This is a genomic window from Acinetobacter sp. CS-2 (assembly GCF_016599715.1).
Classification (GTDB): domain Bacteria; phylum Pseudomonadota; class Gammaproteobacteria; order Pseudomonadales; family Moraxellaceae; genus Acinetobacter.
In genome coordinates, this window is sequence record NZ_CP067019.1 from 922,743 (window position 1) to 980,413 (window position 57,671).

Annotated in this window: 49 protein-coding genes, 4 tRNA genes and 3 pseudogenes (1 of these 56 only partly in view); 38 read left to right on the forward strand and 18 right to left on the reverse strand. The window is 39.6% G+C overall.

Annotated features, from left to right (window positions below; genetic code table 11):
* The first annotated feature begins 57 nt into the window (after positions 1 to 57).
* Together JFY49_RS04285 and JFY49_RS04290 are read left to right on the forward strand one after the other, a co-directional pair.
* A tRNA-Met gene (locus JFY49_RS04285) sits at positions 58 to 134 on the forward strand.
* 642 nt (positions 135 to 776) lie between these two features.
* A tRNA-Met gene (locus JFY49_RS04290) sits at positions 777 to 853 on the forward strand.
* Positions 854 to 982: 129 nt separating this feature from the next.
* Here JFY49_RS04290 and JFY49_RS04295 read toward each other — a convergent pair.
* From JFY49_RS04295 to JFY49_RS04305, 3 genes are all read right to left on the reverse strand, one after another.
* The gene (locus tag JFY49_RS04295) at positions 983 to 2,008 is read right to left on the reverse strand and encodes a hypothetical protein (RefSeq protein WP_227609536.1); all 1,026 of its coding nucleotides are present in this window, start codon (positions 2,006 to 2,008) and stop codon (positions 983 to 985) included.
* Positions 2,001 to 3,626: an NAD+ synthase gene (locus tag JFY49_RS04300; RefSeq protein ID WP_200223993.1), complete on the reverse strand. Its 1,626-nt coding sequence runs from the start codon at positions 3,624 to 3,626 to the stop codon at positions 2,001 to 2,003. Before JFY49_RS04300 ends, JFY49_RS04295 begins: the two co-directional genes overlap by 8 nt.
* 657 nt (positions 3,627 to 4,283) lie before the next feature.
* Positions 4,284 to 4,802: a hypothetical protein gene (locus JFY49_RS04305; RefSeq protein WP_200223994.1), complete on the reverse strand. Its 519-nt coding sequence runs from the start codon at positions 4,800 to 4,802 to the stop codon at positions 4,284 to 4,286.
* Positions 4,803 to 5,197: 395 nt separating this feature from the next.
* Between JFY49_RS04305 and JFY49_RS04310 the strand changes: the two are divergent.
* Positions 5,198 to 5,860, forward strand: a pseudogene (locus JFY49_RS04310) (transposase).
* 110 nt (positions 5,861 to 5,970) lie between these two features.
* On the opposite strand, the gene gltA reads toward JFY49_RS04310, so the two are convergent.
* On the reverse strand, positions 5,971 to 7,248 hold the full coding sequence (gltA, locus tag JFY49_RS04315) for a citrate synthase (RefSeq protein WP_086196825.1): 1,278 nt from the start codon (positions 7,246 to 7,248) through the stop codon (positions 5,971 to 5,973).
* A 1,013-nt stretch (positions 7,249 to 8,261) separates the two neighbouring features.
* Between gltA and sdhC the strand changes: the two genes are divergently transcribed.
* From sdhC to pgaD, 13 genes are all read left to right on the forward strand, one after another.
* Positions 8,262 to 8,660, forward strand: coding sequence for a succinate dehydrogenase, cytochrome b556 subunit (sdhC, locus tag JFY49_RS04320; protein WP_131273317.1), 399 nt, complete (start codon positions 8,262 to 8,264; stop codon positions 8,658 to 8,660).
* A complete protein-coding gene (gene sdhD / locus JFY49_RS04325; protein WP_180042367.1) occupies positions 8,660 to 9,025 on the forward strand; it encodes a succinate dehydrogenase, hydrophobic membrane anchor protein in 366 nt (121 codons plus the stop codon). The genes sdhC and sdhD overlap by 1 nt, the downstream gene beginning before the upstream one ends.
* Positions 9,026 to 9,037: 12 nt before the next feature.
* Positions 9,038 to 10,936 carry an FAD-binding protein gene (locus tag JFY49_RS04330; protein WP_086196823.1) on the forward strand — a complete coding sequence of 633 codons (1,899 nt, stop codon included), beginning with the start codon at positions 9,038 to 9,040 and terminating at the stop codon, positions 10,934 to 10,936.
* 14 nt (positions 10,937 to 10,950) lie between these two features.
* Positions 10,951 to 11,661, forward strand: coding sequence for a succinate dehydrogenase iron-sulfur subunit (locus JFY49_RS04335; RefSeq protein ID WP_086196822.1), 711 nt, complete (start codon positions 10,951 to 10,953; stop codon positions 11,659 to 11,661).
* An 829-nt stretch (positions 11,662 to 12,490) separates the two neighbouring features.
* On the forward strand, positions 12,491 to 15,331 hold the full coding sequence (locus JFY49_RS04340) for a 2-oxoglutarate dehydrogenase E1 component (RefSeq protein ID WP_086196928.1): 2,841 nt from the start codon (positions 12,491 to 12,493) through the stop codon (positions 15,329 to 15,331).
* Positions 15,331 to 16,539, forward strand: a complete 1,209-nt coding sequence (odhB, locus tag JFY49_RS04345) for a 2-oxoglutarate dehydrogenase complex dihydrolipoyllysine-residue succinyltransferase (protein WP_180080679.1) — start codon at positions 15,331 to 15,333, stop codon at positions 16,537 to 16,539. The genes JFY49_RS04340 and odhB overlap by 1 nt, the downstream gene beginning before the upstream one ends.
* A 60-nt stretch (positions 16,540 to 16,599) precedes the next feature.
* Positions 16,600 to 18,033: a dihydrolipoyl dehydrogenase gene (lpdA, locus tag JFY49_RS04350; RefSeq protein WP_180042363.1), complete on the forward strand. Its 1,434-nt coding sequence runs from the start codon at positions 16,600 to 16,602 to the stop codon at positions 18,031 to 18,033.
* 182 nt (positions 18,034 to 18,215) lie between these two features.
* A complete protein-coding gene (sucC, locus tag JFY49_RS04355; RefSeq protein WP_180042361.1) occupies positions 18,216 to 19,382 on the forward strand; it encodes an ADP-forming succinate--CoA ligase subunit beta in 1,167 nt (388 codons plus the stop codon).
* A 12-nt stretch (positions 19,383 to 19,394) separates the two neighbouring features.
* Positions 19,395 to 20,285: a succinate--CoA ligase subunit alpha gene (sucD, locus tag JFY49_RS04360; RefSeq protein ID WP_200223995.1), complete on the forward strand. Its 891-nt coding sequence runs from the start codon at positions 19,395 to 19,397 to the stop codon at positions 20,283 to 20,285.
* A gap of 1,294 nt (positions 20,286 to 21,579) precedes the next feature.
* Entirely contained in the window at positions 21,580 to 24,051 is a 2,472-nt protein-coding gene (pgaA, locus tag JFY49_RS04365) for a poly-beta-1,6 N-acetyl-D-glucosamine export porin PgaA (RefSeq protein ID WP_200223996.1), read from the forward strand.
* Positions 24,051 to 25,889, forward strand: a complete 1,839-nt coding sequence (gene pgaB / locus JFY49_RS04370; RefSeq protein ID WP_200223999.1) for a poly-beta-1,6-N-acetyl-D-glucosamine N-deacetylase PgaB — start codon at positions 24,051 to 24,053, stop codon at positions 25,887 to 25,889. The genes pgaA and pgaB (JFY49_RS04370) overlap by 1 nt, the downstream gene beginning before the upstream one ends.
* Positions 25,889 to 27,157 carry a poly-beta-1,6-N-acetyl-D-glucosamine synthase gene (pgaC, locus tag JFY49_RS04375; protein ID WP_086196815.1) on the forward strand — a complete coding sequence of 423 codons (1,269 nt, stop codon included), beginning with the start codon at positions 25,889 to 25,891 and terminating at the stop codon, positions 27,155 to 27,157. The genes pgaB (JFY49_RS04370) and pgaC overlap by 1 nt, the downstream gene beginning before the upstream one ends.
* Positions 27,150 to 27,656 (forward strand): poly-beta-1,6-N-acetyl-D-glucosamine biosynthesis protein PgaD, encoded by a 507-nt coding sequence (pgaD, locus tag JFY49_RS04380; RefSeq protein ID WP_086196814.1) that lies wholly within the window; start codon positions 27,150 to 27,152, stop codon positions 27,654 to 27,656. Before pgaC ends, pgaD begins: the two co-directional genes overlap by 8 nt.
* Here pgaD and pgaB (JFY49_RS04385) read toward each other — a convergent pair.
* From pgaB (JFY49_RS04385) to JFY49_RS04395, 3 genes are all read right to left on the reverse strand, one after another.
* The gene (gene pgaB, locus JFY49_RS04385; RefSeq protein ID WP_227609538.1) at positions 27,622 to 28,779 is read right to left on the reverse strand and encodes a poly-beta-1,6-N-acetyl-D-glucosamine N-deacetylase PgaB; all 1,158 of its coding nucleotides are present in this window, start codon (positions 28,777 to 28,779) and stop codon (positions 27,622 to 27,624) included. The two genes, pgaD and pgaB (JFY49_RS04385), sit on opposite strands and share 35 nt — an antisense overlap.
* A 156-nt stretch (positions 28,780 to 28,935) precedes the next feature.
* Positions 28,936 to 29,280: a VOC family protein gene (locus JFY49_RS04390; RefSeq protein ID WP_180042347.1), complete on the reverse strand. Its 345-nt coding sequence runs from the start codon at positions 29,278 to 29,280 to the stop codon at positions 28,936 to 28,938.
* Positions 29,281 to 29,545: 265 nt separating this feature from the next.
* Positions 29,546 to 30,082: a hypothetical protein gene (locus JFY49_RS04395; protein WP_180042345.1), complete on the reverse strand. Its 537-nt coding sequence runs from the start codon at positions 30,080 to 30,082 to the stop codon at positions 29,546 to 29,548.
* Between the two features lie 349 nt (positions 30,083 to 30,431).
* Here JFY49_RS04395 and cysD point away from each other — a divergent pair, with 349 nt between their 5' ends.
* The 6 genes from cysD to JFY49_RS04425 all read left to right on the forward strand — a co-directional run bounded on the left by cysD (position 30,432) and on the right by JFY49_RS04425 (position 35,309).
* Positions 30,432 to 31,340, forward strand: coding sequence for a sulfate adenylyltransferase subunit CysD (cysD, locus tag JFY49_RS04400; RefSeq protein ID WP_171522023.1), 909 nt, complete (start codon positions 30,432 to 30,434; stop codon positions 31,338 to 31,340).
* 45 nt (positions 31,341 to 31,385) lie between these two features.
* Complete coding sequence (gene cysN / locus JFY49_RS04405) at positions 31,386 to 33,002, forward strand: sulfate adenylyltransferase subunit CysN (protein WP_200224005.1); 1,617 nt, start codon at positions 31,386 to 31,388, stop codon at positions 33,000 to 33,002.
* Between the two features lie 149 nt (positions 33,003 to 33,151).
* The gene (locus JFY49_RS04410; RefSeq protein ID WP_200224008.1) at positions 33,152 to 33,424 is read left to right on the forward strand and encodes a hypothetical protein; all 273 of its coding nucleotides are present in this window, start codon (positions 33,152 to 33,154) and stop codon (positions 33,422 to 33,424) included.
* Positions 33,425 to 33,588: 164 nt separating this feature from the next.
* Entirely contained in the window at positions 33,589 to 34,329 is a 741-nt protein-coding gene (locus JFY49_RS04415; RefSeq protein WP_200224010.1) for a hypothetical protein, read from the forward strand.
* A 177-nt stretch (positions 34,330 to 34,506) separates the two neighbouring features.
* The gene (locus tag JFY49_RS04420) at positions 34,507 to 35,025 is read left to right on the forward strand and encodes a PadR family transcriptional regulator (RefSeq protein WP_413784599.1); all 519 of its coding nucleotides are present in this window, start codon (positions 34,507 to 34,509) and stop codon (positions 35,023 to 35,025) included.
* Positions 35,026 to 35,060: 35 nt separating this feature from the next.
* Positions 35,061 to 35,309, forward strand: coding sequence for a DUF2798 domain-containing protein (locus tag JFY49_RS04425; RefSeq protein WP_180042415.1), 249 nt, complete (start codon positions 35,061 to 35,063; stop codon positions 35,307 to 35,309).
* 69 nt (positions 35,310 to 35,378) lie between these two features.
* Here the strand turns inward: JFY49_RS04425 and JFY49_RS04430 are convergent, their stop codons facing one another.
* From JFY49_RS04430 to JFY49_RS04440, 3 genes are all read right to left on the reverse strand, one after another.
* Positions 35,379 to 35,657, reverse strand: coding sequence for a hypothetical protein (locus tag JFY49_RS04430; RefSeq protein WP_200224013.1), 279 nt, complete (start codon positions 35,655 to 35,657; stop codon positions 35,379 to 35,381).
* 134 nt (positions 35,658 to 35,791) lie between these two features.
* The gene (locus JFY49_RS04435) at positions 35,792 to 36,121 is read right to left on the reverse strand and encodes a thioredoxin family protein (RefSeq protein ID WP_166170334.1); all 330 of its coding nucleotides are present in this window, start codon (positions 36,119 to 36,121) and stop codon (positions 35,792 to 35,794) included.
* A 23-nt stretch (positions 36,122 to 36,144) separates the two neighbouring features.
* Positions 36,145 to 36,585 (reverse strand): N-acetyltransferase, encoded by a 441-nt coding sequence (locus JFY49_RS04440; protein WP_200224016.1) that lies wholly within the window; start codon positions 36,583 to 36,585, stop codon positions 36,145 to 36,147.
* A gap of 128 nt (positions 36,586 to 36,713) precedes the next feature.
* Here JFY49_RS04440 and JFY49_RS04445 point away from each other — a divergent pair, with 128 nt between their 5' ends.
* The 3 genes from JFY49_RS04445 (at position 36,714) to JFY49_RS04455 (ending at position 39,191) form a co-directional block, all read left to right on the forward strand.
* The gene (locus JFY49_RS04445; protein WP_200224019.1) at positions 36,714 to 37,706 is read left to right on the forward strand and encodes an NAD(P)H-quinone oxidoreductase; all 993 of its coding nucleotides are present in this window, start codon (positions 36,714 to 36,716) and stop codon (positions 37,704 to 37,706) included.
* Positions 37,707 to 37,948: 242 nt separating this feature from the next.
* Complete coding sequence (locus tag JFY49_RS04450) at positions 37,949 to 38,149, forward strand: hypothetical protein (RefSeq protein ID WP_086176233.1); 201 nt, start codon at positions 37,949 to 37,951, stop codon at positions 38,147 to 38,149.
* 136 nt (positions 38,150 to 38,285) lie between these two features.
* The gene (locus JFY49_RS04455; protein WP_200224021.1) at positions 38,286 to 39,191 is read left to right on the forward strand and encodes a helix-turn-helix transcriptional regulator; all 906 of its coding nucleotides are present in this window, start codon (positions 38,286 to 38,288) and stop codon (positions 39,189 to 39,191) included.
* A gap of 122 nt (positions 39,192 to 39,313) precedes the next feature.
* Here the strand turns inward: JFY49_RS04455 and JFY49_RS04460 are convergent.
* Both JFY49_RS04460 and JFY49_RS04465 read right to left on the reverse strand, forming a co-directional pair.
* Positions 39,314 to 39,399: transfer RNA gene (locus tag JFY49_RS04460), tRNA-Leu, on the reverse strand.
* Between the two features lie 10 nt (positions 39,400 to 39,409).
* Positions 39,410 to 39,483: transfer RNA gene (locus JFY49_RS04465), tRNA-Cys, on the reverse strand.
* 153 nt (positions 39,484 to 39,636) lie between these two features.
* Here JFY49_RS04465 and folD point away from each other — a divergent pair.
* The 4 genes and pseudogenes from folD to JFY49_RS04485 all read left to right on the forward strand — a co-directional run.
* Complete coding sequence (gene folD / locus JFY49_RS04470) at positions 39,637 to 40,485, forward strand: bifunctional methylenetetrahydrofolate dehydrogenase/methenyltetrahydrofolate cyclohydrolase FolD (RefSeq protein WP_166170326.1); 849 nt, start codon at positions 39,637 to 39,639, stop codon at positions 40,483 to 40,485.
* A 265-nt stretch (positions 40,486 to 40,750) separates the two neighbouring features.
* A pseudogene (locus JFY49_RS04475) lies at positions 40,751 to 41,311 on the forward strand (class I SAM-dependent methyltransferase); the annotation flags it as partial.
* A gap of 61 nt (positions 41,312 to 41,372) precedes the next feature.
* Positions 41,373 to 42,074 (forward strand): IS1-like element ISPa14 family transposase, encoded by a 702-nt coding sequence (locus tag JFY49_RS04480; RefSeq protein ID WP_001223318.1) that lies wholly within the window; start codon positions 41,373 to 41,375, stop codon positions 42,072 to 42,074.
* Positions 42,075 to 42,101: 27 nt separating this feature from the next.
* Positions 42,102 to 42,215 (forward strand): annotated as a pseudogene (locus JFY49_RS04485) (methyltransferase); the annotation flags it as partial.
* A gap of 33 nt (positions 42,216 to 42,248) precedes the next feature.
* On the opposite strand, the gene JFY49_RS04490 reads toward JFY49_RS04485, so the two are convergent.
* Positions 42,249 to 42,677 carry a hypothetical protein gene (locus JFY49_RS04490; RefSeq protein ID WP_180042325.1) on the reverse strand — a complete coding sequence of 143 codons (429 nt, stop codon included), beginning with the start codon at positions 42,675 to 42,677 and terminating at the stop codon, positions 42,249 to 42,251.
* Positions 42,678 to 42,953: 276 nt separating this feature from the next.
* Between JFY49_RS04490 and glpD the strand changes: the two genes are divergently transcribed.
* On the forward strand, positions 42,954 to 44,474 hold the full coding sequence (gene glpD, locus JFY49_RS04495; protein ID WP_200224024.1) for a glycerol-3-phosphate dehydrogenase: 1,521 nt from the start codon (positions 42,954 to 42,956) through the stop codon (positions 44,472 to 44,474).
* Positions 44,475 to 44,568: 94 nt separating this feature from the next.
* Here glpD and JFY49_RS04500 read toward each other — a convergent pair whose 3' ends face one another.
* The gene (locus JFY49_RS04500) at positions 44,569 to 44,934 is read right to left on the reverse strand and encodes a hypothetical protein (protein WP_200224027.1); all 366 of its coding nucleotides are present in this window, start codon (positions 44,932 to 44,934) and stop codon (positions 44,569 to 44,571) included.
* 100 nt (positions 44,935 to 45,034) lie between these two features.
* Complete coding sequence (locus tag JFY49_RS04505) at positions 45,035 to 46,864, reverse strand: phosphoenolpyruvate carboxykinase (GTP) (protein ID WP_200224030.1); 1,830 nt, start codon at positions 46,862 to 46,864, stop codon at positions 45,035 to 45,037.
* A 416-nt stretch (positions 46,865 to 47,280) separates the two neighbouring features.
* On the opposite strand from JFY49_RS04505, the gene JFY49_RS04510 reads away from it, so the two are divergent.
* The 4 genes from JFY49_RS04510 (at position 47,281) to groL (ending at position 51,153) form a co-directional block, all read left to right on the forward strand.
* Entirely contained in the window at positions 47,281 to 48,219 is a 939-nt protein-coding gene (locus tag JFY49_RS04510; protein WP_200224032.1) for a diacylglycerol/lipid kinase family protein, read from the forward strand.
* Positions 48,200 to 48,973: a metallophosphoesterase family protein gene (locus tag JFY49_RS04515; RefSeq protein WP_200224034.1), complete on the forward strand. Its 774-nt coding sequence runs from the start codon at positions 48,200 to 48,202 to the stop codon at positions 48,971 to 48,973. Before JFY49_RS04510 ends, JFY49_RS04515 begins: the two co-directional genes overlap by 20 nt.
* A gap of 182 nt (positions 48,974 to 49,155) precedes the next feature.
* A complete protein-coding gene (groES, locus tag JFY49_RS04520; RefSeq protein ID WP_016167026.1) occupies positions 49,156 to 49,446 on the forward strand; it encodes a co-chaperone GroES in 291 nt (96 codons plus the stop codon).
* A 72-nt stretch (positions 49,447 to 49,518) separates the two neighbouring features.
* Positions 49,519 to 51,153: a chaperonin GroEL gene (gene groL / locus JFY49_RS04525; protein WP_200224036.1), complete on the forward strand. Its 1,635-nt coding sequence runs from the start codon at positions 49,519 to 49,521 to the stop codon at positions 51,151 to 51,153.
* Between the two features lie 140 nt (positions 51,154 to 51,293).
* Here groL and JFY49_RS04530 read toward each other — a convergent pair whose 3' ends face one another.
* Complete coding sequence (locus tag JFY49_RS04530; RefSeq protein ID WP_200224038.1) at positions 51,294 to 51,506, reverse strand: hypothetical protein; 213 nt, start codon at positions 51,504 to 51,506, stop codon at positions 51,294 to 51,296.
* 363 nt (positions 51,507 to 51,869) lie between these two features.
* On the opposite strand from JFY49_RS04530, the gene JFY49_RS04535 reads away from it, so the two are divergent.
* From JFY49_RS04535 to JFY49_RS04550, 4 genes are all read left to right on the forward strand, one after another.
* Complete coding sequence (locus tag JFY49_RS04535; RefSeq protein ID WP_200224039.1) at positions 51,870 to 52,214, forward strand: helix-turn-helix transcriptional regulator; 345 nt, start codon at positions 51,870 to 51,872, stop codon at positions 52,212 to 52,214.
* Between the two features lie 324 nt (positions 52,215 to 52,538).
* Complete coding sequence (locus JFY49_RS04540; protein WP_200224041.1) at positions 52,539 to 53,711, forward strand: hypothetical protein; 1,173 nt, start codon at positions 52,539 to 52,541, stop codon at positions 53,709 to 53,711.
* A gap of 362 nt (positions 53,712 to 54,073) precedes the next feature.
* On the forward strand, positions 54,074 to 54,586 hold the full coding sequence (locus JFY49_RS04545) for a MobC family plasmid mobilization relaxosome protein (protein ID WP_200224043.1): 513 nt from the start codon (positions 54,074 to 54,076) through the stop codon (positions 54,584 to 54,586).
* 5 nt (positions 54,587 to 54,591) lie between these two features.
* Positions 54,592 to 56,814, forward strand: a complete 2,223-nt coding sequence (locus JFY49_RS04550; protein ID WP_200224044.1) for a relaxase/mobilization nuclease domain-containing protein — start codon at positions 54,592 to 54,594, stop codon at positions 56,812 to 56,814.
* Positions 56,815 to 56,868: 54 nt separating this feature from the next.
* Here JFY49_RS04550 and JFY49_RS04555 read toward each other — a convergent pair whose 3' ends face one another.
* Positions 56,869 to 57,612, reverse strand: coding sequence for an ATP-binding protein (locus JFY49_RS04555; protein WP_200224045.1), 744 nt, complete (start codon positions 57,610 to 57,612; stop codon positions 56,869 to 56,871).
* 9 nt (positions 57,613 to 57,621) lie between these two features.
* Positions 57,622 to 57,671: the final stretch of a DUF1376 domain-containing protein gene (locus JFY49_RS04560; protein WP_200224046.1), read on the reverse strand. Its footprint extends 445 nt past the window's final position; the window shows 50 of its 495 coding nt (coding positions 446–495); the start codon falls outside the window, past its right edge — the gene reads right to left on this strand; it ends in the stop codon at positions 57,622 to 57,624.

Consider the following 57,671-nt stretch of genomic DNA (forward strand, 5'->3'; position numbering starts at 1 on the left):
TTGCGTGATATTTCTTGACATGAAGTTCCCTGAAATAGATAATACGCGCACAGTTTTGGCTATGTAGCTCAGTTGGTTAGAGCACCGCACTCATAATGCGGGGGTCACAGGTTCAAGTCCCGTCATAGCCACCATTTTCATAGACCACGTTTATAAAAGCGTGGTCTTTTTTTATGTCTAAAATTTATCTTAAAAAATCATTATTCACATTGAATGGCATTGAGTTTTACTTTAGGAAATTTTTGCTTATATTTTCCAGAATTTTTGGCTTTTTATCTTTTCCAAACACGATCTGTTGCAATTGATCGATTTTATTTTTAGTAAGATGAAACTGTGCATAGTGCAAAGCAATCTGGTTTTGCGTAGCAACTGCTAATTTCTGATCTTGCGTAATTTGCTCAATACGATAGAGCTTTTTCTGTGCTTGACTGCGTTGTGCCGGGGGTGCGCTTTTGCTACATGGTCAAAAGCTGTTGATTGTTGATCCATCACCACATCCATACAGACTCCATTGTAATCGACGAATATGGGTGAAATTAACTGCCAGAGGAGCCACTCATTAGGGGAATTAAGCTGATGGCGATGAATTTGAGATGCATTTTATTTCAATATTTCAGTGCTTTAATTTTAAGGTTTAAGTAGGAAATAGCTGTAATAAATCGCTGTTTTGTTTAAATATTAACTGAAAAAAAATAAAACGCTCAAACTCTGAACACTCGAAAAATAAAGGGCTTGACGCTAGTTGTTGAAATCTAGATAATGCGCACACAGTTTATGGCTATGTAGCTCAGTTGGTTAGAGCACCGCACTCATAATGCGGGGGTCACAGGTTCAAGTCCCGTCATAGCCACCATTTTTATAGACCATGCTCTCAGCATGGTCTCTTTTTTTATGGTTCAAAAAAGTCAGGTCGATTCTCAGAAGCAGAAAAAGGTCTGTTAACCATCCATTAATAAAATGCCAATAGAGCCTGTATAAGAAATTAAAACTTTTCTTGAAGATATTGCTCAATGAATTGATGAGTAGTTTCGCTGGCATAAAAAGGTGAAATCAGCGCCTGAATAATCCCGTCTAGCAATCCTTGTTGTTCTAGGGCTTGAAGAGAGTAGGGCATAAAACGGTGGGCTTCCTGATGTAAGTCTTCTTCATCTAGTCCGACAGATTGTAACAGTTCCTGTAAGCTGTAGTTGGCGAAATAGTCATAAAAGCCAGCCACCACATCCAAAACCACCTGTTGCAGGTATTCTGTTTGTCTTAACTGTCGCCAGGTTTCATAGACCAGAATAAAGAACTCTTCAAAGTCTATGGGCTGGAATTGGGAAAAAGTTTCCCGCAAGGTTCTTTGTTTAATATCTTCCCATAAATGCAGGCTGATGTCTGCCAGCTCTTCATTCGGCAGTAAAAACAGGTTTGCAAGTTGTTTGACCAGAGCGTGAGCAAGTTGCTGCTCCAGCTTGAGTTCAATAGTCTGTTGCTGGTCTTGAATAAAACTGAGTATCTTAGAACCCAAACCTTGTTGATGGGTATTGAGCTTGCGTAGATGATCCAGCCAAGGCGTATTACTTTCAAGAATCTGGTTCGCTAACTGTAAACTGACATGTTCGACTTGCTGATTGTGCTGCAAATTATCATGGATGTAGTGACGCAACTGATCCAGTTCGAGAATCTTGTACATCCATAATTCAAAAGTTTCATCAGACAGCAGCGCGTTGATTTGAGTCTGGCTGTTCATTGCCAGCTGATGAATTCTTTGAGAAACAACCCCGATGAACTCTAAAATTTCAGCACCTAGATTCAATTCAAAGGCATATTTTTGAACCACCTCTTGTAGCGATTCAAGTTGAATAATTTGTTTTAAAGCAATCTGATCTGAAGAAATATAAATATGATGAACAAATTTTTCGATATAAGGATTATGTTGTTCTACTAATAATTGTTTTTTTATAAAGCGGGTTTGCTCAAGCATAAGCGCTTGAGCAAACTGTTGGGCCTGGTCCTGCTTAGACACCTGGTGCCCATCCATTCATAATTGGATAACGACGTTCACGGGTAAATGCGCGTGAGCTGATACGCGGACCAATCGCACCTTGACGACGTTTATATTCATTACGATCTACCAGGCGAATGACTTTTTCCACCACTGCTTTATCAAAGCCTTTGGCAATAATGTCATCCTGACTCATATCTTCTTCAATATAAGAATAAAGAATGGCATCCAGTACTTCATAGGCAGGTAAAGAGTCTTGGTCTTTCTGGTCTGGACGCAGTTCTGCAGAAGGTGGGCGAGTAATGACACGCTCTGGAATGACCGGAGTCTCTGAAATGCTGTTACGGTATTTCGCCAGTTCAAACACAATGGTTTTATACACGTCTTTCAGCACCGCATAACCGCCAACCATATCGCCATACAGGGTGCAGTAACCTACAGAAAGTTCAGACTTGTTGCCGGTAGATAAAACCAGATTACCAAACTTGTTCGACAAGCCCATCAGTAAGGTACCACGAGCACGGGCTTGCAGATTTTCTTCAGTGGCATCTGCAGGGCTGTTACCAAAGAATGGATACAGGGTTTGCATGAAGCTGTTTACGATTGGATTGATTTCAGCAATACCGAAAGTTACACCCATGTTTTTGGCCTGTGCAGCGGCATCTTCTACACTGATTTGCGCGGTGTAGGTATAAGGCATCATCACGGCCTGAACTTTATCTGCACCAATCGCATCAACCGCGATTGCCAATGTTAATGCCGAGTCAATGCCACCCGATAAACCAAGAATTACGCCAGGAAAACCAGAACGCTGAACATAATCACGAGTTGCTAAAACCAGACCTTGATAGATTTCAGCCAAGGTATCTAAAGCAGGTGTTACTGTTCCGACTTTATAGGCTTTTTGTTCGGCTTCATATTCGGCGTAATAAAGATCTTCTTTAAAGCTGGCTGCCTGTAAAGCAATATTGCCATCTTTATTGATCACAAAGCTGGTGCCATCAAAAATCAGGTCATCTTGACCACCAATCTGGTTGGTATAGACCAGATTAATATTCAACTGTTTAGCCAGTTGACTCATGGTGGTGACACGATGTTGCGGTTTACCTACTTCATAAGGTGAAGCATTTAAGACCAAAGCTGTTTCAACATTCAGTTGAGATAACTGATGCACGGTACTCAGTGACCAGATATCTTCGCAAATCAGCACACCAAACTTATGACCTAAATATTCAAAAACAAGGTGTTGATGTCCTTCGCTGAAATAACGTTTTTCATCAAATACACTGTAGTTTGGCAAGTTTTGTTTGTTGTAAACACCTAGTACTTGTCCATCTTTCATTACGGCTGCAGAGTTGTAGCGGTGACCCTCTTCACTCTGATTGACAAAACCAAAAACCATCACAATGTCTTTGACTTGACTGAGCAGCTCAAAAGCTTTTTGTGTGCGTTTTGCCAAGCTAGGACGGAGTAATAGATCTTCTGCAGGGTAGCCTACAGTTGAAAGCTCCGGGAAGAGAATTAAATCAGCTTTTTGTTTTTTGGCTTCATTTATCTGTTCAAGCATCTTTTGAGTGTTTGCTTCGATATTGCCAATATGCGGAGAGAATTGTGCAAGGGCAATTTTAAAACTTTTCATTCCAACTTAATCCTATTACCTATAGGGATGTATACACAGACTTAGATTTATTATGATTATGCGTTCAATGCTGTGTACGTGACGACAAATAAAATAGAAGTATTAATCAATAATTAGCAATTCGATACTATATACGAATTGCATCGTTTATAGAGAAAAAAACAAAAAAAAATCTGAATTTAGACAAAAAAATACAGCAGGGATGCGAAAATAGACATATTGCAAATGGATTGTGGTGATTGGATGAGATAACCTGCTAGATGCAATTTCTATTAAATGTTTTAAATCAAATATTTGAGGTGGAATTCTACATTTTGTCTACGCGTGCACAAGCACTTACCATGTTATGGTTTGAGAGGCAGTTGTAGTTAAAAGTTATACACACTGTTGTCTAAACATCAGTTACCAAAAAGTATGCCATTCACTTCAAGTCTACTTATGAATCGCTACCCGTTTTATAAACAGCTTTAAGTTTGCTCACCTGGAAAATTCACCAGATTCTGTTCAGCAGAATGATCTCGACAATACTGAAAAGAGGGACTTGAACGATGAAATCGAACTATTAAAAATTAAAAAAGATGATCGGATGGAAAATTATGAGACATTATTGAAATTTATTCATTCCAAGAATTAAGTTAAAAATTGAACCTGCAAGAATTACTGTATGAGGTGTTCATTATTTAAGATAATGTTGGGGATATTTTTAAAGAATATGTCCCGGGCAATCTCTCCTTGTTGTTCAATGTTGTATGTATGAAACGGTTTGCCCGCAATAAAGTGGTATTTATAAGGATTATATTTTTTAAAACTCAAAAAATATTTGGACTGCAGTATAGCGCCGTGTAACAGAACATTGATATTGGACTGATATTGATAAATGTGGGTCATCTCATGTATGAACAGACCTTGCATTTGTTTAGATCGCCGAGAGAAATCTTCACAAAAATTTTCGTTATTCATAAAAATGTTGCCATTGGGAGCCATATACATATTTATGGGTTGCCAGGGAAGATATTTGATATTCAATATTTGAACTTCATTGTAATTGATTAAATTATCGAAAACTTGCCGTGCAAGATTTATCTCACCCGTGGTCAACTGCCGAAAACGAAAGTTATGAATATCAAACATTAAATAAAGTTTGAACCATAACCAGAACCTAAATTTTTGGAACATAAAGTTTCATTTTACTGTTTGTAGGGTAAATTCTATTCACAAAGTAAGGCGAGAGTAAATGTCAAGGAAGGGAAATTTGTTCAATTCTTTGATTTGATATTGTAACGATGCTGAAGAAAATTTGAATTATTATTACCCGTGATGGATAAGAAGTTAGATACAAGTTTAACAATAGAATTTAAAGATCAATTCAAAATGAATTTACTGAGGAGTTTAAATCTGGAAAAAATCCATTTAGGGATTTTTTCCTTTGATATTTATATAAAAGTATAGCTAAGCCTGAAAATATATTGTTTAATTTAAGAAAATCTGAATCGTGCATAAGAAATAGACTTGAAAAAAAGGCGACTAAAAACCATGAGGGGGTTACCACATAACCTACGTCTTTAGTGACCATGTTCGATGGCTTTTTTCAGAAATTTGAAGCAAGCTATTGGGAATTTTTAAAATATAGCAATAAGCGTTTGAGAATATTGTCTACTTAATTGAAACTTTCAGAAATCGTGTTGATTGCCATTTGGTATAAATGCTCTTATTTCAATAATTTCAAAGCCTTCTTCTTTTTTATTAAAGCAAAATCAAGGTCAACTCTTTCGATATTTACCATGTTAGCAGCGGATGGTTCATTTCATCAGAGCTCATTAATTGGCGCTGCATGCTTTACATTTTTCCTGGATGAAAGATTGTTAAAGTCATTATTTATGGATTGATTCAACTATACTAACTGTTGCAAAAAATCAGCGGATTCAACGGCATAAATCTATAGCAGTGATTGCAACCCGCGGCAAAAGCTCAATGGGATGGTTCTTTGGCTGTGCTATACTTAATCATGAATCAGTTATGAAATCCACGCGACTCTCTACATCAGGTGAATATCACTTAAAGCAGCCTAATAAAATAGAGACTTTATTTAGCTTGTTAAAAGAAAAAATCATTTGGTGACGAGTAAAGCGAGAGGCATTGATGGGTATTTATCTGGAGTTTATGCATCGTTATGTGTCTATCAACTCTGTTATAAAAACAAGCCAGTGGTTCGTATTATGCAAACATTGGCTTAAACAGGATTCGGGTTGAGTAAAATTTTATTGCATGGAGTAGAGGCTTGATTGAAAGACGTAAAAAAACCGCCCGGAAGGGCGGTTTTTTTAAATCATTAATTCTTAAAGAATTAACGACCTTGGATGTCACGTTGAACTTCACCAGTGTAAAGCTGACGTGGACGACCGATTTTGTAAGGGCCGCTGTGCATTTCTAACCAGTGGCTGATCCAGCCAACTGTACGTGCAAGAGCGAAGATTACAGTAAACATTTCAGTCGGAATACCAATCGCTTTAAGGATGATACCTGAATAGAAGTCTACGTTAGGGTATAAGTTACGTTTGATGAAGTATTCATCAGACAACGCAATGCGTTCAAGTTCCATTGCAAGAGCAAGTTGTGGATCGTTGATACCAAGCGCACCAAGAACTTCATCACAAGTTTCTTTCATTACTTTCGCGCGTGGATCGAAGTTTTTATAAACTCGGTGACCGAAGCCCATAAGTTTAACTTCTTTAGTCTTCACTTTTTCCATGAAGCCCGCAACGTTTTCTACAGTGCCGATTTCATCAAGCATCTTAAGAACGGCTTCGTTCGCACCACCGTGAGCAGGACCCCAAAGTGCAGAGATACCCGCAGCGATACATGCGTAAGGGTTAGCACCAGTAGAACCGGCTAAACGTACTGTAGAAGTAGATGCGTTTTGTTCGTGGTCAGCATGAAGCGTGAAGATACGATCCATTGCTTTAGCAAGAATTGGGTTAACTTTGTAGTCTTTGTCTGCAGGAGTAGCAAACATCATGTACAAGAAGTTTTCAGCGTAGCTCAAGTCATTACGTGGGTAAACGAATGGTTGACCAACTGTATATTTGTAGCTCCAAGCTGCTAGCGTAGGAACTTTAGCAATCAAGCGGATTGCAGTAATTTCACGGTGGTTAACATCTTCGATGTCCAAGTTGTTGTGATAGAACGCAGAAAGCGCACCAACTACACCAACCATAATTGCCATCGGGTGAGCATCACGACGGAAACCATTGAAGAAACGGCTAACTTGGTCGTGAACCATAGTGTGGTTACGAACTTTAGCATCAAATTCTACTTTTTGTTCAGCTGTTGGAAGTTCGCCGTTTAACAATAAGTAGCAAGTTTCTAAATAGTCTGCTTTAGTTGCAAGCTGGTCGATTGGGTAACCGCGGTGTAGAAGAACACCTTTGTTACCATCGATGAATGTGATTTTAGATTCACATGCAGCTGTTGCCATAAAACCAGGATCAAAAGTAAAGTGACCTGCGGCCAACACATCTTTAACGTCGATTACATCTGGGCCCAATGTGCCGCTGTAAATTGGTAATTCAATTTCTTTGCCATCAAGCTGTAAAACGGCTTTTTTGCCAGTTGCTGCAGACATTCAATAGATCTCCTGTCCTGGTGAATGTTTTATCTGACTCGTAGTACTAATCTTTTAATGCGCGAATCAGACGGGTCAAAAATTTGCTATAAGATTAGTGAGTACTGAAATTTTGTCAATTATACTTATGGATAAAGCGACGCCCTCACCGGGGTTGGATCAAAAAAATCCAGTAGCCATGAGGAAAATATCAGTATCGACGCTGTATAATAAGTCAAATGAAAATAAGTTGCAGAAAAAAATATGCATGTTGTGGGAATTGTAGGCAATTTTTAATTCCTAAAAACTCTGATAGGTTCCGAATTTACGTCAAGCCTAATATTTTAAATTATTATAATTTTCGTAACTTACATCTTTTTATTGTATTTTTTGCTGATTTTTTAGTCATAATTAAAAGCGATAAATGAAAAGTGAAATTAAGTTTGTTTGGTTAAAAAATAGCTGCCAAATATGTGCTGAAATGCCGGTTATTTGTCCAAATTGGATAAAATAAACCATAATTTTGCAGAAAAAATCAGCATGATTTTGCCATATAAAGAAGTTATGCACAGACTAAGTGGTTATTTCATTTCATGAAGTTGGATTGATATAATTATTATAAATACTATATATTTCTAATGGAAATGAAAATTGTTATAAATGATATAAATACAGCTAAGATTGTTGTAAAATATAATGATTCTTTGTTCATCTTTAGTCTAAATAAATAAATTTAATTCTCAAAGCTAAAAACGATAAATAAAATTTAATTTTATTTAATAAAAACCAAACATATAGCTCTGTTTTCTTAGATGTATTTTGTCTGCTTGCATTGGGGATTTTATGTTAATGATTCTTATTTGATGCTTTTTTATGGAAAAGCTAAATGTGACTGTTTGTATTTTGATAGTTCACGTTTTATAATTCAGTGTCGTTTTAAGTTTAGGTGTTACTGGATAGAGTAATTGCCTAAAAATGCTAGCTTTCCTTCGAATTAATTCCAACAAACTCCGGATGGAGTTTTTACTTACAGGATGCCCGCTGTGAAAAGCAACAGACCTGTCAATTTGTCCATGGGTCAAGTTTTAGAAGTAAACTTAAAATCCCCTGTGGCTATTGCATCAATTCTACACCGTCTCTCTGGTGTCATCGTATTTTTACTTGTACCGGTACTTTTGTGGCTTTTAGACAAATCATTGTCTTCTGCTGAGGGTTTTGCTGAAGTTCAGGCAATCTTTAGTGGCTTCATTGTGCGCTTTATCGTATGGGTATTTGTAGCCGGCTTACTTTTCCATTTTATTATGGGTATTAAGCATTTACTTGCTGACCTTGGTTTTGCTGAAGAACTGCAAAGTGGTCGTGTGGCAGCTACTATTTCATTGATCTTGGCTGCGATTTCGATTGTCGCATCATTTGTATGGATTGTTCTCTAATGAAAAGTGCTACAGGTTTAACGGGTTCAGGTTCTCGCGATTGGTATATCCAACGCGTAAGTGCTGTTGTATTAGCTGTTTATACTGTTGTGGTATTGGGTTGGATCCTTCTGAATGGCGGATTTAACTATGAACAATGGTTTGGCTTTATGATGACATTACCAATGAAGATTATGTCTTTGTTGGCAGTCTTATCTCTTGTCGCACACGCTTGGATCGGCATGTGGCAGGTATTCACAGATTATGTGACTACTCGTCAAATGGGTCCTTCAGCTTCGGGCTTGCGTTTGGTGCTGACTTCAGCAGTGATTATTGCTGTATTTGCATATGCAATCTGGGCGATCCAGATTTTTTGGGCGAATTGATAGGAAAATATCATGGGCGCGATTAACCCTAAAGAAGATTACACAAATATTCCACACGAAACTTTCGATGCTGTCATCGTTGGTGGTGGTGGTTCAGGTATGCGCGCATCTTACCAGCTTGCTCAAGCGGGTTTGAAGGTTGCGGTACTGACTAAAGTGTTCCCAACACGTTCTCATACTGTAGCAGCACAGGGTGGTATTGGTGCATCTCTTGGTAATATGCAAGAAGATAACTGGCATTACCACTTCTATGACACGGTTAAAGGTTCAGACTGGTTGGGCGACCAAGACGCGATCGAATTTATGACGCGTGAGGCTCCACAAGTTGTTTATGAATTAGAACATCTGGGTATGCCATTCGACCGTAACGCAGACGGTACAATTTACCAACGTCCATTCGGCGGTCACTCTGCAAACTACGGTGAAAAAGCAGTTCCTCGTGCATGTGCTGCTGCCGACCGTACAGGTCATGCACTGCTTCACACGCTTTATCAAAGCAACGTGAAAATGGGTACGCAATTCTTCGTAGAATGGATCGCACTTGACTTGATCCGTAACGAAGCGGGTGACGTACTTGGTGTAACTGCTATTGATCAGGAAACTGGTAAAATTGCAGTATTCCAAGCGAAAGCGACATTATTCGCTACAGGTGGTGCTGGTCGTGTTTACCGTGCATCTACTAACGCATATATCAATACTGGTGACGGTCTTGGTATGGCAGCTCGTGCAGGTATTCCATTGCAAGATATGGAATTCTGGCAGTTCCACCCAACGGGTGTTGCGGGCGCAGGCGTATTGTTGACTGAAGGTTGTCGTGGTGAAGGTGCAATCCTTCGTAACAAAGACGGCGAACCGTTCATGGAACGTTATGCTCCAACTTTGAAAGACTTGGCGCCACGTGACTTCGTATCACGTTCTATGGACCAGGAAATCAAAGAAGGTCGTGGTTGTGGTCCTAAAGGTGACTACATTCTTCTTGATATGACGCACTTAGGTGCAGATACGATCATGAAACGTCTTCCATCTGTATTCGAGATTGGTAAGAAATTCGCGAATGTTGATATCACCAAAGAGCCGATTCCAGTAGTACCAACAATCCATTATCAAATGGGTGGTATTCCAACGAATATTCATGGTCAGGTTGTGGTTCCTGAATCTCGCGAAACAACTCCGCTTGAAGCACACTACAACAAAGATACTGATGTTTATTCTACAAATGCGGAAGGCCGTGACTTCACTAAGCCAGTGAAAGGTTTCTATGCAATTGGTGAATGTTCATGTGTATCTGTACATGGTGCGAACCGTTTAGGTACAAACTCATTGCTTGACTTGGTTGTATTCGGTAAAGCTGCTGGTCAACATATCATTGATTATGTGACTAAACATCATGGTGATGACTACCAACCGCTTCCTACGACTGTGCTTGAACAAACTGTTGAGCGTATTCGTAAATTGGATGAGTCAACTTCAGGTGAGAACGCTCAAGAAGTTGCTGATGCAATCCGTGACATCGTTCAAGACCACGCTGGTGTATTCCGTACATCTGCACTTCTTGAAGAAGGTGTGAAGCAAATTCTTGCGATTGAGCCACGTGTTCGTAATATTCACTTGAAAGACAAATCTAAAGTATTCAACACTGCACGTATTGAAGCTCTAGAAGTTGAAAACTTGTATGAAGTGGCGAAAGCAACACTGATTTCTGCTGCGGCTCGTAAAGAATGTCGTGGTGCGCATACAGTGGTAGATTTTGAATTGCCGCCAGAACATGCGGACTATCCATACGGTCGTCGTGATGATGAGTGGATGAAGCACACATTATGGTTCTCTGTTGATAACCATCTTGAGTACAAGCCAGTGCGTTACAAACCTTTATCGGTTGATGCAATTCCACCTAAACCACGTACATTCTAATAGGGAGAAGTAAGATGAGTAGAGGTACTCGTACATTTAATATCTACCGCTACGATCCTGATAAGGATAAAGCACCGTACATGCAAACTTTTAAACTTGAATTGACAGACAAGCACCGTATGTTGCTTGATGCTCTTCTTGCTTTGAAAGTGCAGGACGAATCTTTAACGTTCCGTCGTTCATGTCGTGAAGGTATTTGTGGTTCTGATGGTGTAAACATCAATGGTAAAAACGGTTTGGCATGTCTGTGGAACCTGAATGATTTACCGGAAGTGATTACTGTTCGTCCACTTCCAGGTCTACCAGTGGTTAAAGACTTGGTTGTAGATATGAATCAGTTCTATGATCAGTACAATAAAATTCATCCGTTCTTGATCAACAACCAGCCTGCGCCACCGAAAGAGCGTTTACAGTCTCCTGAAGAACGTGAACACCTTGATGGTTTATATGAATGTATTCTTTGTGCATGTTGTTCGACTTCATGTCCGTCATTCTGGTGGAACCCTGACAAGTTCTTGGGTCCTTCAGCATTGTTGAATGCTTACCGCTTCATCATTGACTCGCGTGATACTGGAACACAAGAGCGTTTGGCTCGTCTTGACGATCCATTCTCGCTATTCCGTTGTAAAGGTATTATGAACTGTGTATCAGTTTGCCCTAAAGGTCTTAATCCAACTAAAGCTATCGGTCACATCCGTAGCATGTTGTTAGATCAAGCAGGTTAATCTGCTCCAGTCAAAAAAAGCACACCCTAGGGTGTGCTTTTTTATGCTTTTAATAGTTGTAAGATAGGTAGGGGATACTAAATGGCTATATGAATAGACAGGAGTAGGGGTGTGAAGTGTTATTAAAAAATATATAATTGATTAAAGTAGAGACGGAATCTTGCTTAAAAGCGGTCTAAGTGTTGTGGGATTGTTTGAGTGAGTGATTAAAGCACTAATTGTAGGCTTGAATCTGCAAAGTTGAGATTAAAATGTTATCATATAACGCATATAAAGAGAGCCAGTTTAAATATTGAGCTCTCTTTTGTTATATGTGTGGGCGTGGGGTAGGACTTTGGTCTAGATTGAATCTAATTATGAGATAAAGCACCATATGTTAGATGAAAATGGAGGATATGTATTTCGCTGAGTTATGAGAGGTATGTGTCAAAAAAATCAATTGCAACTGGAGAACATGTTACGATTTGGCACAAAGCTATATTTAAAAAAAGCACTGTATTTGCGTACATTTTTTCAACATCTGAAATTATGTATAAGGTTTATAAATAGATATAAATCGCTTTAGAAAAATTAAGTCGAGTAGTTATTTTTTCTAAGTCGATTTGCAAAAAATTGCTCGGTCTTGGTCGAGTATATATCAATGAGTGATGATGCCAATGGGGGCGTTATGATTCATTATTCACATTGGGTTATTCCTAATGTAGTGATCACGCCTCATGGCTTATGCCTTATGGGGACTAATGTCATATTACCAATTTGACATTATTAATCATGGGTTCGCTTAAAAAGCATCCTGAAAATGTTTTTGCAATAGGAAATGGGTCCACAAATGCAAGAAGTTGCTGACGCACTGCGTCTTGACACTGAACTTAGCGCTGACAGTGCAGCGTATATTGAAGAACTTTATGAGCAGTATTTGACGGCTCCAGATTCAGTAGGTGCTGACTGGCAGGAATACTTCGGTAAATTCCCTAAAGGTGATCAACCACATAGCAATGTACGTGAGCAATTCCTTTTATTAGGTCGCAACTCAAGTCGCGTTCAACCTGTAATTCAAAGTGCTGTAAGTTCTGAGCATGAGCGTCGTCAAATTGGCGTATTGCAACTAATTGCGGCTTATCGTAACCGTGGTCATCAAAAAGCAAAATTAGATCCACTAGGTTTGGCTAAGCGTGAAATCGTACCTGATCTTGATCTTGCTGCGCATGGTTTGACTCAATCTGATTTAGATACAGTATTTAACACAGGCAACCTTGCAATCGGTAAGAGTGAAGCAACTCTAGCTGAAATGGTTCAGGCGATGGAAGCAACTTATTGTGCTTCTATTGGTGCTGAATACATGCATATTGTTGATACCAAAGAAAAACGTTGGATTCAACAACGCCTTGAAAGTGCAAAAGGTCAATTCGGTTTCACTGCTGAGCAGAAAAAACACGTCTTAGAACGTCTGACAGCAGCTGAAGGTCTGGAAAAATACCTCGGTAATAAATACGTTGGTGCAAAACGCTTTGGTGTAGAAGGTGGTGAATCCTTCATCCCGATGGTGAATGAACTGATTCAACGTGCAGGCTCTGTAGGCTGTAAAGAAGTTGTAATCGGTATGCCGCACCGTGGCCGTTTGAACTTGCTGGTCAACATTATGGGTAAAAACCCGGCTGACCTGTTTGGCGAGTTTGAAGGTAAATCACTGCACAAAAAAGGTTCTGGTGACGTTAAATATCACCAAGGTTTCTCATCTAACGTGATGACTCCAGGTGGCGAAGTTCACTTGGCATTGGCATTTAACCCATCTCACTTGGAAATCGTTGGACCTGTAGTTGAAGGTTCTGTACGTGCACGTCAAGTCCGTCGCAAAGACATTGGTGGTGATGATGTATTGCCAATCATTGTTCATGGTGATGCAGCATTTGCAGGTCAAGGTGTAAACCAAGAAACCTTCCAGATGTCACAAACACGTGGTTATACTGTAGGTGGTACAGTTCACATCGTTGTTAACAACCAGGTGGGCTTCACAACTTCTGACCCACGTGATGCACGTTCTACAGAATACTGTACTGATATCGCGAAAATGATTCAGGCACCGATCTTCCATGTCAATGGTGATGATCCTGAAGCTGTATTGTTTGTTTCTCAATTGGCACATGACTTCCGTCATACTTTCCGTAAAGACGTTGTAATTGACATGTTCTGTTACCGTCGTCGTGGTCACAACGAAGCGGATGAGCCAGCTGCAACTCAACCAATGATGTATCAAGTGATTAACAAAAAAGCGACCACTCGTACGCTTTATGCTGACCAACTTGTACAACAAAATGTTCTGGATCGTGCTGCTGCTGATGCAATGGTTGAACAATACCGTTCAGACCTTGAAGCAGGCAAGCATGTTGCCAATGCATTGGTACTTGAACCAAATACCAAAATGTTTGTCGACTGGTCTCCATACTTGGGTCACGAGTACACAGACGTATGGGATACATCATTCCCAATCGAACGCTTGAAAGAACTCGGTACCAAAATGCGTGAGCTTCCAGAAGGCTTCGTTATGCAGCGTCAGGTTGCAAAAGTGATTGACGACCGTCTGAAAATGCAAACTGGCGAAATGCCGCTGAACTGGGGGGCTGCAGAAACTTTAGCGTATGCAACTATTCTAGATGAAGGCTTCCTGGTTCGTTTAACTGGTGAAGACGTGGGTCGTGGTACTTTCTCACACCGTCATGCGAAATTGCATAACCAGGTAGACGGTTCAACTTACATTCCATTATGTAACCTGAAAGAAAACCAGCCACGTACAGCAATTTATGACTCTTTATTGTCAGAAATGGCGGTACTTGCATTTGAATACGGTTATGCAACGACTCTTCCTAAGAGCTTGATTATCTGGGAAGCTCAGTTCGGTGATTTCGCTAACTGTGCGCAAGTTGTAATTGACCAGTTCATCGCATCTGGTGAAACTAAATGGGAACGCGTATGTGGTTTAACTATGCTTCTTCCACATGGTTTTGAAGGTCAAGGTCCAGAGCATTCATCTGCACGTTTAGAACGTTTCTTACAGCTTTGTGCTGAAGACAACATGCAAGTGATGACACCGACTACACCAGCGCAAATTTTCCATGCGATGCGTCGTCAAGCACTTCGTCCAATCCGCAAACCAATGATCATCATGTCACCGAAGTCATTGCTTCGTCACAAACTTGCAACCTCTACGCTTGAAGAGCTTGCAAATGGTTCATTCCAGACTGTGATTGACGAAATCGACAACATCAACAAATCTGATGTAACTCGTTTGGTGCTTTGTGGTGGTAAGGTTTATTACGATTTACTTGAAAAACGTCGTGAACAGGAATTAAACAACACTGCAATCGTTCGTATCGAACAATTGTACCCATATCCAGAACAACGTATTGCTGAAGTACTTGCTTCTTATCCAAATCTAAAAGAAGTGGTTTGGACTCAAGAAGAGCCGAAAAACCAAGGTGCTTGGTTATTCATTGCTCCTCGTTTATATGACGATGTAATGAAAACAGGTAAACAGGTACGTGTTAGCTACGCAGGTCGTCCAGCTTCTGCTGCGCCAGCTTGCGGTTCACCATATTTGCATGCAAAACAACAAGCTCAGCTGGTAAATGACGCATTAGCGATTGCAGCTGAACAATCAGGAGATTCTAAGTAATGGCAACCGAAATTAAAGCACCGGTATTCCCAGAGTCAGTTGCAGACGGTACGATTGCAACTTGGCACAAACAACCAGGTGAAGCTGTATCACGTGATGAAGTGATCTGCGATATTGAAACTGATAAAGTTGTTTTAGAAGTTGTTGCTCCTGCTGACGGTACAATTGCGTCAATCATTAAAAATGAAGGCGATACAGTGCTTTCTGCTGAAGTGATTGCACAGTTTGAAGAGGGCGCTGTTTCTGGCGCTGCTCAAACTCAAGCAGTTCAATCTGAAGAGAAAGTTGAACAAGCGGCTGCACAAACTCAAGCGGGTAATGCACCTGTTGTTGAGCGTGCTCAACCTGTTGCTGATCAAGCTCCAGCAGTGCGTAAAGCATTGACTGAAACTGGTATTGCAGCGAGCGATGTAGCTGGTACTGGTCGCGGTGGCCGCATCACTAAAGAAGATGTTGCAAACCATCAAGCTAAACCTGCTGCTGCGCCGTTAAGCGTTGCTGTTGGTGAACGTATCGAAAAACGTGTTCCTATGACTCGTCTTCGTAAACGTGTTGCTGAACGTTTACTTGCTGCAACTCAATCAACAGCAATGTTGACTACGTTCAACGAAGTGAACATGAAACCAATCATGGAAATGCGTGCTCAATATAAAGACGCATTTGAAAAACGTCATGGTGCACGTTTAGGCTTCATGTCATTCTTCGTTAAAGCAGCGACTGAAGCACTGAAACGCTACCCTGCTGTAAATGCGTCTATCGATGGTGATGACATTGTTTATCACGGTTACTATGACATCGGTGTAGCTGTATCAAGCGACCGTGGTCTAGTGGTTCCTGTATTACGTGATACTGACCGTATGAACTATGCTGAAGTAGAAAACGGTATTCGCGCTTATGCTGTTAAGGCACGTGACGGTAAGTTGGGCATTGAAGACATGACTGGCGGTACATTCACTATTACTAACGGTGGTACTTTTGGTTCATTGCTTTCTACCCCAATTTTGAACACACCACAAACAGCAATCTTGGGTATGCACAAAATCCAAGACCGTCCTATGGCAGTGAATGGTCAAGTAGAAATCTTGCCAATGATGTATCTAGCACTTTCTTATGACCACCGTTTAATTGATGGTAAAGAAGCTGTAGGTTTCCTTGTAGCAATCAAAGAATTGTTAGAAGAACCTGCTCGTCTTATCCTTGATCTTTAATTTTATAGAATAAATCCATGGGCTTAGAGCGATCCTCTAAGCCCATTTTTGGAGAGCATAATGTCTCAACAATTTGATTTAGTAGTAATTGGCGGTGGACCAGGTGGTTATGAAGCTGCAATTCGTGCAGCTCAACTTGGTTTTAAAGTTGCGTGTATCGAAAAACGTATTCATAAAGGCAAACCTTCTTTAGGTGGTACTTGCTTAAACGTGGGTTGTATCCCGTCTAAGGCATTACTTGATTCTTCACACCGTTATGAAGACACCGTAAAACATTTAGATGATCACGGTATTACCACTGGTGAAGTAAGTTTCGACTTGTCTAAGCTTCTTGCACGTAAAGATAAAATCGTTGATCAGTTGACTGGCGGTATTGACCAGTTATTAAAAGGTAACGGTGTTGAATGGTTAAAAGGTACTGGTAAATTACTGGCAGGTAAAAAAGTTGAGTTCGTTTCTCACGAAGGTGAAACTCAAGTTTTAGAGCCTAAGTATGTCATTCTTGCCACTGGTTCTGTGCCAGTAAATATTCCTGTAGCTCCTGTTGATCAAGACATCATTGTTGATTCAACTGGCGCGCTTGAATTCCCAGAAGTGCCTAAACGTTTAGGTGTTATTGGTGCAGGCGTGATTGGTCTTGAGCTTGGTTCAGTATGGCGTCGTTTAGGTGCAGAAGTTGTTGTATTTGAAGCAATGGATGCATTCTTGCCAATGGCTGATAAAGCATTGGCAAAAGACTTCCAGAAACTGTTAACTAAGCAAGGTCTTGATATCCGTGTAGGCGCGAAAGTGTCTGGTACTGAAATTAACGGTCGTGAAGTAACTGTTAAGTACACTCAAGGCGGTGAAGACAAAGAGCAAACTTTCGATAAGTTGATCGTTTGTGTAGGCCGTCGTGCTTATGCTGAAGGTTTATTGGCAGATGATTGTGGCATTAAACTGACTGAACGCGGTCTGGTTGAAGTGAACGATTGGTGTGCGACTTCTGTGGAAGGCGTATATGCAATTGGTGACTTGGTACGTGGTCCAATGCTTGCACACAAAGCAATGGAAGAAGGCGTAATGGCTGTAGAGCGTATTCATGGTCATGCTGCACAAGTGAACTACGACACGATTATTTCTGTTATCTATACTCACCCGGAAGCAGCGTGGGTCGGTTTAACAGAAGAGCAAGCCAAAGAAAAAGGCCACGAAGTTAAAACTGGTCAATTCGGTTTTGCTGTAAATGGCCGTGCTTTAGCTGCGGGCGAAGGTGCTGGTTTCGTGAAGTTTGTTGCTGATGCAAAAACTGACCGTTTACTTGGTATGCATGTGATTGGACCAGCTGCGTCTGATATCGTACACCAAGGTATGATTGCACTTGAGTTTGTATCTTCAGTTGAAGATTTACAGTTGATGACTTTTGGTCATCCAACCTTCTCTGAAGTGGTTCATGAAGCTGCACTTGCAGTAGATGGACGAGCGATTCACGCGATTCAACGTAAGCGTAAGTAAGACAAAAAAGAGCGGCTTAGGTCGCTCTTTTTACATTTGATAGTTGTTTTTATTAGAACAATCATCTAAAAATAAAGATAAGAATCATTTTAAGTTCTCAAAATACCAATATTGATTGATGTGAACCAAAAGATATTGGTGAACGTAATAACAAAGTCAAATAAGTACTAAAAGGTTGTTCAATGAATTTACATGAGTATCAAGCAAAAACGTTATTAAAAAAATATGGGATGCCGGTTCAAGAGGGTATCTTGGCAACAAATGCAGAAGAAACCGTAAAAGCTTTTGAGCAGCTTGGTGGTAAATTTGCAGTACTCAAAGCCCAAGTACATGCCGGGGGACGCGGTAAGGCTGGTGGGGTAAAAGTGGTGAAGTCTGCACAAGAAGCTGAAGACTATGCCAATCAGATCATTGGTACTCGTTTAGTGACTTATCAGACGGATGCCAATGGACAACCAGTCAACAGCATTTTAGTCTCTGAAGATGTTTATCCGGTTGAACGCGAGCTGTATCTTGGTGCAGTGGTCGACCGTTCCAGCCGTCGTGTAACTTTTATGGCATCGACTGAAGGTGGGGTCGAAATTGAAAAAGTGGCTGAAGAAACCCCAGAAAAAATTATAAAAGTCGAAGTCGATCCATTGGTTGGACTGATGCCATTTCAAGCTCGTGAAGTGGCTTTTGCTCTTCATTTGAAAGATGGTCAGATCAATCAGTTTGTCAAAATTATGACTGCAGCTTATCAGGCATTTATTGAAAATGATTTTGCCCTATTTGAGATTAACCCCCTTTCAGTTCGTGAAAATGGTGACATCTTATGTGTGGATGCCAAAGTCGGGATCGACTCTAACGCCTTATACCGTTTACCCGAAATTGTAGCGATGCGTGACAAGTCTCAGGAAAATGAACGCGAATTAAAAGCTTCAGAACATGACCTGAATTATGTAGCCTTAAAAGGTAACATTGGATGTATGGTCAATGGAGCGGGGCTTGCTATGGCAACTATGGACATCATCAAACTGTATGGTGGTCAGCCTGCGAACTTCCTTGATGTTGGCGGTGGTGCAACCAAAGAGCGCGTCATTGAAGCGTTTAAAATTATTTTGGCAGACAGCTCGGTACAAGGGGTTTTAATTAATATTTTTGGTGGAATTGTACGTTGTGACATGATTGCTGAAGCCATTATTGCAGCGGTCCAGGAAGTTCATGTAACCGTGCCGGTTGTTGTGCGTTTGGAAGGAAATAACGCAGAACTGGGTGCCAGGTTATTGGATGAATCTGGACTCACGTTAATCTCTGCATCAGGTTTAGCTGATGCAGCAGAAAAAATTGTTGCTGCGGTAAAAGCTTAAGGAGTATCAATCATGAGCGTATTAATTAATAAAGACACCAAAGTATTGGTACAAGGTTTTACCGGTAAAAATGGTACGTTTCACTCAGAGCAAGCATTGGCTTATGGTACCAAAGTCGTCGGTGGTGTAACGCCCGGTAAGGGGGGGAAAAGCCATTTAAACCTACCTGTATTCAACACCATGAAAGATGCAGTCAAAGAAACAGGCGCAGATGCCTCGGTCATTTATGTACCTGCACCATTTGTATTGGATTCAATTGTAGAGGCAGTAGATTCTGGGATTGAACTTATTGTTGTAATTACTGAAGGTGTGCCGACTTTAGATATGTTAAAGGCCAAGCGTTATCTTGAAACCAATGGCAATGGTGCGCGTTTAATCGGTCCAAACTGTCCGGGTATTATTACCCCGGGAGAATGTAAAATCGGCATTATGCCAGGACATATTCATCAGCCAGGTAAAATCGGAATTATCTCGCGTTCGGGTACACTAACCTATGAAGCTGTAGCTCAGACTACAAAGCTCGGTTTAGGTCAGTCAACCTGTATTGGCATTGGGGGAGACCCAATTCCAGGCATGAACCAGATTGATTGCTTGAAGTTGTTCCAAGAAGACCCGCAGACCGAAGCCATTATCATGATTGGTGAAATTGGCGGTATCGCAGAAGAGGAAGCAGCTGAATATATTCAGTCTCATGTCACCAAGCCAGTTGTGGGCTATATTGCAGGTGTGACTGCACCAAAAGGTAAGCGTATGGGGCATGCAGGTGCAATTATTTCTGGCGGTAAGGGTACAGCAGAAGAAAAATTTGCAGCCTTTGAAAAAGCGGGTATGGCTTATACGCGTAGTCCTGCAGAGCTCGGATCAACCATGCTAGAAGTTTTAAAACGCCAAAACCTGGCCTGAGTCAATCAATAAACTTGAAAGCTCTCAATTGAGGGCTTTTTATTTTATGGTCTTTGATAAGCAGGGTATCTGACATTGAAAAAACTTCATATAAAAAATGAGAAACTAGACTTTTTGCAAAATCACTTTTTTAATCATTTCAATATTGTAAATTGCAGCAATCAAATTCAGACTTAAACCCATACCTTTACATCGACTACAGTAAAGTGTAGCAAGAATTTTGAAGAATCTTTAATTTACCATTTACCTGCTCAATTCGAATACGATGTTTGCCCATTTCTCGATTAATCTGCTGATGTAAGAAAGTTAATGGGTTGTTTTACTTGCTGAAAATGTGGTCGTCGTCTGATCCCTAATCGGCTTAAAGCTGGTTACTCTTTATTAACAAGCATAAGGGCTTGATATCTCTGCTTCTTGTGCTGATCTTTAGACAATGAAAATCATGTGTACTTCCTTATGCAAGACCTATTGGAATCATCTGCATCGTTTCATCATGAATTGTCAGTTGGGCTTTAATCTTATGGCATTTTTTCTTAGCACTATAGAATTTTTTCCGCTTTTTGGGGAATGCTTCATTGCCATCTCCGTGGCATCAACAATAACAATCTCCCCATCTAAGCCTTCACTATGAGATAATTTCCTAGGCAAATGAAAATTATCAGATTTTATTAAAATATTTTCGATCTTTTGGATGATTCCACATGCATTAGATGTATGTATTCCATGGCTCATAGCGACATGAAAAAGTGTTTGATATTTATGTCAATAACTTAGACTCATTAATGGTTAATATTTCGGTAAAAGGCTAAAAGGTCTGCCTCGTCAGGTATTTGCTTGGCTTATTTTTAATACTTCGTGCACTTCTAAAAAGATTCTAGGTTGTATTCCAATAAGTCATTTGAATTGACTGCTTGATAATATTTTAACTTTTGAATATTTTATGTTCCTATAATAATAGAGCATACCTTTTCTGTATGAATAAAAATACTCAACTTATTGAGCATTTTTGATTTATACAAGATATTTATTTTGAGTAATAATGTTTTTATAAAGTGGTTAAGATAAAGGATTATATAAAAAATTAATTATTAAATAAATAAAATATTGTTTTTGAAATAATTCGCTAAGATAAAAAAAACTAATATATTTCACAATTAAAATAATGTGATATTTATCGAATAAAATAATAAAAACACAAAATTATACACAATATTTTTGTTAATATGGTCTTTTATTTATATATTGTGGATTACAATGTGACCATTAATAACAATGAATAAAGAATATTTTAATTATGAACTTTAATCTCACTATACTATCGATCTCCTGTGGGACTTTACTGTTTTCTACATTGTCATTCGCAGAATTGATCTATAAAGACGTTGTTGATCAACAACGTGAAAAAATTGTACCTTTAATTAAACAAGGCCAGGTGGATACTGGATTACAAAAACTCAGGCAATTATTGGGGCGTTATCCCAATAATCAAAAATTGATTGCTGATTTTGTAGTAATGGCTTATGAAAATAAAAAATTTGCAGAATCAGATATTCGCTACCTGAAGGGTATTCAAAGTCAGCAATTTCCAGACTATGGAAAAATATATGTTATTAAGGCATTACGCGACTTAAAGAAATTTGAGCTTGCAGAAAACTGGGCCAAAAACTTTGCCAAAACCGATTCTAATCAACAATGGATCGTTTGGGCAGGAATATTACAAGCAGAAGCCGGTAAAAAGGCTCAGGCGAAAAAAACCCTTTCTCAAGTTGATATTAATCAAGTTGAAGCAGATTATTTATCACAGCTTTCCTATACTTACCGGATACTAGATATGCCTGTTGAGGCATTGAATACGGCTAATCTGGCTCTTGAAAAGAGCAAGGACATGGGTACCGAGGAGCAGTATGCATTAGCATTGCTGAATAATGCAGATTACGCTAATGCGGAAAACTTTATACAAAACAGTAACTCATTAAAAGAGAATACTGATCTCAGAGCCAATGCCAAAATTAGTGAATTTTCTCAGCGGATTCAAAATGCTGTGGAATATTATAAACTTTCAATTTATCGAGGACGAAAACAGCCGTACCAGCAACTCGATGAAGTGCTCGCAGATATGGAGCAATACGAATCACAATTGCCGAATGATCCGAGTTGGAAACGCCGTTTTTATTATGAATACATCTATGCCTTAAACGAGCGAAATCGCTCTAAAAAAGTTTTTGAACAAATTTCAAAAACAGGAGTGCCTCTAGAACAGATGCCTCCTTATGTGCGTCAAGCGATTGCAGATGCTTACTTTAAGAATCAACAACCTCAAATAGCTGAAAAAATTTATAAAAGCTTATTGAATGAAAAGAACTATGCTCATTTTGAGCTATATGCAGGCTTGTATTACTCATTAATTGAACAAGAGAAATATCAGGAAGCTGATCAATTACTCAAAACGATGGACAAGGCATTACCTACTTTCCAATACAGTAATGCTAAAGGTGTGGATAAGGTTACCCATGATGACCGGAGTGAATATTTAGCTTTAGTCGGGCTTAACTACGCCTATCGTCAAGAATATGCCAAAGCAGAACAATACTATGAACAATTAATTGCAAAAGCACCGAATAACGTTCTTTTTCAAAATAATCGCGCATTCATTCAACTTTTGCGTGAAAACCCACAGCGTGCAGAATGGATTGTATCTCAATGGGATGGAGTCATACCTGTAGATGAAGGCATCCGGATCCGTCATTTAGAAAATCTGCGAGCTTTGGAAAATATCCAGCAATGGCGTCTGCAAAGTACTGAACTTATGCAAACCATGCCTGAAGATACGACCGTAATAAAAAATAAAAAACAGCTTGATGACCGTAATCATGCCTCTATTCAACATCAGAGTAACTTTTCAGAAAGTGATTCCGATAACTCGGCTTTACTTAATCGTTTGAAGGGGAATCGTGAGCAGGATCATTTTACCCGCATTCACAGCCCATGGTTTTTTGATAATTATCGTACTTATGTAGATCACAGCTTTCGTTCTGGTGAATATGATACGGGCACAATTGAAGATCAACGTGTAGGTTTGGGACTGGAATGGGCATCACGTCGTAAAGCAGTGAATGTCATGTTGTCTCAGAGTATCGATAATCCACAAGATCAAGACCGTTTTGGGATCAAGGCCAATTGGTCACAATGGCTGAATGATCATTGGCAGTATGCATTCGGATTTAATAGTCAGGCGGATATTCCATTACAGGCCATCCGAAAGGGCAATGAAGGTAAATCTTATACCTTTGATTTGAATTGGCAACAGCATGAATCTCGTAAGGCGGGTCTGGTCTATCAGTTAACTGATATTGATGATGATAATACACGCCAAGAGGTTTCGGCATACCTTAAACAGCAGATTTTCCAGGCTCCGCATCATATTACCAGTTTGACTTTAGCGGGTTATTACAGCCAGAACAAAGATGTCATTGTGGACTATTTCAATCCTGAAGAAAGTTATAGTGCAGAGTTGCATTTACAGCATGAGTGGATTACGTGGCGGAGATATGACCGCAATTTTACTCAAAATTTTGAAGCTACCGTTGGGACTTTTGGACAAGATAATTATTCCGCAAAGCCAATTTATAACGTTTTTTATGGACATGATTGGCAGGTTTCCCGGACTTGGAGTCTGAACTATGGCATAGGATGGGAAACTCATCCTTATGATGGTGAAGATGAAGAAAAAACTTATGCAACAGTGGGCTTTAAAGGAATTTTTTAATGAAACAAGTGATGAAAACCTTACTTTCTGCTGTCATGGTAACGGTCTTCGCCGTTCCTGCGACGGGTTTTACGCAAAATATAACCAAAAATACCACTGAAATACCTGATAACTTATTTGTTACCATTACTTTTCATGATGTTCGAGATGACGTTGCTCGTGAAGGAGATCGGGATCTTTATGCAATCAGTACTAAAAATTTAGGACGCTATTTTGCCTGGCTAAAACAGGAAGGCTGGCAAACCATCAGTTTGCAAGATGTATGGGATGCTCGGCAAAAGAAAAAGAAATTACCAAAAAAATCAGTGTTATTGACCTTTGATGATGGCGCACTCAGTAGTTATACCCGGGTTTTTCCATTATTGAAACAGTATAAATATTTCGCTGCTTTTGCTATTCCGACGAGCTGGATTAACGGGAATACCAAAGATGCTTATGAAGCCTATGGTCAAAATAGCTTAATGTCTTGGGATCAAATGCGTGAAATGCAGCGCTCAGGCCTGGTAGAGTTTGTTTCACATTCGGACAATATGCATAAGGGCATACTTGCCAATCCACAACAAAGTATGCAGCCTGCAGCAATTACACGTCAATTTTTACCAAAATATCAACGTTATGAATCTGATCAAGCTTATCAAAACAGGGTTGTAGAAGATTTACAACAATCCAAGAAAATTTTAGACACTGAATTGGGAATAGATACACGCGCGATATTCTGGCCTTATGGGGCGGTGACCAAGGAAAGTGAAGAACTTGCAGAAAAAGCTGGTTTGCCTATGTCATTTAGCTTGGGCAGTATGTCAACCCTTGCTGATTCGGGGCAAACCTATCAACGTGCCCTAGTAATGAATAATCCAACCCCCGAAATGCTGCATGCAGAAATGCTGGATTTTTTAACTTTTGCAAGCGATATCCACAAACAGCGTAGAAGTTATATCCGTTTTGATTTGGCTGAAATGGTCAGTCCCAATGACAAAATTTTTGATCAAAAACTGGGGCAATTCTTAGATCAGATTAGTGCATTACAAACCAATACTATTTTATTAAAAACCGTAGCTGATGAAAATGGGGACGGAAAAATAGATGTTGCCTATTTTCCTAATCGTCAACTGGGTATGCGTAAGGATTTATTAAATCGTACAGTTTGGCAAGCACGCACCCGTGTGGGTAATCGGGTATATGCTGAATTACCGATCAGTTTACAAACAAAACAGGGACTCAATTTTGCAGATCTTACTGCGGAATTAGTTAAATATAATTCTTCAGTTGAAGGTGTAATGATCGATATTGGAGATGAACTCGACTGCGCGATACAGAAAAAGACTTGGGATGGGGAATGCGCTAAAAAAATAAAACAGGTTTTTGATATAAAAGATCAAGCTAAAAAACATGCAAAATATTACACCAATATCAGTAATAATTATCAAACTGTTTTGAAAATTACCTTAAAGGATAAGCATGTAGATGGATTAATGCCTTTGATGGAATATAGTTTAAATAATAATGATTTTCTTTATATTGAATTTGATCCGGTGAAAGATTCTGGAATATTTAAAACTTTAGAAAAACAACTGGAAAAATTAAACAGTATACAAAAACAGTATTTAATCGTGAGTTTTACAGTAAATCCGAATGGGAAAAGAAGTGATTGGAAAGAATATTCACAATATTATCAGGAATTAAAAAAATTATCCGTACAAAAAATTGGGATTAATAATTATCAATTGAAGGCTGGACAGCAAGTTCAAGGACATCTTTACCAAGATCTAAGTATTAATACCAGTCCACTCACTTATCGTAATCCATATGAAAATAATACTGCGAAGGGGAGGAAATAATGACTGATTCAAGTTTATTTCAAATGAGTGACGTATATTTTGGCTTTGCTTTTTTCTACCCATTATTTATGGCGTGGCTTTGGATTGCGGGGGGAATCTGGTTCTATTTAAAACATGAACGCAAGCAACCATCGTTACCTCATCCTAGCGAACATGGATGCAGTATTATTATTCCTTGTTTTAATGAGGCAGCACAGGTTAGGGATACCATAAAGTTTGCCATGCAAACGCAGTATCCGGATTTTGAAGTCATTGCAGTCAATGATGGTAGTCGAGATAAGACTGCTGAAATTCTAGATGAGCTTTTGCAAAAATATCCAAAACTCAGGGTTGTCCATTTGGCTGAAAATCAGGGCAAGGCCTATGCTTTACGTGCCGGTGCAATGGTGAGTCAAAATGAATATCTAGTTTGTATAGATGGTGATGCATTAATCCATCCTCATGCAGTGTTATGGATGATGCATCATTTAACAAGATATCCACGGGTTGGGGCAGTCACTGGGAATCCTCGTATTTTGAACCGCTCCAGTATTCTGGGCAAAATTCAGGTGGGTGAATTCTCTTCTATTATTGGATTAATTAAACGTGCACAACGTACCTATGGACGCATCTTTACTGTTTCAGGCGCAATCGTTGGTTTTCGTAAAACGGCACTAGACCGGATTGGATATTGGCGCGATGACATGATCACGGAGGATATCGATGTATCATGGCGCTTACAGTTCGATCATTGGGACTTGCAATATGTCCCAAGAGCATTGTGCTATATCTATATGCCTGAAACCTTCAACGGCTTGTGGAAACAGCGTTTGCGTTGGGCACAAGGAGGAGTGGAGGTTTTATTTGCTTATTTACCAAACTTATTTAGGTGGAATCGACGCCGTATGTGGCCTATTGCACTAGAGTCTATTATCAGTGTGGTTTGGGCATATGTGATGTTCGGTATTATTATCTTATATCTATATGGCCTATTTTTTTCTTTACCCGGAGAGTGGGCAATTCAATCTCTCTTTCCACAATGGTACGGGATTATTCTGGGTTTAACTTGCCTGATTCAATTCTTTGTTAGCTTATATATTGATAAACCCTATGATAAAGCCCGAATCTTCAGAAACTATTTTTGGGTCATTTGGTATCCACTGTTCTTCTGGATTCTGACTATGCTGACGACTGTGGTTGCATTACCTAAAACGATTTTCAAGACTCAAAAACGTGCACGTTGGGTAAGCCCAGATCGTGGATTTAGAGGAGAGCCAGAAAATGACTAAAGTCTATAAATATTATTTAATTGAAGATGAATCAAAATTAGAACTACCAGCGTACATTGATCAACCTGAATATGTACGTAATAAAAGCTTGGGTTACAGTTTGCAAATCGTGGGTTGGTTTATGTTTATGTGGTTATTTATGCCAGTGTTGACCCTATTTTTATGGTGGTTTGAAAGTCAAACCATTTATCAGCAACTGGTCATACAAGCTCAACCCAATAGCCAGTTAAGTTTATTGAACCTTGTAGTAATGATTTTAAGCTTTATTGGCGTGCTGTTGCTTTGGGCAACTTATAACTGGGCCCGCTTTTCAGGTAAGGATCGTAGAAAAGCTCCATTAGCGGTCGCGGTACCCCAACTTGCCAGCAGTTTTAAGGTGAATACGGCAGATATTATCAATATGCAACAGGCCAGAAATTTAACCCTTTATTATAATAATAAAGGGTTACTGGAATTCTTTGAGACTAATCACCAGTTAAAAAAGCGGATTTCAGCTTAGAAGGTTGAGGATGTTCCTGTACAAAATCATCGGGGTAATAACCAATATGTTTTACCCCGTGTTTTTCTAAAAACTTGATGGTATCCACAATTTCTTCGGTGGAAAGCTGTTGATTGTTTCGCCAATTCAATGCTTGCAGTTCAAAGATGGTATGACTCAAATCCGGGTCGTATTTTTTTGACTGTTGTATGAGGTCGAAATAGAATTGTTGATGGTCATCCGCTTCTTCCATATAAGGCATCGCCATAATGGCATTGTAGTCATAATATTGATAAGTACTTGGCATGGATTGACTAAACCAGTTTTCACTATGAGGCTCTAATACTACGGGTGCATACATATTACGTGCAGTCAGTAGATGAGGCTGTTGTTGTTTAATGATTTTGCTAATACCTGCGGCAAACTGATCCAGATATGCCGTTTTGAATTTGGCAAATTGTAATTGTTTAGATTGCCGTGGTTGTTTTAATAATTGATCTGCACTAAATCCCCAAGCCCGATACATACTCTGTGCTGGAGCAGAGCTGTCTTCATAATCATTCAGCGTGACATCATCATGGTAGAGCACACCATCTACCGCATTTGATTTGATAAAATCTAAATAAATCTCGGAAACATATTGCAGGTTTTTCGGATCAAATGGGGATACCCGAATATAGCCCTGTTTTCCGCCGTTGTTATGTGAGACATAAGTCAGTTTGTAATTTTTTGGAAACTCCCACGCCATTAAGGGCAACCAGGCATAAATATGCTTGACCTGGGTCTTGCTACGAATCTGGCTGACAAGAAGAGGAAAAAGATTGTCTCTGGTCGGGATGTGGCGGTTTTTAAAGTACACCTGATTGGCTGAACCATTTGCATCGGGATCGGCAAAGGCTTGCAAGAAAATGGTATTGGGTTGAATCTTGTTAATACGTTGTAATAAAGCCTGAAGATTTTCTTGCTGCTGTTCTTTATTTTTATCATATACATAGTCAATATCGATATGCATGATACGCATCTGATCGATTTTGCTGGTTTTTTTTAATGGCGGCACAACTGATTTTTGTGTCATATTTTGCTGCACAATTGCATCAATAGGATGTGGCTTGATCTGTACGAAATCTGCAGCCTGTGTAGCCAATGGCAGACAGGTTAAGCTCCAACAAAGACAATGGCTAAGCCTGCTCTGGTATAAATTTTTTAAATTATTCATTATTATACTCACATTTCTTGGTTATAGAGTTTTAAAAAATATCAATGGGTTGTTTTATTATTAGCTCATCCTGTTAAAGGGTGATCAGGCATGAATCAAATCATCAATCAGCAGCTTTTTCATTTTAAATAACGTTGCTTGTGCATGAGAATTCTGCTTAACAATCTCGCCTAAATTTTCAGGGTGAATTTTCCAGCTCACCCTAAACTGGTCTTTACACCAGCTAGATTGGCTCTCGATTCCTTTTAGCGTGATGCTATTCCAGTCATAATCAATCTCGGTCTGATTTTCGCATTCAATGATTTTTGCTTTTGCCGTATATTCGTTTGTGGCAATCATGTGACTATACGGAAGACTAGAGTAATACCATTCACAGGCTGCTTTGGCATTTTTTCCAAACCACAGGCAAGGATAAATAGAGGTCGTCATTATTATGCTCTATATAGGTCATATAAACAGATAATGTAGCGCTCTACCAGCATGACTCAAGTGAGTTTGTGCAGGCTAATTGTTTAAAATTGATTCAATTTAAATGAAAAATGCAGCCGATGAGACTGCATTTTTTAGCTGGTAAAAATTTATCTAGATTCAATCATTTGTGATATTAAGACTTGATGAATCGGTTAATGGACTAGCTTTAATATTTTATCTTAAATGGACCAAGCTGCATGGCAGCTATCTTAAATAAGCACGATTAAAGTAAACAGGTTTGAATACGCACTTTCATGTTCAATGCCTGTTGCAGAATAAAGGCTTTCATCCAGTTGACCTGTTGTCCCATCGGATTGGTTTTGATGGCTGTCTTCAAGAAATCCAAGTTGGCCTGATTGAACAGTTGTGTTTCAATGGCCTGTTCAAGCTGAGCACTACTGGCTGTCATGGGCAGGCTCACCAGATAAAATGCCTTGGGATAGTTATAAAAGGCATACAACAAGTTAAAGGCTTTTTGATCGGCCTTAAGATTGCCTGCACCAATTTCATAGCTGCGATCCTGATTGCTATGGGTGACACCAATTAAAAAATCAAAATGATTATCCGAAAGTCTTAGTCCAAATTGCAGCCCAATCTGGTCAGCGGTGAGCTCATGTTGCACAAAATTATTCAGGATGGAGCCATCCTCTCCCCAAGGTTCTTGCAGCACCAGTAAATGTGGATTGTGCTGATAGATGTGGCCTGCAAGCTGTGCCTGTTCCAGGCTGGATTTCACGGATTCAATAGTATGGTCTGGCATAGGTATAATTCAAAAGAATACAGGAGATGGGAGAAAGTTTAGTTACTCTATGCAATTTTCAGCATGAATTACATAGATGTTTTAGAGGAATTAACAATCAGATTAGATTTTGTACATTTTAATGTTGGCTTGCGGTAAGGATTATCTCTGAATACAATAATAGATCATCATTTAAGTAAATCATTAATAAAAACTTATACTCTTTATTAGTTAAGCTTTATATGACAAATATGCATATTAATATAATAAAACAAGCAATAGATGTGATAACTAAATCTCTATAATGAATATATATATTTTTAAAAGTGTAATAAGTACACGTTGATCTGAGCTGGTGTTGTCAATGTCCATAACTGAGGAAAGACTTACTCATCTTAAACAGCTTGAAGCTGAGAGTATTCACATTATTCGTGAAGTGGCTGCCGAATTTGAAAATCCGGTCATGTTGTATTCTATTGGTAAAGATTCTGCAGTGATGCTGCATCTTGCTTTAAAAGCCTTTTATCCTGCAAAACTTCCATTCCCGCTATTGCATGTCGATACAGGCTGGAAGTTTAAAGAGATGATCACCTTCCGCGATAACATGGCGAAAACCCATGGTTTCGATTTGATCGTGCATCAAAATAAAGAAGGCGTTGAAGCAGGAATCAATCCGTTTGATCATGGTAGTTCTAAATATACTGACATCATGAAAACCCAGGGCTTAAAACAGGCTTTGGATAAATACGGTTTTGATGCTGCCTTTGGCGGTGCGCGCCGTGACGAAGAAAAATCACGTGCCAAAGAACGTGTTTACTCGTTCCGTGACAGTAAACACCGTTGGGATCCTAAAAACCAGCGTCCAGAACTTTGGAACCTTTACAACGGTAAAGTGAACAAAGGCGAAAGTATTCGTGTGTTCCCGTTATCAAACTGGACTGAACTTGATATCTGGCAATACATCTATTTGGAAAGTATTCCATTAGTACCACTTTATTTGGCTGCAGAACGTCCTGTGGTTGAACGTAGTGGCACACTGATTATGATTGATGATGAACGTATGCCTCTACAAGAGGGCGAAGTTCCACAAATGAAATCGGTACGTTTCCGTACTTTAGGGTGTTACCCACTTACGGGTGCAGTCGAATCAACTGCCAACACCTTGCCGGAAATTATCCAAGAGATGCTCTTGGCGACCAGCTCAGAACGTCAAGGTCGTATGATTGACCATGATGAAGCAGGCTCGATGGAGAAGAAAAAACAGGAAGGTTACTTCTAATTTTTCGATCTGAACCCGATTTCTAAAGTATGTGGAGTTTGAGCGATGTCTCATCAATCTGAACTGATTAGCCAGGATATTTTGGCGTATTTGAAACAACACGAAAATAAAGACTTACTGCGTTTTTTGACCTGCGGTAACGTGGATGATGGTAAATCGACTTTAATCGGTCGTTTGCTTTACGATTCAAAATTGATCTATGAAGATCAATTGCAAGCCGTAACCCGTGATTCTAAAAAAGTTGGGACGACTGGCGATGCACCTGACTTGGCGTTACTTGTGGATGGTTTACAAGCTGAACGTGAGCAGGGCATTACCATTGATGTGGCATATCGTTATTTCTCGACTGAAAAACGTAAGTTCATCATTGCCGATACTCCGGGGCATGAGCAATACACCCGTAACATGGCGACAGGCGCGTCTACCTGTGACCTTGCGATTATCCTTATTGATGCGCGTTATGGTGTACAAACCCAGACCCGTCGTCATACGTATATTGCAAGCTTGCTCGGTATTAAGAACATTATTGTTGCAATCAACAAAATGGACTTGGTTGAATTCTCTGAAGCGCGTTTCAATGAAATTCAGGCCGATTATGCCAACTTCGTAAGCCAATTGGGCGACCGTAAGCCAAGCAATATCATCTTTACGCCTATTTCTGCATTGAATGGCGATAACGTGGTGAACAAGTCGCCAAATACGCCATGGTACAAGGGCGAAACCTTAATGGGTACGCTTGAGTCTGTAGAAATTAACCGTGATACCGCGAAACGTGATTTCCGTTTCCCTGTGCAATATGTGAACCGTCCAAACCTGGATTTCCGTGGTTTTGCCGGGACAATTGCGCTGGGTGAAATCAATGTCGGCGATACAGTTGTGGCTTTACCATCTGGTAAATCTTCAACGGTTAAAGAAATCGTGACTTTTGATGGCAACCTTGAACATGCATTTGCTGGTCAAGCGGTGACATTAACCCTGAACGATGAAATTGATGTATCACGCGGCAATATGCTGGTTCGTGCAGATCAGGGAATTCCTGCCATTTCACGTTCGGTTAAAGCGACTGTGGTATGGATGGCGGATCAACCGCTGGTGATTGGCAAGTTGTATAACATTAAAATTGGTACACAAACGGTTCCTGCCAAAGTGACTGGCATTAACTTCCGTACCAATGTAAATACACTTGAACAAATGCAAGTGGATCATCTGGATCTGAATGCGATTGCCAATGTGACTGTTGAATTTGATGCGCCAGTGGTCTTTGACCGTTATCAGGACAGCCGTTACACCGGTTCGTTTATCTTCATTGATCGCTTGAATAACGTCACGATTGGTGCGGGTATGGTGGAAGAGTCTGTTGAATGGACTGCGCATAGCAACCCTGTAACAGCGGAAGACCGTGCGGCACGTTTAGGCCAAAAACCTGCGTCAATTACGGTATCTGCCAAAGCACTGGAAAATGCACAAGCGCTCGAAAACCTGTTGCTTCAACAAGGTATTGTCGCGATTGCGAGAGCTGATCTTGATGCTGCACAAGTTGCACTGCTTCGTGAAACAGGTATTGCGGTCATTACCACTGTTGCAGAAGCTACAGATGTAAGCTTCACGCAAGAGTCAGTTGAAGAACTGGCTGAGAAGATTGTGGAATTGGTTCGTCTGTAATGGATTGAATTGATTTAAAATAACCCGCTGAAAAGGCGGGTTTTTTTATTTGTGTAAGTTTTAAATGTCTGAATAATATACAGTCATTCGAAAGTTGAACATTCACTTAAATTACTTCTCGATACAATACAAAGATTGAGGGGGTATTTATGAAAAAATTATTTATTTTAATGGGGGTATGTTTAGCCTTTGGTGTGGAAGCTAAACAAAGTAATGAAAGTACAGAAGCGATTAAGCAAAAAATAATTCAGCAATCGATTGAAAGTTATCCCGGGAATTGTCCATGTCCTTATAATACTGCGAGGAATGGTAGTCGTTGTGGGAAACGCAGTGCCTATAATCGGGCAGGTGGTTATGCGCCGCTTTGTTATCCGGAAGATGTTAGTGATCGGATGGTGAGGGGATATAAAAACAAAGGTTAATAATATTATTTTTTTAATTGTTGTAATATTGATTTTATTTAGGTGATTAAAAAATAAAAATGATTACAGATATTCCTGATTCAGAATTTTTCTTAGATAGATGTGTAAACTATCATTTCCTTGTACTAAATAACTTGTTAAATCTTCTATGCAAATTTGAATATATGGAATTTGAGGATCTAGAGTGTGAGTTATCAGATCAAGAATCCGAGTATTGGGAATATTTAGATGTTGAATTGGGGAATATTATTTTATTGTTATTTAATTCTATTGAAAATTATTTGAAATATCGAATATCTATTATAACTCCGTATTTATTGCTAGAAACACCTCCTAAAGATTGGAAATGGTCAAATAAACCTTTTCACGAATTTTATATTCATCCATTTGATTCATTGTTGAAAATATTTGCTGTTACTAATATTAAGCCTAGTGATCATGTTAAACAAAAATTTGAAGAGTTAAGAGTTGCTAGAAATCTTTATATACATGGAACAAAAGCAGCAAAGATAACACCTTATAAAATTATTGAAATTAGCTATTTGTTTTTAACAGAGTTATGGGGTGAAAAGATTGATAATGAAAAAGTATCAATTTTTCAAAAAATTGTAGAATCTGGTCATTTAAATATTGAGGAGGATGGTGAGGCAAAAGCCGGTGAGTTAATGGATGATCATAGCAAGATTATTTTCTTTTATAGTTTTTTCCAAAAGGTTATGGGAAAGAAAAAAGCATCTAAAATTTTAGTTATACCTACCAATAAAAAAATACATAAATGTCTTCTATGTGAATCTCAAATTGGTGGAGTCTTAAAAGATTCATATTTTGCAGTTGAGTCAGAAAAAGATGAAGTGATTACATGCAAATTATGTCAAAGTGATTATTACGTTACTGATATTGATTAATCTGATTATTACTATGTTCTTCAACCTTTCTTGGTAAAGAACTTTATAAAAATCTAGAGTAATTAAATTAAGTAAAGAAAAATGAAAATAGCTTATCTTTAAAATATTTGTCACATCAAAAAGCTTTCTTAAAAGTACCAAATATAATAAGATATATCTTAACTAATCTTAAGGTATATCTCTGCTATGCCAAATGCTGATTCGGTTGCAGACATTGAAAGCACTGCTAAACCCCGAAAACGCCTGTTTGAAGCAGGACAGATGAAGCTATTGGTGCTGCATTTTATTGCCCAAGCACCAAAGTTTAGCTACGACATCATTAAAGACGTAGCATCACTGGTAGGCGGGAACTACAAGCCGAGTACAGGCACCATCTGTCCTACGATTAACTATCTTGAAGAACATCACTATACAGAAGTGCAACTGAGTGAGGATGAACGCAAGCAATATCACATTACAGCCCAAGGACTAAAACATTTAGCTGCGCATCAAGACCAGATTAATAAAGTTCTCGACCGCTTTAATACGCGTAAGCAAATCCAGAACAACGAATACTATGTCGATATCAAACGTGCGATGGAAAACTTGAAAACGTCATTGCGCCTGAAGATTCAACATACCGAACTGAATCCAGAGCAAATCCGTGAAATCTCCGGAAAGATTGATCAGGCAGCAGTAGAAATTGCACGTATGTAATTCGATGCACGATTTAAAAAAGATTAGGTTAAATGATGAAAAATAATTTTCCAAAATTCCACCCTAAACATCTGACTTGGCTGATGCCACTCATCCTTTCAGGCATTATGAGTGGCGCAATTTCCTGCTTTAACATGTTGCTGAATAAAGGCTTGGTTGATGGCTTTTTTTCTCTGTGGCTACATGCATGGAGTTTGTCATGGCTGATGGCTTTCCCACTGATTCTGGTGATGCTGCCATTGGTGCGTAAATTCCTGATGCAGTTTGTAGAAATGCCCAAATAAAAAACGATTTAGTTTGATTTGAAAACTGTCAAAACCATGCATATAAGAGACGGGATGAATGCATCAGCTTTAGCCCCGTTTTTTTCTCAGCCAGATCACTAAACGGGTCAACATTAGCAGTACGGCAAAATAGATCTGAAAAACGGCTGCAAAAATCATGATCCAGCCGCTATTCCCCGGAGTCTTTCTTGCATCAAGCTCAATGACAAATACCAAAATTGCAACCACAATTTCAAAAACAATCACGGTTTTAAATAGCCAAGTCCATGGAAAACGCAACAACCAGGTGAGGAAAATAACGCCCAAACCAGGGAACAGGCAAAATAGGAAAATAACTTTTAAATCCATAATAATTGAGCATTTTTATTGTGGGTGTGGGGCTAACAATATATTGAATAAAATAAAAATAAAGCAATACACACTGAAATGACGCTACAATATTTAATTGGGTATTTTTATCATTGAACCACAATAATTTTAGATTAGTTCATTGAATCAATAATGCTTTTCATTTCATTCAAACTTTTCACCCCTGCAATTCGTTGAATGATTTGTCCATTTTTAAAAATCAGTGTAGAAGGCAAACCGTAAACGTTATAGCGTAAGGTCAGAATCGGGGATTGATCGACATTGATCTTGCCGAATTTAATCTCAGGTTTGACTTCAGCATAATGAGTTGCCAACTGTTCAAAGACAGGAAAATTTTGTACACAGGGTTTGCACCAGTCGGCATAAAAACGAATCACAGCAAATCCTTCAAACCATTCAAAGTCACTATAATTATCTTCATTGTATTCAATGATGGCTGACATAAACTTTCCTGATATTTTCCCAATTAATGCTTAGACCAAGTCATACTTAATTCTGCATGACCGGTGTTTTGATCCATGGCTTGGCTGATGGTTTTAAAGCCCTGCTGCCGATAAAAATTGACCGCTGCGGTATTTTCAGTATAGACATTTAAATGCAATTCATCACACTGCTGTTTAAAAAAATCAATCAAGGCCGTACCGTATCCCAAGCCTTGCTGATGGGGTGTAATAAAAAGTGCCGCCAGCACCGCCTCTGATTTCAATAATGATGCAAAACCTGCGACAGTTTGATTTTCCTTGATCACATAATTTTCGGCTAAAGGCAGGTAAAGATCACGCATCGGAATTAGCTGATGCTCCCAGTAAGAAGCAGGAATAAAACCATGTGCCTGTAGGGAAGCATTGAGCCAGATGTTTAAGATAGACTCTATATCCTGCATTTCAGCTTTTTGAATGGTTGCCATGCGCTCATATCATTTTGCTGAATAGTGAGGAGATTATACATAAGTCCACGGTTATTCATTCGCGGCTATTTCTATGTTCAAATAGGGCGGTGAATTTTAAAAAGTAATGAATAGATCAGGAATAAATTATGTCACAAACGACTATGCAACAAGTCATCATCACAGAACCCGGCGGCGTGGATAAACTCGCTTACGAAACTGTTGCAGTACCTGAAGCTAAAGCAGATGAAGTCTTGGTCAAAGTGCATGCATTTGGCATTAACCGTCCTGACATCTTGCAGCGTCAAGGTCTATATCCAATGCCTAAAGGGGTAACGCCTGTACCGGGGCTGGAAGTGGCGGGTGAAGTGGTGGCTGTAGGAACTGAGGTTTCTAAGTTTAAGGTTGGCGATCAGGTTTGTGGCCTGACTAATGGGGGCGGTTATGCAGAATATTGTGTGGTGCCTGAAAGCCAGACCTTGAATATTCCTGAGGGCGTGAGCTTTACTCAGGCAGCCGCGATTCCTGAAACCTTCTTTACTGTATGGGCCAACGTGTTCCAGATGGGTAAAGCCAAGGCAGGGGAAACGGTACTGGTACATGGTGGAACAAGCGGGATTGGAACGACTGCTTTAATGTTGTGTAAATCACTCGGCATCAAAACGTTTGCAACCGTAGGTTCAGATGAAAAAGTGGCAGCAATTTCGGATTTAACCACGGCAATCAACTATAAAACTCAAGATTTTGAACAAGTCATTAATGGGGCTACTGACAATGGTGGGGTCGATGTCATTTTAGATATGGTGGGTGCGCCATATCTGGAGAAAAACCTGAACCTGCTACGTCGTGATGGTCGTCTGGTTTATATCGCATTCTTGGGTGGTGCAAAAGCCAAAGAGGTCAAACTCGGTCAAATCATGATGAAACGCCTGACTATTACCGGTTCAACCATGCGTGCACGTAACACAGCAGAAAAAGCGGAGATTGCGCAAGGTTTGCAAGAGCATGTTGCACAGCTGTGGGCAAAAGGCGAGTGTTTGCCGATGATCTATAAAACTTTTAAGTTTGACCAGATTCAAGATGCTCATGCGGTGATGGATACCGGTGAACATGTTGGTAAAGTTGTGGTAGAAATCCTCTAATCATTCCCGCTTTCAATAAAATAAAAGCCAACATTTGTTGGCTTTTATTTTACATACAATAAAAAATGATAAGTAACTTAAATTAATGAATAAAAATAAGGTCATAAAATTTTAAAAAATGGTAAAAAATGTCGATTGTTCGACACAACCTGTCAAAACCAGAGAGTAGATTAAGATTTAGAATAATCCGACTAAATTGTTTGGAATTAATTGAAATGTCATTTAATAAAAGGAAGTATATTATGAAAATAGTCTCAGCTCCTTATACATCTGAACATGGCTTACGCGCCTTGAAGCGATTGCATAAGGCTATTATTTGCAATCAGGTATTACCTTCTAATTTGCATCAGTTTTATAAAGCCATGCTGCATCTTGAGCGTTATGTTGAACGGCTTAATCCCAAACCGCCGACAAAAGGTGTCACCAGCCGTTTCAAATCCTGATTCAAGTTTTTCCTATTAGGCTTAAGTTGAAATAAATATTTAAAATTAAGTTTTTGATTGGTAGTATAATTTTTAGATAATTTAAAAAAATTTAGTATTTTAGGTATTGTGCTTTTATTGCACAAAGAGGGTATTTATGAAGGGCAATGCGTCAACGCATGAGCGCCTCGCAGAGCGTTTGGCCAATATTTTAACCAAACTGAATATAGGACATCAGTTAAGTGTACAAGAACTGGCGGGTGAGTTTCAGGTCAGTACCCGAACCATTGAACGGGACTTTGATCGGCTTAATTCATACTTGCCTTTGATTCAGGATGGAAACACTAAACGCTATTATCTGGAACCTTCCTATTTAGGCCGTTTTAAACTGCAGGATATCCAGAATTTTGCGCAACTGTCGGGAATTAGTGAGCTTTACCCGACGCTGGATATTTCTTTTTTACGCGAATTGCTGGACGAACGGGCGAATCAGGTCTTCTCGGCAAAAGGCTATTATTTTGAAGATAGCAAACGGTTTGCTGAACATTTTAAGCTGCTTAGCGCTGCGATTTATAAACGTCAATGGATTGAGCTGCAATATCGTGATCAATGCAGAATCATCCAGCCTTATCGTTTAATCCATCATCATGGCATCTGGTATTTGGCGGGTGTCTTTCAGAAAAAACTGCAGACTTATCGCTTAAGTCAGATTCAGCAGGTGAAACTGCTATTTGAGGCAGAAAATTTTCAACATGATGCCGAGATATTAAAAATACTGGCCGATGAGGAAAGCATCTGGTTTGGACAGCAAAAACAGCAGGTTTTTATCCAAGTAAAAGCTGAGGTTGCGGTATTTTTTAAAGAGCGGCGTTTGTTTCCAGAGCAGCAGATTGAGCAGGAATCCACATCTGGAGAATTATTAATCAGCTGTCAGGTTCGCCACGAAATGCAGTTATTGCCTTTGGTGCGGTATTGGCTACCACATGTCAGGATTATTCAGCCAGTTCATTTGCAGCAAAAACTGGAGCAGGACCTGGAGAATTATTTGCGCTCTGCGGGATGATAGCCAAAGAGCACGATAGTGGAATGCAATTCAGAATAAGAATCTGAGTTGCTAAATTTTAGGCATAAAAAAACCAGCTTAATGCTGGGTTCTTTACTTACACCATCTTAGTAAGCTAAGAATGGTGCCCGAGGCCAGACTCGAACTGGCACGCTTTGTGGGCGGGGGATTTTAAATCCCCTGTGTCTACCGATTTCACCACTCGGGCTTAACAAGATTGGAGGCGGAGGTCGGAATCGAACCGGCGTACACGGAGTTGCAGTCCGCTGCATGACCACTCTGCCACCCCGCCATGTCTTGTTGCTGCGTATATTATCAAGCCCTGAAAAAAAAACAATAGTAGATTTATGCAGATGTGCAGAAAAGCAGCATATAACGGAAAATATTTAAAATATTCATGTAGAATGTGCGAAATTGATTCATATCAACATTTGGGAGAAGTGCCGTGGCATTAGTATTAGATGGTCGTGCATTGGCAAAGAAAATTGAGGCTGATTTGTTAACTCGCGTAGAAGCGTTAAAAGCAAAATCAGGTCGTACTCCAATCCTTGCGACTATTTTGGTGGGTGACGATGGCGCATCTGCAACTTATGTGCGTATGAAAGGAAATGCTTGCCGCCGTGTCGGTATGGATTCATTGAAAGTTGAACTTCCGAAAGAAACTACGACTGAAGAATTACTGGCTGAAATTGAAAAACTCAATGCCAATCCTGATGTTCACGGTATTCTTTTACAGCACCCAGTGCCTGCACAAATTGATGAGCGTGCTTGTTTCGATGCCATTTCACTGGCGAAAGACGTTGATGGTGTAACTTGTCTGGGTTATGGTCGTATGGCAATGGGTGAGGCAGCTTATGGTTCTGCAACGCCTGCAGGTATCATGACTATCCTGCAAGCCAATGACATTGAAATTGCAGGTAAACATGCAGTCGTTGTTGGTCGTTCTGCAATTTTGGGTAAACCAATGGCTGCAATGTTGCTTGAAGCTAATGCAACAGTAACGATTTGCCATTCACGTACCCAAGACCTTGCTAGCTTCGTTAAACAGGCTGACATTATTGTCGGTGCCGTAGGTAAAGCTGAACTAATTCAAAAAGACTGGATTAAACCAGGTGCAGTGGTTGTAGATGCAGGTTTCCATCCACGTGATGGCGGCGGTGTAGGTGACATCCAGTTGGTTGGTATTGAAGAAGTGGCTTCTGCTTATACACCAGTTCCAGGTGGTGTAGGTCCTATGACCATTACCACTTTGATTCGTCAAACTGTTGAAGCTGCTGAAAAGGCTTTAGGTTAATCTTTTAATTAAAAGATGGTGAAGTCACGACGGAGTCTTACCGTTGTGACGATCGATGTAAGAAGCTCGTATGTTACTTTTGTTTCGGCAAAAGTAACCAAAACCATTTGTCACCCGCAGAACTCGGCATTTTGTGTCATTTAATCTGAAATGTCGCAGAAACAATTTTAAATAAATTTAGGTTTGCCTCGAACAGCTGCGGGTGACTTGGTCGCGTATCAAATCCCTTTATAAGTTCCAATAAGATCATCGCCAAGGCTTAAGCATGAGCTGTACTTTCCAATTTCCAAAAGCCCCCGAACATTTAATTCAAGCTTTGCATGAAGTGATTCCAAACTGTGAGCTGCTTGTCCAGCAATTGCCTGAAATCCCCATTTCACTGTGGCTGATTCCACCGGTCTTTCCGACAGACAAACTCGATGATGAGGTGATTCGTCGGATCTGGAATGATACGCCATACTGGATATTCTGCTGGGCTTCAGGACTTGCTATGGCACAGTGGCTCTTAGCTGAACCACATCATGTGAAAGACAAGGTGGTACTCGACTTTGGTGCGGGGTCGGGTGTGGTTGCAATTGCAGCGAAAATGGCAGGAGCGAAGCGGGTGATCTGTTGTGATATTGATCAGGTCAGTCTGGATGCGTGTCGTGCCAATGCCGAGTTGAATAATGTCGAGCTGGAATATCTGGATGATCTGTATAAAGCAGAGCAGGTCGATATTCTCTTGGCTGCCGATGTGCTATACGATCAATGCAATCGCTTCTTTTTAGATGAGTTTCTAAAGTTTTCCCCAGAAGTATGGGTGGCAGACAGTCGGGTGAAAAATTTGGTGGTGTTTCAAAAAGTATGCTGAAACAAAGCAGGTTGAATTTTGATAAAATAGAGAAATGCGAATAACTCTAGAAATCAAATGTCCAACCTGCCTCAGTGACAGTATAAAGAAAAATGGCATCAAAGTAGATGGGAAACAAAACTATCAGTGCAAAGACTGTAAACGTCAGTTTATTGGTGACCATGCTCTGAGCTATCTAGGATGTAATTCAGGCATTACTCGAAAAATATTACAGTTGATGGTCAGAGGTAGTGGTATACGAGATATCGCTGAAGTTGAGCGAATCAGTATCGGTAAAGTTTTACGTACTTTAACCGAATCGACCTACCAAATTCAGCCTAAACAAAGTCATTATGAGTCTCTTGAAGTTGATGAGTTTTGGACTTTTGTGGGAAATAAAAATAATAAACAATGGCTTATTTACGCCTACCATCGAGAAACAGGTGAGATTGTTGCTTATGTTTGGGGTAAAAGAGACTTAGCTACAGTTCAACGATTGAAGACAAAGCTTAAACAATTAGGTATTCACTACACCCGAATTGCAAGTGATCATTGGGACAGTTTCATAACTGCTTTTAAAAACTGCAAGCAAAGTATTGGTAAATTTTTTACTGTAGGTATTGAAGGTAATAATTGCAAAATAAGGCATCGAATTAGGCGCGGTTTTAGAAGGAGTTGTAATTTTTCAAAAAAGATTGAAAACCATTTTAAAGCTTTCGACTTAACCTTTTTTTACATCAATAATGGCTTCATTTAATGTCAGCATACTTTTTGAAACACCACCAAAAATTTTAGTCATCCAAACTACGAAAAACTGGATGAACGTAGTGCCACGACTTGGCCAGATCTGGATGAAGCAAAGGAATTTCGTAATGTCAGTTTTTACAAGACGCTATAAATAGCGTCTTATTTCTGTCTAAATTATTAAGTTTTAAGAGCAGGTATAGCGAACCACACTTAAGGTGCTTGGACGCGCTTCTAACGACTGGCGAGTAGCCATATTTTCACTATTATATAAGTCTGGGGTGTTGCTAAGACTTATGCTGGTACGGCTCTGGCCCAGTTGACGACCATAGTGTGGAGTTTGTATTTCCGGATTGGCAATTTCACTAATGCTCAGGATCGTTAATTTATATTGTTTATTTAAGCCTAATACTTTTTGGCAGGCACGCTGTAATTTCTGTTCATCTATTTTCTGGTTCTGACGAATAGCTAAAGTATAAGTCAATGTTGCGCTATTGGCAGACTGGCTTTCAATCTGATAGCCGACATTACCATTGTATTGGCGCGGAGTACTTTGACAGGCAGTCAGTGCAAGCGCAAGCAAACTTAAACCCAACAATTTATAGCTCTTGTTCATCTTCAAAAAATCCCGGTGTTATTATTCTACTCAGTATGCCATAAGCCCGATTTTTTAACGATCTTGAGGCAGTGTATATTCTATAAAAAAGCTTTCCAAATGTGACCATCTGGAAAGCTGATGCCATCAGAATAAAAAAATAAAAACTTCGTTCATTTTGCCTGCATTGAAGTGAATGACAATTATCTGGTGTCCTTTCACTTTAAATAGTGTTAGGTTTCTTGAGATAACAAGAAATTTAAGTTTACTGTCTGAACAGGATTAGAGGAGGTGGACATGCTAGTGAGTCATCCGGTCTATGATGTAGCGGTGATTGGTGGTGGCATTAATGGCGTGGGTATTGCCGTTGATGCTGCAGGACGGGGTTTGTCGGTTTTTTTATGTGAAAAGGATGACCTCGCCAGCCATACTTCCTCTGCCAGCAGTAAGTTGATTCATGGCGGTTTGCGTTATCTCGAATATAAAGAATTCCGTTTGGTACATGAAGCTTTGCTGGAGCGGGAAATCCTGCTAGCCAAAGCGCCGCATATCATTCGTCCCTTACGTTTTATCATGCCGCATCAGCCGCATTTACGTCCCGCTTGGCTGATACGGACCGGTTTATTTATTTATGATCACTTGGGAAAACGGAAAAAATTAGCTGCTTCCCGGCATATTCATTTTGATCCTGCCAGCAGCCCTTTAAAAGATGAAATGACGCAAGGTTTTGAGTATTCGGATTATACTGTGGATGATGCGCGGTTAGTGGTTTTAAATGCCATGCAGGCGCATGAGCTGGGCGCCAAAATTGCCACACAAACTCGTTGTATCGCTGCTTACCGTGAAAATGGCGTGTGGAATATCCATCTGGAACATGCACAGGGTAGTTATCAGCTACAGGCAAAAACGCTGGTTAACGCTACTGGGCCTTGGGTGTTTCAGTTTATTGAGCACAATTTAAAACAGCAATCACCACATGGTCTACGTCTTGTTCAGGGCAGTCATATTATCGTGCCTAGAATTTATGAGGGCGATAAAGCTTTCATTCTGCAAAATGATGATCAGCGTATTGTTTTCGTGATTCCTTATCTGGAGCAATATACCTTGATTGGTACCACTGATCATGAGTATCAGGGCAATCTTGATCAGGTCAAAATCACCGCACAGGAAGTGGATTATTTGCTGGATGTTTATAATGATCATTTTAAGCATCAGCTAGCGGTTGAAGATATTTTATATACCTATTCAGGTGTGCGCTCTTTGTGTGATGATGAGTCGAATAATCCATCGGCTGTTACCCGAGATTACACTTTGGCAATATCGCATGCGCAGGAAAATGATGCACCTTTACTCTCGGTATTTGGCGGCAAGCTCACCACTTATCGAAAACTGGCAGAAGCAGCAATGGCGCATTTGGCAGCGAACTTTCCTGGCATGCATAGTTCCTGGACTGAAAAAGCATTGTTACCAGGTGCGGAAAACCTGGTTTCGGTTGAGTTGTTAATACAGCAGCTTATGCAGGGCATTGATGATGTTTCTTTGCCATTGGCTTCGCGCTGGGCACATGCTTATGGTTCAAGGGTATGGGGATTTTTAAAGGATATTTCCGGTATCAATGAATTGGGTGAAAACTTTGGCCATGGCCTGTTTGCTAGAGAGGTAGACTATCTGGTTGATCAGGAGTGGGCGAGAACCAGTGAGGATATTTTATGGCGTAGAAGCAAACTCGGTTTTCAATTTAGTACTGATGAAATACAGCAACTGGATCAATATCTTTTAAAGTTGCTGCTGACAAGATCAAGCGATACTGCAGCTTAAGTGGTTCAACAAGAAAAAAGACCGCCTGAGCGATCTTTTGGGTACAGCAAGTTTTAGTTGTGATCTTCATTCAAGTTTCAGCTGTGGGCTGTACTTAAATTTCAACGCCGCCGAGTTCTTTACAATTTACCGGCGTATTCCATTTCACTGCCGTACCCCAAACCACGGGGCGTACAAAACGCCAAGGCCAGAAACCGAATCTCTGGCTGGCATTGTAGTTAATGACCACGTTGCCACCGACTTGATGAGCACGTTCTGCAAAACGTGAATACAGTTCTTCTACGCTGCCATAAGTCCCTTTAGCCACTTTAATGCGCTTTTTGATCTGAAACTGGCTAGAGTCTGGCGTACCTTTGATTGCACAAATGTGAAGAGTAGGCTGTTCAGGTGTCTCGGGTTTGGCTATTGCCAAAGTAGACATGCTAAGCAGACAGGCAGTCAGTGTGAGTGTTTTTAACATGAATTTTCCCCTTTTATGGCTGTTGTTAAGTTATACAATCTTATTATTAAACAAATAGTTAAAAAAAAGACCGCTTGTGCGGCCTTTTTTTATTTAGCGATTAAGCAGATTGAACTGCAGCTAAAAGTTCAGCTTGACGCTTTTTCAATGCTTCTGGTAAACGGTCACCCAGTTTGTTGAACAATTCAGAGTGGCTTTCAAATTCTTTGATCCACAAATCTTTATCTTGAGAAGTCACCATCTCGAACTGTTCTTTAGTGAAGTCAGAACCAGTCCAGTTCAGCTGTTCGTAAGTTGGAACGCGACCAATTGGTGTTTCAACAGCATCTGCACGACCTTCACAACGGTCAATGATCCACTCAAGAACACGCATGTTTTGACCGAAACCAGGCCATACGAAGTTGCCTTCAGCATCACGACGGAACCAGTTTACGTTGTAGATGCCAGGAAGCTTGTTGCCAGCAGCAGCAGCTTTCGCACCAACTTTCTCACCCATTTCTAACCAGTGAGAGAAGTAGTCAGCCATGTTGTAACCGGTGAATGGAAGCATCGCAAATGGGTCACGACGAACAACACCTTGTTGACCAACAGCAGCAGCAGTGGTTTCAGAACCCATGGTTGCTGCTTTATACACGCCGTCAACCCAGTCGATTGCTTCTGAAACTAGCGGAACTGTGTCTGCACGGCGACCACCGAAGATGAATGCAGAAATTGGAACACCTGCCGGATTTTCCCAGTCAGCATCAATTGAAGGGCATTGACCTGCAGCAACGGTAAAACGTGCATTTGGATGTGCAGCTTTTTCACCAGCAACGTGTGGTTGACCTTTCCAGTTAGTCAGGTTAGCAGGTACTTCTTTAGTCAGACCTTCCCACCATACTTCACCGTTGTCAGTCACGGCAACGTTAGTGTAAATCACGTCGTGGCTTAAAGTCGCCATACAGTTCGGGTTGGTTTTGGTATTGGTACCAGGTGCTACACCGAAGAAACCAGCTTCTGGGTTGATTGCATATAAGCGACCGTCTTCACTTGGTTTGATCCAGGCAATATCGTCACCTACAGTTTCAATTTTCCAGCCTTCGTAACCTGCTGGTGGAATCAACATTGCAAAGTTGGTTTTACCACAAGCTGATGGGAATGCAGCAGCGATGTAGTGTTTTTCACCTTGTGGATTGGTTACGCCAAGGATCAGCATGTGTTCAGCTAACCAGCCTTGTTGACGGCCCATAGAAGAGGCAATACGTAATGCCAGGCATTTTTTACCAAGCAATGCGTTACCGCCGTAACCTGAACCATAAGACCAGATTTCACGCGTTTCTGGATAATGCACGATATATTTTTCTGGGTTGCAAGGCCAAGCTACGTCTTTTTGACCTTCTTCAAGCGGAGCGCCTACAGTGTGGACACATGGTACGAATTCGCCATCAGTACCAAGTACCTCGTAAACAGCTTTACCCATACGAGCCATTTTAGCCATGCTTACTGCTACGTAAGGAGAGTCGGTTATCTCAATACCGATGTGTGCAATATGAGAACCTAAAGGACCCATAGAGAAAGGAACCACGTACATGGTACGTCCTTTCATGCAACCATCAAACAAACCGTTCAGGCGAGCGCGCATTTCAGCAGGCGCTTCCCAGTTGTTTGTCGCACCTGCGTCTTCTTGTTTTTCTGAACAGATAAATGTGCGACCTTCAACACGAGCAACGTCAGAAGGATCTGAATTTGCCAAGTAAGAACCAGGGTGTTTTTCTGGGTTAAGTGCTTGCATAGTGCCGTTAGCGATCATCAAGTCAATAAGACGTTGATATTCTTCTGCGCTACCGTCACACCATTCAATTTTTGCCGGTTTGGTTAATTTAGCAATCTCTTCCACCCATGCAATAAGCTTAGGGTTACGAACGAATTCTGGTGCGTTCACTTGGGTCATGGTGAGGCCTATCTCAAATATGTACGGTTCAAATGTACAAAGTACAATCCAGGCAATGGGATACATCGCCAGGATGAAAATATAAAAAAAAGTGGCTGTATTAAAGCATAAAATCATAAAAAAAATAAGACTAAAGAAGTAGCTGAAATAGATTGGAATATTATATGTTTATTTTTTTAAATCATTAAAAACAATAAGTTAAAACATTGTTCGTTTATTAATTGATCCATTTATCAGTTTTATGAGTGTTATTTATTTAAATTATTTATTTATAAAACAATAACTTAGTGTTGTTATTTTCGTGGTGATCGCTATTGATTTAATAAATGGTGGTAATTCGAATTTTACATAAAGATGCTTTCAATTGTCGATAATTTGGACGAAATTAGAGCAATTGCTTCAAAAAAGTAGTAAAAATGTCAGTTTCTGCCAAGCCTTTGTCTCTTATCTATAATGAAAAATCAGGATTTCATGCAGCCAATAAAGATGAAATCTATGAGCCGCTTATGACAAATTTAACGGCCTATGGTTATGAGATTCAGGCATTTGAAATTAGTGCTGAAACAGATTTTAGCAGTTTTATGGACAGAATCATCGCACGCCATCTACAGGCAGAAGAAATTGGTATTGTGGTTGCTGCGGGTGGGGATGGTACACTCAATACGGTGGCTACCAAATTGATAGGCACCGAGATTCCTATGGGTATTTTTCCCTTGGGAACCTTCAATTATGTTGCCCGCTTGTTGCATATTCCACTTGATCTGCTCAAAGCGGCCGATGTTATCGCGACAGGACAAATCCGTGCAGTCCATGTGGCACAAATTAATGATCATATCTATTTAAACAATGCCAGCTTGGGGCTTTATCCCTTATTCATACAAAGGCGTGAACTCTATAACCGGCGTTTTGGCCGTTTTGCTTTACATGCCTATACTTCGGCTCTTGAGGTGCTGATTCGTGATCGCAAAGAGCTGAAACTGGAAGTGGAAATTGACGGTAAAAAATATCCCGTCAAAACTCCGCTGATTTTTTTTGGTAATAATCAGCTGCAACTGGCAGAGATGAATTTACGCATTGCCAAATGTGCTGAATTGGGAAAAGTCGCAGGGGTGGTGGTGGCAAAAAGCGATAAACCAACGTTATTTAAAATTTTATGGCAGTTGATTCGAGGCAATCTTGATCATGCACCAGATGTGTATAGCTTTTCTGCCGACAAGGTGCAAATACATTCCAAAGCCAAAAAATTGACTCTTGCACTGGATGGTGAGATTGTGGAAATGCAGCCCCCGCTGCATATTTCCGTACGCAAGCATGCATTGAAAATAATGGTTCCTTATGATTCTACATCTATCTGATTTGCATTTTGGTACAGAAAGACCGGCCTGTATGGCTGCAATTCGTCTATTTTGTCAGCAACATTCTTTGGAAGCTGTAGTGGTCAGTGGGGACTTAACCCAGCGCGCCCGTTATAAGCAGTTTTATGACTGCAAACAGTTTGTGGAAAGTTTAAATCTACCTTATCTGGTGGTGCCTGGAAATCATGATATTCCCTTGTACCATGTCTGGAATCGGGTATTCAGTCCCTTTACCCGCTATAAAATTTTCTTTGGTCATATGGAAACTGTGCTGGAAACCAAGCATTTTTATCTGATTGGCGTCAATAGTATTCGGCGGCGTTATCACACCAGAGGCCATATTTCTCTGGAGCAAATTCAGCAAATTGATCAAAGGCTGATGATGGCTCCCAAGCGTAAAATCAAACTTATTGTGGCGCACCAGCCATTTTATACACCGCCGGATAATCCGCATGGGATCAAGGATTGTCCAATGCTGGGGCGTATGGCTTTGGAATCTTGGAGTCAAAGTGGTTTAAATGGCCTGTTACATGGTCATCTGCATCAATCAGCGGTGTATGATCTGAACCAGATTTACCATTTAGGGGCAGACCATCCGGTGCTGGATATTCATGCGGGAACTGCAACGTCTTACCGTTTGCATCGGGGCTTACCCAACAGTCTGAATCTGATTTATCCAAATGCTGATGTAGAGCATTATTGTTTTAACAATCAGCAAAAAGAATTTGTGTTAAAAGAAGAAAGTGCTGATTAAATGCAGAAATATCGGATTTGAATAAAAAAAATACAAAAAACAGCAAATTTTTTTTGTTTGCCCCTTGAAGCGTTTTTTTCCATCCCCACAAAAGTGTCATCGAAATTATTTGATGATGACCGATGGAATAACAAAGTCATCATTACTTCACTAATAAAAGACTTAGTCTGATGGAGTTTCCAATGAGCAACATTCGTCCATTACATGATCGCGTAGTTATTCGTCGTGTTGAAGAAGAAACTAAAACTGCTGGCGGTATTTTGCTTCCAGGTTCTGCTGCTGAAAAACCAGCTCAAGGTGAAATTATTGCAGTAGGCAATGGCCAGATTACTGACAACGGTGTGCGTGCTTTAGATGTAAAAGTTGGCGACAAAGTATTATTCGGCACTTATGCGGGTACCACTGTAAAAGTACAAGGCGAAGAACTTCTTATTATGAAAGAGTCTGACATTTTAGCTGTGCTTGAAGGTTAATCCTGAGCAAGCAGATTCAGATCTGATTATTTATTCAGCTTATTGAAAATTAAAAAATATTTGGAGTAAACCATGTCAGCTAAAGACGTAAAATTCGGTGATTCAGCTCGCAGCAAAATGATTGCAGGTGTAAACGTACTTGCAGATGCGGTAAAAGTGACTTTAGGTCCTAAAGGCCGTAACGTTGTTATTGACCGTTCTTTCGGTGCGCCACACATCACTAAAGATGGTGTAACTGTAGCGAAAGAAATTTCACTTGCAGATAAATTTGAGAACATGGGTGCTCAACTGGTTCGTGAGGTTTCTTCAAAAACCAATGACATCGCAGGTGACGGTACAACAACTGCAACCGTATTGGCTCAAGCAATCTTGAATGAAGGAATCAAGTCGGTGACTGCGGGTATGAACCCAATGGACTTGAAACGCGGTATCGACCTTGCAGTGAAAGCTGTAGTGGAAAACATCAAAGCCACTGCTAAACCAGCGTCTGACACGAAAGCAATTGAACAAGTGGGTTCGATCTCTGCAAACTCTGACGAAACTGTGGGTAAACTGATTGCTCAAGCAATGGAACGCGTTGGTAAAGAAGGCGTGATCACTGTTGAAGAAGGTTCAGGTTTTGAAGATGCGTTAGACGTTGTTGAAGGTATGCAATTTGACCGTGGTTATATCAGCCCGTACTTTGCCAACAAACAAGATACCTTGACTGCAGAACTTGAAAATCCGTTCATCCTGCTTGTTGATAAAAAAATTAGCAATATCCGTGAATTGATTACAGTACTTGAAGCGGTTGCAAAAACTGGTAAACCTCTTCTTATTATTGCTGAAGATGTTGAAGGCGAAGCGTTGGCTACGCTTGTCGTAAACAACATGCGCGGCATCATTAAAGTATGTGCAGTGAAAGCACCTGGTTTTGGTGACCGTCGTAAAGCAATGCTGCAAGATATCGCAATCTTGACTGGTGCTACTGTCATTTCTGAAGAAGTGGGTATGTCTTTAGAGCAAGCTACACTTCAAGATTTGGGTACTGCACATAAAGTAACAGTATCTAAAGAAAACACCGTGATTGTAGATGGTGCTGGCGATGCAAACCAGATTGCTGAACGCGTTCAACAAATCCGTGCGCAAATTGAAGAATCTACGTCAGAATACGACAAAGAAAAGCTTCAGGAACGCGTTGCTAAATTGGCTGGCGGTGTTGCAGTGATTAAAATTGGTGCAGCAACTGAAGTCGAAATGAAAGAGAAAAAAGACCGTGTTGACGATGCGCTTCATGCAACACGTGCTGCAGTTGAAGAAGGTGTAGTTGCGGGTGGTGGTGTTGCGCTGGTGCGTGCAGCTTCTGCGCTTAACGGTGTAACTGGTGCCAATGATGACCAAAACGTAGGTATTAACATTTTACGTCGCGCTATTGAAGCTCCGCTTCGTCAAATCGTAGCGAATGCGGGCGATGAGCCATCTGTAGTCATCAATGCTGTGAAAAATGGCGAAGGGAACTTCGGTTATAATGCTGCTACTGGTGAATATGGCGATATGCTTGAAATGGGTATTCTTGACCCTGCAAAAGTAACGCGTTCTGCACTTGAACATGCTGCTTCTGTTGCTGCTTTAATGTTAACGACTGAATGCATGATCACAGATATTCCTGAAGATAAACCTGCTATGCCTGATATGGGTGGCATGGGTGGAATGGGCGGTATGATGTAATCTGCCTATACTGTGTGTAATTCTTTGTAATTTATATATTTATTGATAGTGTTTTTATAAGTTACTCATAGTGTTACTCACAAAATATTTTGTTGTAAAAAAGGTCGCTATTTTTAGCGACCTTTTTTATTTGATTGCTTTTAAAGGAAATCAATATACATTTCCGTGCTTGTGATGCATGCAAGTACATAACTATTCAGCCAAAAATTTTTACGACCATCCTTGATAGGTGCTTGTATACGCCCATCTTTAATACGTTGATAGAGTTCTTTCTCACTGATATTCATACGCAAAGCAAATTCTGCTGTAGAAACTCGTCTTTCAGTATTGGTGAGATCTAGTGTAATTCCCATATCATTCTCCCCCAAGCTTATTGAACAACAACAGAAAACAAACGATATTTGAGAGATAGATTAAAGTAATCTAGAAAAAATAAAGCCAAATCAATCATTTAAAATCCTATATGTTGATTTTTAAGGTTTTTAATGCACATAATTTCTTTATGAGTTCATCATTTGAAATATGTCACTTAGATAAAAATAGCAGGGTTAAGTTTTGAAAAATGGTATTTGTGCAAAACTTCAAAAAAATGGTTAACTTCTAAATTTAGTGTGAAGTTTAAATTTCTTGTAGCGATTGGTTATCTACGTTCTTTTACCTTAAATTGAACTTTAATTGGTATTTCGGCGATCTAAGTGCCATATAGGTAACTTTACATGACACAGCATAATTCTAAGACAGCGCATGCCCTTGCTATTGAGTTAGGGCAAAGGTTACAAAGAGCTAGACTCAACTTAAACCTGACACAACTGGAGGTGGCTCAACACACAGGAGTTTCTAGAAAAGTTGTGATGAATGCAGAAGCGGGACAGGTCACATTAGAAAACTTGATCGCGATTTTGATGACATTAGACCTAGTTGATCATTTAGATTTGTTTTTACCAGAACAGCTAATTTCACCAATTCAGCTATGGAAATTGCGAGGCAAGATTCGACAAAGAGCAAGCCGTAAAAGTAAGGAGACTTTACAAAGAAAAAGGGAGGAGGACTTAGGTTGGTAGTTTGAGGAATGGTTTTTTATAAAAGATTTAATTTTGGTAATATGAAGAATATTCTGAAGATATAGAAAAATATCAATTTTTATTTAGATGATTGTAATTTTTAAAAAAAATGTTAAATTAGTTATTAAGGTCGCCTACCGTACTTACGCATGAGTAGAAAAGGGATTGAAAGCTATAGGTTTGATTTATAAACCACATCAAAATTTTAATTTTCTTAAGTATCAACTCGTTTGGTTCTTAGCATTTAAACATGCGTTGCTATAAGTCATATGACACCAAAAATTCTTTGAATAAAAGAGTTTAGAGTTGGCAACAGAGAAAATTATGTCTATTCAAGATTTCGCATTTAAATTATCAAAAAAAATTCAGGAACTACATTCTGTAAAGATTGGTCGTTCACATATTTACGAATTAATAGCTTTGGACCAAGGCTATAAAACTTATAATGCTTTTGTTACTCAGAATTTGATAATTAGTGTCCAATATGATGATTCTGAAGAATATTATCAGCATGAGCTTATCAATGCGTTAACCTTAGAAATATTTAAAAACCCACCTGAATCAGACTACTCGAACTATGATGAAAATGGTCTACATTGGGATGACTATGAAGGTCGTCACTTATTGGATCAAATTAAAAACATTATTACTCGATTGCAGTATCTATCGAAGTTAGACATGTCAGAAGAGGTTTACTTTTCGATTGCTAAAACTGTCTATCAAGAACTTTTGTATTTGAATCTAGAAGTTATCGATTTCAAAGCTATGAGAGAAAGTTTGAGTCACGTTTGCTTTGATAATGGGCTACTAGACGCGTTTGAACTTAGATATGAATTGGAGCAAGGATATTTTGAAGGTGAAGATTTTGAGTTCAAAACGATAGAAGACCATTTTGAAACTATCTTGTCCTATGCAAAAGATCGAAAGAATCTAGATGCCTATGCTTTAGTTGCTGGATATTATCGTTACTTAGCAAATCAAATTGCACCGTATGGTCGAAATGGTTCAAATTTTGGTAGTCATTGGGACAACACTAAACAAAAATATATCAAATCTGAAGAAACGAAAAAAAATAAAGAGAAATATGAGGAATATATACAGCAAGCAGAATTCTTCGAATCCTATATCAAAAATTGCCCTTTGAATCTTGAAGAAATAAATTTTGATGCAGATGGGGAAGATATCTACAAGCAGATGTTGTATCTATGTAATCAGGGTGATCTTGAGGCAATTGAATACTTTCTTTACCAACGATTATTTAAGAACACTGGTGAAGCATGGTTATATATTTATTTAGCTCAGATGTGTGGCGTAGATTACACGCAAGATGATTTGAGAGCTTACAATGCCTATACAGGGGAAGCATACGATGACTATGGGCCTATGGAAATAGCAGGTCGTGAAGCAATTCAATATGTTATCGACTTACCTGAATTATCAGAGGCACAAAATGAGTTAGCGAGAAAAATTGCAACTGAACTATTTGAGAAAATTTAGTCTTTAAATCAAGTCATTCAAATCACTCTTCATATTTATTACGTTGCAATACTTTTAATACATAAAAAATCCCATTTTTTTAAATGGGATTTTTTATCAAGTTACTTACAGCATTTAAATCACACCAAAAATTAAAATTATTAGCAAAAATTTCAAAAAAATTAACGGATTCAATCTTCATATTCTCATTTTTAGTAGCCTTTTGACGAGTTAGGTGAATGCCTAATTGGATAGTGGCCTCATTAAGCAAGCCTACCTGTAGCTACAAAAATAACTGCTACGCACTTATTTTTGGTACGCAACAGGGCTTGTTAGGGAGGCCCCTAAGACCCCAGAACCCACTTCACATAAATGGTGACGTTATGGCGAATGGCAAACGAACAGTTGTCAAAAGATTAAGGTTTACAGATGCCCAAGTGCAGGAATTAGAGCAATTATTAGCAGCCGAAAATATGATTTTTACTGATTTTATTCGTTTTTTAATTGCTAGAGAGTTTCTTGCTAAAAAGAATACTGAGTTGACGGAAGAGAACGCAAAAGAAGGAATTGAAAATAAAGATGTTAAGAAAAGATATCGGCGTAAAGCGAAATTTATACAGCCTACAGCGCCTAAGGTAGATCCTGAGCTGTTAAGGGAGCTTGGCAGGATTGGTAATAACATCAATCAAATTGCAAGATCACTCAATCATTTATGTTTAGGTAAACAAGCTGATAAGGATCGATTCTCTTGTGGCATGTGTCTAAAAGTACTGAGTGAGATACAACAAGAACTCCATCAACATCTTCATCCATTACCACCAATCTTTAGATCTGATGAGGCGGTTGAAAGAGCCAAGCAACGAGCTATAGCACGTGCAACAATAGGAAGGGACTAGTCATAATGTATATCAAGTTCCTTGAGAATGGTGTCGGAGATCCAGCACGTGCTGCTAGTTATGTAATTGATGATAAAGACCATCTAAATCGTCCGAGAGCAGGTATACAAGTTTTACGAGGTGATCCGAGTACCTTTACAGCTTTAGCTCAAAGCTCACCACACAAGTACAAGTATACGTCTGTTGTAATTGCATGGGCTGAACAGGATAAATTATCTGATAAGGATATATCTGATGTATTAGATGCCTTTGAGCAGCATGCATTCGCAGGTTTAGCACCACACCAATATCACATGACGGCTGTCGTGCATGTTGAAGATAATGGCGCAAAACACGTCCATATTCTCGTGCCACGTATTGAGCTGACTTCAGGTAAATCCTTAAACATTGCTCCACCTGGTCATCGCTACTACTTCGATCCACTTAGGGATTATTTTAACTATCGAAATAACTGGGCTCGTCCAGATGACCCTACACGAAGTCAGGATTCAAAGCTTCCTGATCATATCTATTTACAAAATGCAGCAGCACTCCGAGCAGATTTAAAAGAGCAACCTAAAGAACACCGTATCCAACTGATCGATAAATTTGTTCATCACCGCATAGTGAATGGCGTTATCACAGATCGAGCTTCACTTATTCAATCTTTACGTGAGATTGGGACAATAAAGCGAGAGGGTAAAAACTATATATCCCTAGACACAGAAGAAGGCACAGACCGTTTAAAGGCAGACTTTTACCATGAAAATTTTTCGATCAGAACTTATCTCCAAGATAGAGATAGAGCAGCATGCTCTCAAAGAACATTACAACAAGTCTCAGAAGATTTGGAACGCGATCGAGACAAAGCAAACCAATGTTTTGAGCAAATTGGACGTGTTAGAGCAAAACGTGAGCAATACAACAGCCAACATTACCCAGATCGTAATGCAGTACGAGCATCTGATGAATCAGCAATTCAACAGTTTGATCGAAGCCAAGAAAACAGTTTATGCACAAGAAGCGAATATCAAACAACTGAATTCTCAGCTCAGCGAAATGAATACAATCAACTCACAGAACCAAGAAACAATAGAGATTCAACAGAAGGAGAACCAAGAACTCGAAAGCTTAATCAACAAACACCAGAAGTTAATCAACAAGATCGAAGCCAATCATATCAAGCAAAACAGGACGTGGGAGGACAAAATGAGTCTAATTCAAACTGGCAACAGTCATATCGTAGAACAAATGAAATTATCAAGGACATTCATTGGACTTTCATTGACTCTCATCATTTTACTTTTACTCATTATCCTGTGGAGATAAATCATGCTCATGACCGAACTAGGACAATTGAGTCAAGAGTACGTCAATCAATTACAAGCACAGATAGAGAAGTTGAAAAATCAACAAAAGCTGAATTTGAGTATCGAAGACAGCTTGAAGAAGACTGTAGAAATACAGAAGCATTATCAGAGCGTATTAGAAGAGAAAATCTTATTATTAGAAACAGAATTGGAGCACAAGACCGTAACGATCAACACTTACGAGCAGGAGCTCAAAAAGGAATTACCAGTACCAGATCTGACAATTTTTTTAAGAGACTTGGAGCCAACATTATTCAAACTCTTAAAGGATTATTTGAATCATCCAGAGCTGATAAAGTCTATCGATCAGCAAGTCACAGTATGTTTGGAACCCCATCTACAGAATCTCCAAGTTTTGAACTCAGTCGATTGGTTAGCTTTGCAAAAGAGCGAAGTTCCAGAAATAGAGTCCTTAGTGGTCACATTGCAAGAATTAAACAACTTGAGCCTGACACTAAAAGAGTTAATTCAAACCTTCAAAAGTTAGGTCATCGAGTCAAACGTTATAAACTTCCTGACCATAGCTTGGATTATTATCTGCGATTGATTCATGAAAATAATGAAGGTGTATTTTTAGCAGAATCATTTGAGTCAATAACCAAAGCGGATGCTTATATGCGAAGGCTTATAAAAGAAATACAAATAAATCCATATGGTGAACACGCAAAATATGGATTAAATATCGATTATTCGAGAGCGATTAGGAATTGTGTCAGAACTTTAGATGATCAAATTAGGAAGCTAGAAGATAAAATTCAGCAAATTAATGAAGAGTCTGATCTAAATACTGCAAAACCTGTCACATTAAATTCTATGCATCAGACATTGGATAATAGGCAACGAATTGATAAGTCTAATGACTTAAATTTTGAAATGTAAGAAAGGTTTATAAGATTTAAAAGCCTTGGCAATGACCAAGGCTTTGATTGAAAATTATCTAATTCTATAGTCAGACCAATAGCATGAAGCCATAATGAGCTGATTTTCGTGTAATCGTGACCAGAGTCGTACACCAAGATCTCGTTCTAGATTTTCAAGAGTGAAATTGGAGATAATCATGGTTGGCTTCATCATGTCATATCGTTTGTATAGCACTTTATGAACAAGTTCTAAACGAGACGAATGGCGATCATGCAGTCCATATTCATCCAAGACCAGTAAATCAAAATCAGCGAAAAATTGAATCCACTGTTCTTCAGATTGGTCTTCAATATTCCATGAATTCATAATGGTCTGTGCTATCTGAGCACTCGTTATATAACGAGCAGACATTTTGGCTTTATAGATAAGATTGCGAACGATCGCTGAACCTAAATGGGTTTTTCCGGTACCTGGTGTGCCATAAAGGATGAAGTTAGATTTTGACCCGTTTAATAATTGCTGTGTGAAATTTTGACAGTATTCGACAACTTGCTGCTGTTCAATAGTACTAACACTATAGTTAGAAAAGCCACATTCCAAATAACGTTGATTTAACCCCGAGCTATGAATACGGTGTTGTAACAACTTTTGCTGTAAATCTTCCTGGTGTTGTTTATTAGTTTGTTCAAGATTTTCTTTTGCACAGACTTTGCATAACTGATGACTACCAACTTTTATTAATGGGTAGCCATGTTTTGAGCACAGGGTAGTTAAAACTTCATTAGGAGTTTTTAATAGATCAATAGCTATATTCATTATCTACTCCTAGATCCATTTTCGATTTATCGGTTTCGCTTCATTTTTATCATCCTGTC

What these genes read in the sequence shown, in the direction of transcription:
- JFY49_RS04300 (WP_200223993.1), bottom strand. Translation starts at nt 3,626, where the DNA reads ATGAAAAGTTTTAAAATTGCCCTTGCACAATTCTCTCCGCATATTGGC.
- pgaB (WP_200223999.1), top strand. Translation starts at nt 24,051, where the DNA reads ATGAAACAAGTGATGAAAACCTTACTTTCTGCTGTCATGGTAACGGTC.
- JFY49_RS04515 (WP_200224034.1), top strand. Translation starts at nt 48,200, where the DNA reads ATGATTCTACATCTATCTGATTTGCATTTTGGTACAGAAAGACCGGCC.
- JFY49_RS04555 (WP_200224045.1), bottom strand. Translation starts at nt 57,612, where the DNA reads ATGAATATAGCTATTGATCTATTAAAAACTCCTAATGAAGTTTTAACT.
- JFY49_RS04540 (WP_200224041.1), top strand. Translation starts at nt 52,539, where the DNA reads ATGTCTATTCAAGATTTCGCATTTAAATTATCAAAAAAAATTCAGGAA.
- JFY49_RS04430 (WP_200224013.1), bottom strand. Translation starts at nt 35,657, where the DNA reads ATGGATTTAAAAGTTATTTTCCTATTTTGCCTGTTCCCTGGTTTGGGC.
- JFY49_RS04435 (WP_166170334.1), bottom strand. Translation starts at nt 36,121, where the DNA reads ATGTCAGCCATCATTGAATACAATGAAGATAATTATAGTGACTTTGAA.
- JFY49_RS04545 (WP_200224043.1), top strand. Translation starts at nt 54,074, where the DNA reads ATGGCGAATGGCAAACGAACAGTTGTCAAAAGATTAAGGTTTACAGAT.
- JFY49_RS04500 (WP_200224027.1), bottom strand. Translation starts at nt 44,934, where the DNA reads ATGTTAAAAACACTCACACTGACTGCCTGTCTGCTTAGCATGTCTACT.
- JFY49_RS04505 (WP_200224030.1), bottom strand. Translation starts at nt 46,864, where the DNA reads ATGACCCAAGTGAACGCACCAGAATTCGTTCGTAACCCTAAGCTTATT.
- JFY49_RS04450 (WP_086176233.1), top strand. Translation starts at nt 37,949, where the DNA reads ATGAAAATAGTCTCAGCTCCTTATACATCTGAACATGGCTTACGCGCC.
- groL (WP_200224036.1), top strand. Translation starts at nt 49,519, where the DNA reads ATGTCAGCTAAAGACGTAAAATTCGGTGATTCAGCTCGCAGCAAAATG.
- JFY49_RS04510 (WP_200224032.1), top strand. Translation starts at nt 47,281, where the DNA reads ATGTCAGTTTCTGCCAAGCCTTTGTCTCTTATCTATAATGAAAAATCA.
- sucD (WP_200223995.1), top strand. Translation starts at nt 19,395, where the DNA reads ATGAGCGTATTAATTAATAAAGACACCAAAGTATTGGTACAAGGTTTT.
- cysN (WP_200224005.1), top strand. Translation starts at nt 31,386, where the DNA reads ATGTCTCATCAATCTGAACTGATTAGCCAGGATATTTTGGCGTATTTG.
- sdhC (WP_131273317.1), top strand. Translation starts at nt 8,262, where the DNA reads ATGCCCGCTGTGAAAAGCAACAGACCTGTCAATTTGTCCATGGGTCAA.
- pgaC (WP_086196815.1), top strand. Translation starts at nt 25,889, where the DNA reads ATGACTGATTCAAGTTTATTTCAAATGAGTGACGTATATTTTGGCTTT.
- JFY49_RS04335 (WP_086196822.1), top strand. Translation starts at nt 10,951, where the DNA reads ATGAGTAGAGGTACTCGTACATTTAATATCTACCGCTACGATCCTGAT.
- pgaA (WP_200223996.1), top strand. Translation starts at nt 21,580, where the DNA reads ATGAACTTTAATCTCACTATACTATCGATCTCCTGTGGGACTTTACTG.
- JFY49_RS04410 (WP_200224008.1), top strand. Translation starts at nt 33,152, where the DNA reads ATGAAAAAATTATTTATTTTAATGGGGGTATGTTTAGCCTTTGGTGTG.
- pgaD (WP_086196814.1), top strand. Translation starts at nt 27,150, where the DNA reads ATGACTAAAGTCTATAAATATTATTTAATTGAAGATGAATCAAAATTA.
- JFY49_RS04425 (WP_180042415.1), top strand. Translation starts at nt 35,061, where the DNA reads ATGAAAAATAATTTTCCAAAATTCCACCCTAAACATCTGACTTGGCTG.
- odhB (WP_180080679.1), top strand. Translation starts at nt 15,331, where the DNA reads ATGGCAACCGAAATTAAAGCACCGGTATTCCCAGAGTCAGTTGCAGAC.
- sdhD (WP_180042367.1), top strand. Translation starts at nt 8,660, where the DNA reads ATGAAAAGTGCTACAGGTTTAACGGGTTCAGGTTCTCGCGATTGGTAT.
- JFY49_RS04305 (WP_200223994.1), bottom strand. Translation starts at nt 4,802, where the DNA reads ATGTTCCAAAAATTTAGGTTCTGGTTATGGTTCAAACTTTATTTAATG.
- sucC (WP_180042361.1), top strand. Translation starts at nt 18,216, where the DNA reads ATGAATTTACATGAGTATCAAGCAAAAACGTTATTAAAAAAATATGGG.
- JFY49_RS04440 (WP_200224016.1), bottom strand. Translation starts at nt 36,585, where the DNA reads ATGGCAACCATTCAAAAAGCTGAAATGCAGGATATAGAGTCTATCTTA.
- JFY49_RS04445 (WP_200224019.1), top strand. Translation starts at nt 36,714, where the DNA reads ATGTCACAAACGACTATGCAACAAGTCATCATCACAGAACCCGGCGGC.
- groES (WP_016167026.1), top strand. Translation starts at nt 49,156, where the DNA reads ATGAGCAACATTCGTCCATTACATGATCGCGTAGTTATTCGTCGTGTT.
- JFY49_RS04390 (WP_180042347.1), bottom strand. Translation starts at nt 29,280, where the DNA reads ATGACGACCTCTATTTATCCTTGCCTGTGGTTTGGAAAAAATGCCAAA.
- JFY49_RS04490 (WP_180042325.1), bottom strand. Translation starts at nt 42,677, where the DNA reads ATGAACAAGAGCTATAAATTGTTGGGTTTAAGTTTGCTTGCGCTTGCA.
- JFY49_RS04455 (WP_200224021.1), top strand. Translation starts at nt 38,286, where the DNA reads ATGAAGGGCAATGCGTCAACGCATGAGCGCCTCGCAGAGCGTTTGGCC.
- JFY49_RS04415 (WP_200224010.1), top strand. Translation starts at nt 33,589, where the DNA reads ATGGAATTTGAGGATCTAGAGTGTGAGTTATCAGATCAAGAATCCGAG.
- JFY49_RS04535 (WP_200224039.1), top strand. Translation starts at nt 51,870, where the DNA reads ATGACACAGCATAATTCTAAGACAGCGCATGCCCTTGCTATTGAGTTA.
- JFY49_RS04340 (WP_086196928.1), top strand. Translation starts at nt 12,491, where the DNA reads ATGCAAGAAGTTGCTGACGCACTGCGTCTTGACACTGAACTTAGCGCT.
- lpdA (WP_180042363.1), top strand. Translation starts at nt 16,600, where the DNA reads ATGTCTCAACAATTTGATTTAGTAGTAATTGGCGGTGGACCAGGTGGT.
- JFY49_RS04330 (WP_086196823.1), top strand. Translation starts at nt 9,038, where the DNA reads ATGGGCGCGATTAACCCTAAAGAAGATTACACAAATATTCCACACGAA.
- JFY49_RS04480 (WP_001223318.1), top strand. Translation starts at nt 41,373, where the DNA reads ATGCGAATAACTCTAGAAATCAAATGTCCAACCTGCCTCAGTGACAGT.
- gltA (WP_086196825.1), bottom strand. Translation starts at nt 7,248, where the DNA reads ATGTCTGCAGCAACTGGCAAAAAAGCCGTTTTACAGCTTGATGGCAAA.
- glpD (WP_200224024.1), top strand. Translation starts at nt 42,954, where the DNA reads ATGCTAGTGAGTCATCCGGTCTATGATGTAGCGGTGATTGGTGGTGGC.
- JFY49_RS04530 (WP_200224038.1), bottom strand. Translation starts at nt 51,506, where the DNA reads ATGGGAATTACACTAGATCTCACCAATACTGAAAGACGAGTTTCTACA.
- JFY49_RS04550 (WP_200224044.1), top strand. Translation starts at nt 54,592, where the DNA reads ATGTATATCAAGTTCCTTGAGAATGGTGTCGGAGATCCAGCACGTGCT.
- JFY49_RS04395 (WP_180042345.1), bottom strand. Translation starts at nt 30,082, where the DNA reads ATGCCAGACCATACTATTGAATCCGTGAAATCCAGCCTGGAACAGGCA.